The sequence below is a fragment of the Cellulomonas sp. Root137 genome (genome assembly GCF_001426725.1).
Classification (GTDB): Bacteria; Actinomycetota; Actinomycetes; order Actinomycetales; family Cellulomonadaceae; genus Cellulomonas.
Genome location: NZ_LMFG01000001.1, coordinates 734,925 through 790,155, shown reverse-complemented (window position 1 = coordinate 790,155; position 55,231 = coordinate 734,925). Strand labels below are relative to the sequence as shown.

General features: G+C 73.1%; 58 protein-coding genes and 1 riboswitch (2 of these 59 only partly in view). Of the genes, 18 read left to right on the top strand and 40 right to left on the bottom strand.

All coding sequences use genetic code 11. The features are described 5' to 3' along the window. Both pdhA and hisC read right to left on the bottom strand, forming a co-directional pair. Positions 1–246 carry the 5' portion of a pyruvate dehydrogenase (acetyl-transferring) E1 component subunit alpha gene (gene pdhA / locus ASD18_RS03735; RefSeq protein ID WP_056086836.1) on the bottom strand. Its footprint begins 888 nt before the window's first position, so only the first 246 of its 1,134 coding nucleotides appear in the window; it begins with the start codon at positions 244–246; its stop codon lies off the left edge, out of view. A 156-nt stretch (positions 247–402) separates the two neighbouring features. Then, positions 403–1,470, bottom strand: coding sequence for a histidinol-phosphate transaminase (hisC, locus tag ASD18_RS03730; protein ID WP_156387875.1), 1,068 nt, complete (start codon positions 1,468–1,470; stop codon positions 403–405). Positions 1,471–1,556: 86 nt separating this feature from the next. Between hisC and ASD18_RS03725 the strand changes: the two genes are divergently transcribed. Beyond that, on the top strand, positions 1,557–1,967 hold the full coding sequence (locus ASD18_RS03725) for a phage holin family protein (RefSeq protein WP_056086828.1): 411 nt from the start codon (positions 1,557–1,559) through the stop codon (positions 1,965–1,967). On the opposite strand, the gene ASD18_RS03720 is transcribed toward ASD18_RS03725, so the two are convergent. The 7 genes from ASD18_RS03720 to ASD18_RS03690 all read right to left on the bottom strand — a co-directional run bounded on the left by ASD18_RS03720 (position 1,957) and on the right by ASD18_RS03690 (position 7,703). Beyond that, positions 1,957–3,447: a hypothetical protein gene (locus ASD18_RS03720; RefSeq protein WP_056086825.1), complete on the bottom strand. Its 1,491-nt coding sequence runs from the start codon at positions 3,445–3,447 to the stop codon at positions 1,957–1,959. The two genes, ASD18_RS03725 and ASD18_RS03720, sit on opposite strands and share 11 nt — an antisense overlap. Then, positions 3,444–3,674, bottom strand: a complete 231-nt coding sequence (locus ASD18_RS03715) for a hypothetical protein (protein ID WP_056086822.1) — start codon at positions 3,672–3,674, stop codon at positions 3,444–3,446. Before ASD18_RS03715 ends, ASD18_RS03720 begins: the two co-directional genes overlap by 4 nt. Before the next feature lie 68 nt (positions 3,675–3,742). Then, positions 3,743–4,258, bottom strand: coding sequence for a hypothetical protein (locus tag ASD18_RS03710; protein ID WP_156387874.1), 516 nt, complete (start codon positions 4,256–4,258; stop codon positions 3,743–3,745). Continuing rightward, positions 4,255–5,526, bottom strand: a complete 1,272-nt coding sequence (locus ASD18_RS03705; protein ID WP_056086817.1) for a DUF58 domain-containing protein — start codon at positions 5,524–5,526, stop codon at positions 4,255–4,257. The genes ASD18_RS03710 and ASD18_RS03705 overlap by 4 nt, the downstream gene beginning before the upstream one ends. Continuing rightward, positions 5,523–6,503: a MoxR family ATPase gene (locus tag ASD18_RS03700; RefSeq protein ID WP_056086814.1), complete on the bottom strand. Its 981-nt coding sequence runs from the start codon at positions 6,501–6,503 to the stop codon at positions 5,523–5,525. Before ASD18_RS03700 ends, ASD18_RS03705 begins: the two co-directional genes overlap by 4 nt. Then, the gene (locus ASD18_RS03695) at positions 6,496–6,984 is read right to left on the bottom strand and encodes a hypothetical protein (protein ID WP_056086812.1); all 489 of its coding nucleotides are present in this window, start codon (positions 6,982–6,984) and stop codon (positions 6,496–6,498) included. The genes ASD18_RS03700 and ASD18_RS03695 overlap by 8 nt, the downstream gene beginning before the upstream one ends. Next, the gene (locus ASD18_RS03690; RefSeq protein ID WP_056086809.1) at positions 6,981–7,703 is read right to left on the bottom strand and encodes a DUF4129 domain-containing protein; all 723 of its coding nucleotides are present in this window, start codon (positions 7,701–7,703) and stop codon (positions 6,981–6,983) included. The genes ASD18_RS03695 and ASD18_RS03690 overlap by 4 nt, the downstream gene beginning before the upstream one ends. A gap of 109 nt (positions 7,704–7,812) precedes the next feature. Here ASD18_RS03690 and purB point away from each other — a divergent pair, with 109 nt between their 5' ends. Both purB and ASD18_RS03680 read left to right on the top strand, forming a co-directional pair. Further along, positions 7,813–9,234 (top strand): adenylosuccinate lyase, encoded by a 1,422-nt coding sequence (gene purB / locus ASD18_RS03685; protein ID WP_056086805.1) that lies wholly within the window; start codon positions 7,813–7,815, stop codon positions 9,232–9,234. 246 nt (positions 9,235–9,480) lie between these two features. Then, entirely contained in the window at positions 9,481–10,335 is an 855-nt protein-coding gene (locus ASD18_RS03680) for a hypothetical protein (protein ID WP_235522361.1), read from the top strand. Between the two features lie 233 nt (positions 10,336–10,568). On the opposite strand, the gene ASD18_RS03675 is transcribed toward ASD18_RS03680, so the two are convergent. Further along, on the bottom strand, positions 10,569–11,828 hold the full coding sequence (locus ASD18_RS03675) for a glutamyl-tRNA reductase (protein ID WP_056086797.1): 1,260 nt from the start codon (positions 11,826–11,828) through the stop codon (positions 10,569–10,571). Positions 11,829–11,874: 46 nt separating this feature from the next. Between ASD18_RS03675 and hemE the strand changes: the two genes are divergently transcribed. The 6 genes from hemE to hemL all read left to right on the top strand — a co-directional run bounded on the left by hemE (position 11,875) and on the right by hemL (position 18,516). Continuing rightward, on the top strand, positions 11,875–12,939 hold the full coding sequence (hemE, locus tag ASD18_RS03670; RefSeq protein WP_056086793.1) for a uroporphyrinogen decarboxylase: 1,065 nt from the start codon (positions 11,875–11,877) through the stop codon (positions 12,937–12,939). Further along, positions 12,939–14,231 carry an NAD(P)/FAD-dependent oxidoreductase gene (locus ASD18_RS03665; protein ID WP_056086790.1) on the top strand — a complete coding sequence of 431 codons (1,293 nt, stop codon included), beginning with the start codon at positions 12,939–12,941 and terminating at the stop codon, positions 14,229–14,231. Before hemE ends, ASD18_RS03665 begins: the two co-directional genes overlap by 1 nt. Positions 14,232–14,394: 163 nt before the next feature. Next, positions 14,395–15,366 (top strand): hydroxymethylbilane synthase, encoded by a 972-nt coding sequence (hemC, locus tag ASD18_RS03660; protein WP_056086787.1) that lies wholly within the window; start codon positions 14,395–14,397, stop codon positions 15,364–15,366. Beyond that, the gene (locus tag ASD18_RS03655) at positions 15,363–16,190 is read left to right on the top strand and encodes a uroporphyrinogen-III synthase (RefSeq protein WP_056086784.1); all 828 of its coding nucleotides are present in this window, start codon (positions 15,363–15,365) and stop codon (positions 16,188–16,190) included. The genes hemC and ASD18_RS03655 overlap by 4 nt, the downstream gene beginning before the upstream one ends. Next, positions 16,190–17,179, top strand: coding sequence for a porphobilinogen synthase (gene hemB, locus ASD18_RS03650; protein ID WP_056086779.1), 990 nt, complete (start codon positions 16,190–16,192; stop codon positions 17,177–17,179). The genes ASD18_RS03655 and hemB overlap by 1 nt, the downstream gene beginning before the upstream one ends. Further along, on the top strand, positions 17,176–18,516 hold the full coding sequence (gene hemL / locus ASD18_RS03645; protein WP_056086777.1) for a glutamate-1-semialdehyde 2,1-aminomutase: 1,341 nt from the start codon (positions 17,176–17,178) through the stop codon (positions 18,514–18,516). Before hemB ends, hemL begins: the two co-directional genes overlap by 4 nt. Before the next feature lie 6 nt (positions 18,517–18,522). On the opposite strand, the gene ASD18_RS03640 is transcribed toward hemL, so the two are convergent. Then, entirely contained in the window at positions 18,523–18,981 is a 459-nt protein-coding gene (locus ASD18_RS03640; protein WP_056086773.1) for an Rrf2 family transcriptional regulator, read from the bottom strand. A 93-nt stretch (positions 18,982–19,074) separates the two neighbouring features. Here ASD18_RS03640 and ASD18_RS03635 point away from each other — a divergent pair, with 93 nt between their 5' ends. The 3 genes from ASD18_RS03635 to ASD18_RS03625 are packed head-to-tail and all read left to right on the top strand — an operon-like array spanning position 19,075 to position 21,965. Then, a complete protein-coding gene (locus ASD18_RS03635) occupies positions 19,075–19,356 on the top strand; it encodes a metal-sensitive transcriptional regulator (RefSeq protein WP_056086768.1) in 282 nt (93 codons plus the stop codon). A 12-nt stretch (positions 19,357–19,368) separates the two neighbouring features. Next, positions 19,369–19,608 (top strand): heavy-metal-associated domain-containing protein, encoded by a 240-nt coding sequence (locus ASD18_RS03630; protein WP_056086765.1) that lies wholly within the window; start codon positions 19,369–19,371, stop codon positions 19,606–19,608. Positions 19,609–19,613: 5 nt separating this feature from the next. Next, positions 19,614–21,965, top strand: a complete 2,352-nt coding sequence (locus tag ASD18_RS03625) for a cation-translocating P-type ATPase (RefSeq protein ID WP_056086762.1) — start codon at positions 19,614–19,616, stop codon at positions 21,963–21,965. 3 nt (positions 21,966–21,968) lie between these two features. On the opposite strand, the gene ASD18_RS03620 is transcribed toward ASD18_RS03625, so the two are convergent. From ASD18_RS03620 to ASD18_RS03605, 4 genes are read right to left on the bottom strand one after another with little or no spacing between them, the layout of a single operon-like run. Beyond that, positions 21,969–22,742 carry an ABC transporter permease gene (locus ASD18_RS03620; protein WP_056086759.1) on the bottom strand — a complete coding sequence of 258 codons (774 nt, stop codon included), beginning with the start codon at positions 22,740–22,742 and terminating at the stop codon, positions 21,969–21,971. Then, entirely contained in the window at positions 22,739–23,638 is a 900-nt protein-coding gene (locus tag ASD18_RS03615; protein WP_056086756.1) for an ABC transporter ATP-binding protein, read from the bottom strand. Before ASD18_RS03615 ends, ASD18_RS03620 begins: the two co-directional genes overlap by 4 nt. Continuing rightward, complete coding sequence (locus tag ASD18_RS03610; protein WP_056086753.1) at positions 23,635–23,937, bottom strand: transcriptional regulator; 303 nt, start codon at positions 23,935–23,937, stop codon at positions 23,635–23,637. Before ASD18_RS03610 ends, ASD18_RS03615 begins: the two co-directional genes overlap by 4 nt. Then, positions 23,930–24,547 (bottom strand): hypothetical protein, encoded by a 618-nt coding sequence (locus ASD18_RS03605; RefSeq protein ID WP_056086751.1) that lies wholly within the window; start codon positions 24,545–24,547, stop codon positions 23,930–23,932. The genes ASD18_RS03610 and ASD18_RS03605 overlap by 8 nt, the downstream gene beginning before the upstream one ends. A gap of 116 nt (positions 24,548–24,663) precedes the next feature. Between ASD18_RS03605 and ASD18_RS03600 the strand changes: the two genes are divergently transcribed. Then, a complete protein-coding gene (locus ASD18_RS03600; RefSeq protein WP_056086749.1) occupies positions 24,664–25,500 on the top strand; it encodes a CPBP family intramembrane glutamic endopeptidase in 837 nt (278 codons plus the stop codon). Positions 25,501–25,504: 4 nt separating this feature from the next. Here ASD18_RS03600 and ASD18_RS03595 read toward each other — a convergent pair whose 3' ends face one another. Continuing rightward, complete coding sequence (locus ASD18_RS03595; protein WP_056091496.1) at positions 25,505–26,095, bottom strand: HdeD family acid-resistance protein; 591 nt, start codon at positions 26,093–26,095, stop codon at positions 25,505–25,507. 149 nt (positions 26,096–26,244) lie between these two features. Between ASD18_RS03595 and ASD18_RS03590 the strand changes: the two genes are divergently transcribed. Further along, complete coding sequence (locus ASD18_RS03590; RefSeq protein WP_082573497.1) at positions 26,245–28,785, top strand: lysylphosphatidylglycerol synthase transmembrane domain-containing protein; 2,541 nt, start codon at positions 26,245–26,247, stop codon at positions 28,783–28,785. Positions 28,786–28,846: 61 nt separating this feature from the next. Here ASD18_RS03590 and ASD18_RS03585 read toward each other — a convergent pair whose 3' ends face one another. The 3 genes from ASD18_RS03585 to ASD18_RS03580 form a co-directional block, all read right to left on the bottom strand. After that, complete coding sequence (locus ASD18_RS03585) at positions 28,847–29,224, bottom strand: PLDc N-terminal domain-containing protein (RefSeq protein WP_056086745.1); 378 nt, start codon at positions 29,222–29,224, stop codon at positions 28,847–28,849. 172 nt (positions 29,225–29,396) lie between these two features. Further along, positions 29,397–29,552, bottom strand: coding sequence for a hypothetical protein (locus tag ASD18_RS20960; protein WP_156387873.1), 156 nt, complete (start codon positions 29,550–29,552; stop codon positions 29,397–29,399). A 16-nt stretch (positions 29,553–29,568) separates the two neighbouring features. Then, positions 29,569–29,643: riboswitch (cyclic di-GMP riboswitch) on the bottom strand. A gap of 122 nt (positions 29,644–29,765) precedes the next feature. Continuing rightward, positions 29,766–31,628, bottom strand: a complete 1,863-nt coding sequence (locus tag ASD18_RS03580) for a cytochrome c biogenesis protein DipZ (protein ID WP_200938463.1) — start codon at positions 31,626–31,628, stop codon at positions 29,766–29,768. Positions 31,629–31,768: 140 nt separating this feature from the next. Between ASD18_RS03580 and ASD18_RS03575 the strand changes: the two genes are divergently transcribed. Continuing rightward, on the top strand, positions 31,769–32,449 hold the full coding sequence (locus ASD18_RS03575; protein WP_056086742.1) for a fasciclin domain-containing protein: 681 nt from the start codon (positions 31,769–31,771) through the stop codon (positions 32,447–32,449). A gap of 239 nt (positions 32,450–32,688) precedes the next feature. On the opposite strand, the gene ASD18_RS03570 is transcribed toward ASD18_RS03575, so the two are convergent. The 9 genes from ASD18_RS03570 to ASD18_RS03530 form a co-directional block, all read right to left on the bottom strand. Beyond that, positions 32,689–33,510: an anti-sigma factor domain-containing protein gene (locus tag ASD18_RS03570; RefSeq protein ID WP_056086739.1), complete on the bottom strand. Its 822-nt coding sequence runs from the start codon at positions 33,508–33,510 to the stop codon at positions 32,689–32,691. Continuing rightward, positions 33,507–34,082: an ECF RNA polymerase sigma factor SigK gene (sigK, locus tag ASD18_RS03565; protein WP_235522246.1), complete on the bottom strand. Its 576-nt coding sequence runs from the start codon at positions 34,080–34,082 to the stop codon at positions 33,507–33,509. Before sigK ends, ASD18_RS03570 begins: the two co-directional genes overlap by 4 nt. 175 nt (positions 34,083–34,257) lie before the next feature. After that, the gene (locus ASD18_RS03560; RefSeq protein ID WP_056086735.1) at positions 34,258–34,815 is read right to left on the bottom strand and encodes a GyrI-like domain-containing protein; all 558 of its coding nucleotides are present in this window, start codon (positions 34,813–34,815) and stop codon (positions 34,258–34,260) included. 33 nt (positions 34,816–34,848) lie between these two features. Next, entirely contained in the window at positions 34,849–35,037 is a 189-nt protein-coding gene (locus ASD18_RS03555; RefSeq protein WP_056086731.1) for a hypothetical protein, read from the bottom strand. A 1-nt stretch (position 35,038) separates the two neighbouring features. Then, positions 35,039–35,698 (bottom strand): helix-turn-helix transcriptional regulator, encoded by a 660-nt coding sequence (locus tag ASD18_RS03550; RefSeq protein WP_056086729.1) that lies wholly within the window; start codon positions 35,696–35,698, stop codon positions 35,039–35,041. Between the two features lie 121 nt (positions 35,699–35,819). Further along, entirely contained in the window at positions 35,820–35,990 is a 171-nt protein-coding gene (locus ASD18_RS03545; RefSeq protein ID WP_056086725.1) for a CsbD family protein, read from the bottom strand. 36 nt (positions 35,991–36,026) lie between these two features. Next, a complete protein-coding gene (locus ASD18_RS03540; protein WP_056086722.1) occupies positions 36,027–36,473 on the bottom strand; it encodes an SRPBCC domain-containing protein in 447 nt (148 codons plus the stop codon). Then, positions 36,466–37,056, bottom strand: coding sequence for a DinB family protein (locus ASD18_RS03535; RefSeq protein WP_200938461.1), 591 nt, complete (start codon positions 37,054–37,056; stop codon positions 36,466–36,468). Before ASD18_RS03535 ends, ASD18_RS03540 begins: the two co-directional genes overlap by 8 nt. A 57-nt stretch (positions 37,057–37,113) precedes the next feature. Continuing rightward, entirely contained in the window at positions 37,114–37,692 is a 579-nt protein-coding gene (locus ASD18_RS03530) for a 1-acyl-sn-glycerol-3-phosphate acyltransferase (protein WP_056086715.1), read from the bottom strand. 317 nt (positions 37,693–38,009) lie between these two features. On the opposite strand from ASD18_RS03530, the gene ASD18_RS03525 reads away from it, so the two are divergent. After that, complete coding sequence (locus ASD18_RS03525) at positions 38,010–41,351, top strand: discoidin domain-containing protein (protein ID WP_056086711.1); 3,342 nt, start codon at positions 38,010–38,012, stop codon at positions 41,349–41,351. Positions 41,352–41,443: 92 nt separating this feature from the next. On the opposite strand, the gene ASD18_RS03520 is transcribed toward ASD18_RS03525, so the two are convergent. The 4 genes from ASD18_RS03520 to ASD18_RS03505 form a co-directional block, all read right to left on the bottom strand. Continuing rightward, complete coding sequence (locus ASD18_RS03520) at positions 41,444–42,625, bottom strand: NAD(P)/FAD-dependent oxidoreductase (protein ID WP_056086706.1); 1,182 nt, start codon at positions 42,623–42,625, stop codon at positions 41,444–41,446. Next, positions 42,622–43,653: a semialdehyde dehydrogenase gene (locus tag ASD18_RS03515; RefSeq protein WP_056086703.1), complete on the bottom strand. Its 1,032-nt coding sequence runs from the start codon at positions 43,651–43,653 to the stop codon at positions 42,622–42,624. The genes ASD18_RS03520 and ASD18_RS03515 overlap by 4 nt, the downstream gene beginning before the upstream one ends. Before the next feature lie 153 nt (positions 43,654–43,806). After that, entirely contained in the window at positions 43,807–44,664 is an 858-nt protein-coding gene (locus ASD18_RS03510) for an NAD(P)-dependent oxidoreductase (RefSeq protein ID WP_056086700.1), read from the bottom strand. Between the two features lie 10 nt (positions 44,665–44,674). Then, complete coding sequence (locus ASD18_RS03505; RefSeq protein WP_056091485.1) at positions 44,675–45,646, bottom strand: aldo/keto reductase; 972 nt, start codon at positions 45,644–45,646, stop codon at positions 44,675–44,677. A gap of 83 nt (positions 45,647–45,729) precedes the next feature. Between ASD18_RS03505 and ASD18_RS03500 the strand changes: the two genes are divergently transcribed. Further along, on the top strand, positions 45,730–47,295 hold the full coding sequence (locus ASD18_RS03500; RefSeq protein WP_056086696.1) for an AbgT family transporter: 1,566 nt from the start codon (positions 45,730–45,732) through the stop codon (positions 47,293–47,295). Positions 47,296–47,362: 67 nt separating this feature from the next. On the opposite strand, the gene ASD18_RS03495 is transcribed toward ASD18_RS03500, so the two are convergent. From ASD18_RS03495 to ASD18_RS03465, 7 genes are all read right to left on the bottom strand, one after another. Next, the gene (locus ASD18_RS03495) at positions 47,363–48,244 is read right to left on the bottom strand and encodes a cation transporter (RefSeq protein ID WP_056086694.1); all 882 of its coding nucleotides are present in this window, start codon (positions 48,242–48,244) and stop codon (positions 47,363–47,365) included. A gap of 7 nt (positions 48,245–48,251) precedes the next feature. Continuing rightward, positions 48,252–49,733, bottom strand: a complete 1,482-nt coding sequence (locus ASD18_RS03490) for a leucyl aminopeptidase (RefSeq protein ID WP_056086693.1) — start codon at positions 49,731–49,733, stop codon at positions 48,252–48,254. A gap of 11 nt (positions 49,734–49,744) precedes the next feature. Continuing rightward, on the bottom strand, positions 49,745–51,544 hold the full coding sequence (locus tag ASD18_RS03485; protein WP_056086689.1) for an SLC13 family permease: 1,800 nt from the start codon (positions 51,542–51,544) through the stop codon (positions 49,745–49,747). A gap of 9 nt (positions 51,545–51,553) precedes the next feature. Then, positions 51,554–52,204, bottom strand: coding sequence for a DUF4386 domain-containing protein (locus ASD18_RS03480; protein ID WP_056086686.1), 651 nt, complete (start codon positions 52,202–52,204; stop codon positions 51,554–51,556). A gap of 67 nt (positions 52,205–52,271) precedes the next feature. Then, entirely contained in the window at positions 52,272–52,487 is a 216-nt protein-coding gene (locus tag ASD18_RS03475) for a helix-turn-helix transcriptional regulator (RefSeq protein ID WP_056086683.1), read from the bottom strand. Continuing rightward, entirely contained in the window at positions 52,481–52,909 is a 429-nt protein-coding gene (locus tag ASD18_RS03470; protein ID WP_056086680.1) for a hypothetical protein, read from the bottom strand. Before ASD18_RS03470 ends, ASD18_RS03475 begins: the two co-directional genes overlap by 7 nt. Beyond that, positions 52,909–53,910 (bottom strand): NAD(P)-dependent alcohol dehydrogenase, encoded by a 1,002-nt coding sequence (locus tag ASD18_RS03465; protein ID WP_200938457.1) that lies wholly within the window; start codon positions 53,908–53,910, stop codon positions 52,909–52,911. The genes ASD18_RS03470 and ASD18_RS03465 overlap by 1 nt, the downstream gene beginning before the upstream one ends. A gap of 94 nt (positions 53,911–54,004) precedes the next feature. On the opposite strand from ASD18_RS03465, the gene ASD18_RS03460 reads away from it, so the two are divergent. Continuing rightward, on the top strand, positions 54,005–54,514 hold the full coding sequence (locus ASD18_RS03460) for an adenylyl-sulfate kinase (RefSeq protein WP_056086676.1): 510 nt from the start codon (positions 54,005–54,007) through the stop codon (positions 54,512–54,514). Here ASD18_RS03460 and ASD18_RS03455 read toward each other — a convergent pair. Continuing rightward, positions 54,511–55,231 carry the 3' portion of an alpha/beta fold hydrolase gene (locus ASD18_RS03455; protein WP_235522245.1) on the bottom strand. 233 nt of this gene lie beyond the right edge of the window, so 721 of the gene's 954 nt are visible here — the last part of the coding sequence; the start codon falls outside the window, past its right edge — the gene reads right to left on this strand; the stop codon is at positions 54,511–54,513. The two genes, ASD18_RS03460 and ASD18_RS03455, sit on opposite strands and share 4 nt — an antisense overlap.

Below are 55,231 nucleotides of genomic sequence, written 5' to 3'. Positions count from 1 at the left end.
GGAGCCGATCTGCGCGGCCTCCTGGCCGAGGCACTGCGCGTACAGGGCCAGCTCGCCCTGGCGCTGCAGGGACGTCGACTCGTTGTCGAACCGGCGCACCAGCACCATGTCGCGGTACAGCGCGCGCAGGGCGTCGGCGTCGAGGTGCGCGATGCGGGGGTCGTAGTCGGGGTGAGCCGTGCGGTGACCCGCGGGGGTCAGCAGCTGCACGAGGCCGTCGTCGGTCAGGGGGCCGTTCGGGACCACGCGGTTCTCCTTCGCGGGTGCTGCGGCGGGGGCCGCGCCGGGATCAGTCTCGAAACCTACGTCAGCGTAGGCTACGGCACCGTAGGTAGCGCGCGAAGGACCCCGACAAGCCTCGGCGCACGCCCTTGTGGACTGTCTACACCTCCCCCGGCACGGTCAGCGAGCCAGCCACTCCGCGGCGATCTCGAGCAGCAGGTCGGTGGCCTCGGGCTCCCCCACACTCACCCGGACGCCGTCGCCCTGGAACGGCCGGACGAGCACACCGGCGCGGCCGGACCGCTCCGCGAACGCCGAGGCCTGGTCGCCGAGCGGCAGCCACACGAAGTTCGCCTGGCTGTCCGGCACCGTCCAGCCCTGCTTCCGGAGCCCGGCGAGCAGGCGCGCGCGTTCGACGACGATCGCGTCCACCCTGGTCATCAGCTCGGCCGTCGCGCGCAACGACGCCAGCGCAGCCAGCTGGCCGACGTGGGAGACCCCGAACGGCGTCGACGCGGCGCGGATGCCCGCCGCCAGCCGCGGGCGCGCGACCGCGTACCCCACCCGCAGACCGGCCAGCCCGAACGCCTTGGAGAACGTGCGGAGCAGCACGACGTTCGGGTGGCCGGCGAACACGGCCAGCCCGTCCGGAGCGGCCTCGTCCCGGACGAACTCGACGTAGGCCTCGTCGAGCACCACGAGGACGTCCTTGCGGACCGCCGCCAGGAACGTGGCCAGCTCGTCGGCGTGCACCGCGGGGCCGGTGGGGTTGTTCGGGGTGCAGACCAGCACGACCTTGGTGCGCGGGGTGATCGCCGCCGCCATCGCCTCCAGGTCCAGCCGCCCGTCGTCGCCCACGGGCACGTGCACGCCTACACCGCCCGCGAGGGTCACGGCGATCGGGTAGGCCTCGAACGACCGCCACGGGACGACGACCTCGTCGCCCGGCTCGCACACCGCCGTGAGCACGTGGCCCAGCACCGCGACCGAGCCGCAGCCGGCGACGATGTTCTCGGGGGACACCCCCAGCGACGCCGCGATGGCCTCGGTCAGCTCCGTGGCGTACATGTCCGGGTACCGGTTGACGTCCTCGGCCGCGTCGGAGATGGCCAGGATGACCGACGGCAGCGGCGGGTACGGGTTCTCGTTGGACGACAGCTTGTACGCGGCCGCGCCGACGGGGACACGAGCCCCCGGGACGTACGGCGGCAGGTCGGACAGTGCCTGGCGGAGGGGGACGCGGGTCACGGGCCTCAGCATGCCACCGCGCCACCTGGGACCCCGCACCGCGATCCCTCGACAACGGCGGCATCCCCGGTGGCAGGATCGACCGCATGGCCTTCCTCGTCCGCGTCCTCATCAACGCCGTCGCCCTCTGGTTCGCGACGCTGATCCTGCCGGGACTCCACATCGTCGGCGGCGACAGCAACTGGGAGACCCTCGCGATCATCCTGCTCATCGCGCTGGTCTTCGGTCTGGTCAACGCGATCGTCAAGCCGATCGTCGCGTTCATCTCGATCCCGCTGTACATCCTCACGCTCGGCCTGTTCACGATCATCGTGAACGCCCTCATGCTCATGCTCACCGCCTGGATCACCGAGGCCACCAGCTGGGGTCTGCGGATCGACAACTTCGGCACCGCCTGCTGGGGCGCGATCATCGTCTCGATCGTCAGCCTGGTCCTCTCGGTCCTGGTCCCCGGCGACCGCACGCGGAGCTCGTCGTCGACCGAGGTCACCTACTAGGCATCACCCTCGGCGGCTGCGCGGAGACCAGGACCGGGTCCCGCGTCGCCTGGAACTGCCGGGTCACGCCGGTGGTCCCCGGCGGGCCGAGCACGTCCGCGACGGCGGCGTCGAACGCCCGCATGCCCGGGCTGCCCGCCAGCTCGCGGTCGGCGACGTCCGCCGTCTCGACATAGCGGGCGATCGCGTGCGCCTCCACCGGCCCCGGCACCGGCGGCCCACCCGTCGAGTCCAGGTCTCGCGTCACCACCGTCACCCGGCCGTCCGTCACGTCCGGCGTCCCGTCCAGCTGGGGGACCGCGTCGGCCTGGTGCCGGTAGTGCCGCACCTCGACCCCAGCGGGTGCCGACCGCGTCAGGTCCGGGCTACCCGCCGTGGCGATGGCGCGCACGGTGTACGTGCTCCCGACGGCCGCGGCGACCGAGACCGCGACCATCCCGCCCTGGCTGTGCCCCGCGAGCATCACGGGCTCGTCGGCCCCGATCCCCGCCAGCCGCATCGAGTCCAGCACCGCGTCCGTCATGTCGTCCGCCAGCCCCGCCAGCAGTCGGCCGTTGGTGGTCAGGTCCATGGGCGTCGTGTCGTTCGGCACCCAGCTCTCCGTGCCCGGGATCTCGATGACCCAGGCCCGCGTCCCGTCGGGGTGCGTGAGCTGCTGCACCGAGATGACGCCGGTGGGCGTGCCGGGGATCCCGGTCGCCGTGCCGTCCTGGTAGCTGCGGCCGACGTTGGCCAGCACCCCGGCCGTCGTCCGGGGCACCGGGAGCTGTGGCGGGTGCGCCCGGACCAGCAGGGCCGTGGGACCGGCTGCCGGGAGCGGGCCGAACAGGAGACCGGCGGCGCCCTGGACAGGCCGGAGCGTGGGGACCTGCCGTCCCGGCGCCGCCGACCGGAGGAACGCTCCGACCGCGAGGATGCCCAGCTCCGCCCGACCGTCGGCGGTGAGCCGGCCGGGCAGCTCCCCCGCGCGCCGGACCATCACGGGGAGCAGCGGGTCGGGCCGGTGCAGCAGCAGCGAGCGGCCGATGCTGCCCGCGACCACGCTGCCGACCGCGACCGCCCCGAGCACCACGCCGGCGGCGCCGAGGAGGCCCGCGACGACCGGCCGCTCCCCGAGCTCCCCCGCCGTGCCGACGACACCGACGCGCAACGCCTGGTGCGCCACCGACTCGGCCTCCGTGTACAGCTCCACCACCCGCCGCAGCGCGGCCGCGAGCTCCCGCAGCCGGTCGGCGACGCGCCACGGCGCCCCCGCACCCTCCCGTGCGCGGGCCAGCGCGTGCCGCGCCTCGACGGCCGCCCGGCTGAGCCCGTCGCACCTCTGCGACGCCCGCAGCAGCGTCCACGACGCGGCATCCAGCCGGTCCGCGGCACCGTCCAGCAGCCGGCACGCGAAGGCCAGCTCCTCCAGGTCGGCCACCGTCGGCCCGGGACCGCCCGCGACGCGGTACCCGCGGAACCAGTCCGTCGCGCTGCTCACACGCCTCCCCGTGCGTCCAGGTCCGCCGCCGCGACCGGCTGCACGGTCCGCTCGACCGCGACCTGCACCTGCCGGACGCACCCCACCGCCTCGTCGAGCGCCGCACGGAACCGGTCGGCGGCGCCGGACGTCCACTGCACGTGCGCGGCCCCGCGCAGCGCCCGGGTCGCGCTCTCCACGTCGTCCAGCGCCTGGATCACCAGGGGAAGGCCGTGCTCGATCTGCATGCCGGAGACGCTACGGAGCAGGTCGGCGCGTCGGGGCGGCCTGGGGACGGGGTGGGGCTGTGGGCGGATCAGGCAGTCGGGCGCGGCAGCATCGCCGCCGCGAGGATGATCGCCGCGAGCAGCCCCGCCGCGCGCCACAGGTCACCCTCCGTCGTCCCGACCAGCAGCATCGCGAGCACGGCCAGCAGCTGCGCGCCCACCTGCACGATCGCGACCTCGCGCAGCCCACGCAGCAGGACGGCGACCTCGACGAGGGTCCGCCACGACGTCCGCGCGCAGACCGCCCCCGCCCACAGGGTCAGGTGCACGAGCAGGACGAGGACCATCAGGGTGCCGAGCGCGGGCGGGTCGCTGACGAGCAGCCGTGTCCCGGCGACGAGCACCACGAGCGCCGCCAGGCCGAGTCCCGGGACGAGCACCGCGGCGCCGACGAGCGCGGCGAACCCGACGACGAGCACCGCGGGTGGCCGGGGGCCGGTACCGGCGAACGCCACCGCCAGCGTCGCCGCGGACAGGAGCGCCAAGGACGCACGCAGCGCCCAGGCGGGCACCGGCCGGACCAGCTCCATCGTCACCTCGCTCATCGGGACGCCCCCGCCCGCCGCTGCGCCCGGCGCGCCAGGGACGCGAGCGCGATGTGCGGCTGGTCGCGCCAGGTGACCAGCTCGACGTCGAGGTCCACCAGCTCGGCCAGCCGGTCCTCGCGCGCCATCCGGATCAGTCGCATCGCGAGCCGCTCGCGGTCGCCGAGCTGCCGCTCGCGCAGCGTGGGCAGCACGTCGACGGCGATCACGCGGTGCCCGGCACGCCGCCAGACGGAGGCGACCAGCGCCGCCTCGTCGTCGAGGAACGTGGAGAAGAGCAGGACCAGCGCGCCCGACGGGATCTGCGGGGCGCGCAGCCGGCGCAGCGGGTCGCCCTCCGGCCGGGTCAGGGCCAGCGCGTGCCGGATGCGGTCCAGCTGCCGGCGCCCGCCGCCGGGTGGCAGCGGGCGGCGCAGCGCACCGAGGTCATCGAGCCCGACGCGGTCGCCGAGGTCGAGGAAGCCCTGTGCGGCCGACGCCGCGGCCTGCCTGGCCAGGTCCAGGGACGTCGGGTCCTCGGCCTTCGCCGGGGTCGAGCCGCGCCAGGTCATCGGGTCGGGGCCGACGTCGTCGCGCGAGTCCACGACCAGCACGACGACCGCCTCCGCGAGCGCGTGCTCCCGCCGGACGTAGAGCTCGTGCAGGTCTGGCGCACGGCGGGCCGTGACGCGCCAGTCGATCCGCCGCAGCCGGTCGCCGGGCGAGAACGGGTGCACGTCGCGCAGCCCGCCGCCCTCGCCGGGCCGTCGTGACTCGTGCGCGCCGGTGAGCCCGCGCAGCCGGGGCGGCAGCGGCAGGTCGCCGAGCGGTCGCGGAGCAGGCAGGACCAGGGCGGACCGGGACGCGGGCGGGCTGGGTTCGGACACGCTCGCGGCGCCGGGTCCGACGCCCTGCACGTCGACGAACGCGACCTCCTGCGGGCCGGTGCGGACCGTGTGCACGACGAGCGGGAGCCGCCGCGTGCGGTCGACCCGCACCCAGGCCTCGGCGAGGACGCGCACCCCGCGCCGCACCCCGAGGAGCACGTCGGTGGGCGCGACGGTCACGATGTCGGCGCGCAGGCTCCCGGCGGCGGGCGGCTCGTCGGACGCCTCCAGCCGCACGGTCGGGTCCGTCGAGGGTCGGCGACGCCAGTCCCACACCCCCGCAACCAGCGGCGCGGCGCCGAGCACCGCGACGTCCGGACGGCCGAGCAGCGCCCCGACGGCGACCAGCACGAGGCCGACGACGACCCCGGCGGCCGTCGCCCGCGAGCGCTCCCAGATCATCCGCGTCTCGCCGTCGTCGGCCCCGCCACCCGCGCCAGCACGTCCGCCACGACCTTCTGCGGTGCCGTGCCGGTGGCCCACGCCTGCGGGGTCAGGGAGAGCCGGTGCGCGAGCGCGGGGACGGCGACCGCCTTGACGTCCTCGGGCGTGACGAAGTCCCGACCGGACAGCACAGCGAGCGAGCGCGCGACGAGCACGAGCGCCTGCGAGCCGCGGGGCGAGGCGCCCACCTCGACGGCGTCATGCTCGCGGGTGGCCGCGGCCAGGTCGACGCAGTACCGCAGGATGTCGCCGTCGACCGTGACCTGCTCGACCCCCGCCTGCATCGCGCGCAGGGTGGCGGCGTCGACGACGGTGCGCACCGACCCCATCTCCTGCCGCCGCGCGAGCCGTCGCGAGAGCACGTCGACCTCGGCGTCCCGCTCCGGGTAGCCGACCGCCACGCGGACCATGAACCGGTCGAGCTGCGCCTCCGGCAGCGGGTACGTCCCCTCGTACTCGACCGGGTTGGACGTGGCGACCACGTGGAACGGGTCGGGCAACGAGTACGTCTCCCCGTCGACCGTCACCTGGCGCTCGGCCATGGCCTCCAGCAGCGCCGACTGCGTCTTCGGGGCGGTCCGGTTGATCTCGTCGGCCAGCAGGAGCCCCGCGAAGACCGGCCCGGGACGGAACAGGAACGACGCCGTCGCCGGGTCGAAGACGCTGGACCCCGTGATGTCCGACGGCAGCAGGTCGGGCGTGCACTGCACCCGCCGGAACGCGAGCCCGAGCGCGGTGGCCAGGCTCCGGGCCGCCAGCGTCTTGCCGAGCCCCGGCACGTCCTCGAACAGGACGTGGCCGCCGCCGAGGATGGCCGCGAGCGCGACCCTCAGGGGGTCGCGCATGCCGACGACGAGCGTCGCGACCTCGTCGAGCACCGCGCTCCCGCGGTCCGCGACCTGCGCGACGGTCAGTGGCGTGGGCTGCTCAGTCATCGGCGGGGGCTCCATCGTCGTTCGGGGTGGCACGCCTCGGTCCGAGGCGGTCGAGCACGTCGAGGGTGTGCACCACGTCGGCGACGGTGGGCAACGGTGCCCTGGTGCGGGTCAGGGTGCGGACGGCACGGGTGCCCAGCAGGGTCTCGGTCTCGGGGTCGTCGATCGTCAGCCCGTGCCGGGCGAGCCGGCTCCGCGCCACCTCGCGCAGCCGCCGCAGGACGCGCTCGCCGATCCGGCCGTCCCGCCCGACCATCGCCCACGCCAGGTCCTGCACCTCGCCGCGCGCGCCGTGCCGACGGTCCAGCCGGTCACGGGCCCACCCGGGGTCGGGCGTGCCGTCGAGGCGTGTGAGCAGCAGGACCCCGGCGGCGATCATCAACCCGAGCAGCGCGGACGTCTGCACGGTCAGTCCCGCCGCCCAGGCCGCGACGAAGCCGGCGCCGAACCCGGCGAGCGGGCGCCAGTCCCACCACCTCATGAGTCCTCCTCCGCCCGTCGCCCGAGGTCGTCGGCGATCGCGGCCAGGCTCTCTCTGGCCCGCGCGACATCCCCGGGGGTCAGCACGTGCTCGGAGTATCGCGCCGCCAGGTAGAGCTGCAAGAGGGCGCGCGTCGCGTCCGGGTCCGCCCGCGTGGCGTCGAGCACCTCGACGGTGAACTCCGTCGCCGTCTCCGCGCGGTCCCGCACCAGCCCGCTGCGCTCCGCCGAGGCCTCCAGCGCGACCCACGCCGCGATCACCGCGTCCCCCGGCGGCACCTCGTCCTCGAGCACCTGCGCAGCACGCCGGACCCCCTCGCGCAGCGCCGGCGTCGCGCTGTCCAAGACGTCGCCGCCCAGCTCGATGTCCGGCACCGCCGAGTCGACCTCGTGCGGTGCGCGTCGCTCGCGCATCGCCCGGACCCGTCGGACCAGCAGTGCGACCGCGATGACCAGCAGCGCGCCGATGACCGCGATGACCAGCAGGTAGATCCAGCGCTGGGCCTCCATCGACATCTGCTCGCCGTCGAGGGGGGTCTCGACGGGGATCGGGGTGGAGGTGCTGGTCGCGAGCGCCGGCGGGGGGAGCGTGAACGGCGCACCGCCCTCGTTGCGCTGGCCGAGCCGGAACGGTCCCGCCAGAGCCGCGCCGACGACGGCCACCACCACGAACGCACCGACCAGCAGGACCGCGCCGGGCCTGCGTGCTGGGGGCGCCACGGGGCTCCTCGTCGTCGGGGACCGACGCGCTGCGCCGGTGCGCTCAGGCTACTGACCGCGGACGCGGACAACGCCGCACCTCACAGGACCACTCTGGGACACTGGCGCCATGCCTTCTCGTGTCCGGCTCGCGGACGTCACGCCCCCCATCGCGCTCGGCCCCCTCGACGGCCGCTACCGTGCCGCGGTCGCTCCGCTGGTCGACCACCTGAGCGAGGCGGCGCTCAACCGCGAGCGGGTGCACGTCGAGGTCGAGTGGCTGATCCACCTGGCGCAGAACCAGGTCGTGCCGGGCGCCCCGACGCTCACCGCAGAGGACGAGCAGTACCTGCGGGACGTCGTCGACACGTTCGGGCCCGACGAGGTCGCCGAGCTGGCCGCCATCGAGAAGATCACCGTGCACGACGTCAAGGCCGTCGAGTACTTCCTCAAGAGCCGGCTCGCCGCGGCGCCCGAGGGGTCGGCACTGCGGGACGTCGGCGAGCTGGTGCACTTCGCGTGCACGAGCGAGGACATCAACAACCTGTCGTACGCGCTGATGGTCCGTGGAGCGGTGCGGGAGGTCTGGGCGCCGGCGGCGACGCACCTCGTCGACCAGGTCGCGGAGCTCGCGCACGAGCTCAAGGACCAGCCGATGCTCGCCCTGACGCACGGGCAGCCGGCGACGCCGACGACGCTCGGCAAGGAGCTCGCGGTCCTCGCGCACCGGCTGCGGCGGCAGCTGCGGCGGATCGCGTCCGACGAGTACCTGGGCAAGCTCAACGGCGCGACCGGCACGTACGGCGCGCACGTCGTCGCGGTCCCGGGTGCGGACTGGCCCGCGGTCAGCAAGGCGTTCGTCGAGCACCTGGGCCTGACCTGGAACCCGCTGACCACGCAGATCGAGTCGCACGACTGGCAGGCCGAGCTGTACGCCGACGTCGCCCGGTTCAACCGCGTGCTGCACAACCTGGCCACCGACGTGTGGACCTACATCTCGCGCGGCGTCTTCATCCAGATCCCCGTCGCGGGCGCCACCGGCAGCTCGACCATGCCGCACAAGGTGAACCCCATCCGGTTCGAGAACGCCGAGGCCAACCTCGAGCTCTCGTCGGCCCTGCTGGACACCCTGGCCAGCACGCTGGTGACCAGCCGGCTGCAGCGCGACCTCACCGACTCCACCACGCAGCGGAACATCGGACCCGCGTTCGGGCACTCGCTGCTGGCCATCGACAACGTGGCCCGCGGCCTGCGCGCGCTGTCGGTCGACACCGCCCTGCTGGCGCGCGAGCTCGACGAGAACTGGGAGACGCTGGGCGAGCCGGTCCAGTCGGCCATGCGCGCCGCGTCCGTGGCCGGCGTGACCGGGATGGAGAACCCGTACGAGCGGCTCAAGGAGCTCACCCGCGGCCGGCGCCTGACCGCCGACGACATGCGCGAGTTCATCGGCGGGCTCGGGCTTCCCGACGACGTCGCCGCGCGCCTCGCCGCCCTCACGCCGGCGTCCTACACAGGGCTCGCGGGAGATCTGGTCATATACCTCGACTCCTGAGTCACCGCCAGAGCAACTAGGCCGTTCGGGTGAACGGACGCCGCCCGCTTTGTCACTTCTGCCTGCCCTCCGGCGGAAGACGAAACGGTTCGACGGAACCGCTCTCAGGGCTTCTGACCTGCATCTTCACTCAAATGAGTGATCTCTCCTGGACACGTGCCCTATTTGGGTTGCACAATCGTGCACCGACCGGTCGGAAACATCCGGTTCATCCCTTTTCTGGCAAGGAAGCCCATCGTGACGCTCATGCAGAAGGCGATCACGCCAGCGCTCACCCGCGCGCACCTCACCGCGGGACACGATCGCCTGGCGGGGTACGTGGTGCGCGCTGAGGACGTCGCCTTCGCGACGACTCCGGCCCAGCTGTTCGAGGTGCACGGACTCGGCTACGAGGGCACGCCCTTCAGCCCGTACGACCGCTCCATCGACGTGCTGCGCTTCGAGTCGTCGCCGCAGCTGCAGTACCGCGACGTGCCCGGCTACATCCTGCCGCTGTGGTGGCTGCGCCACTCCCGCATCCCCCCGGGCGCCGAGCTCATCCGCATCTACGACAACGGCACGTCCACGCTGCTGGCCCGCTACGGCGACGTCGGTGCCGGCTGGACCGTCACGCAGCTGGGCGCCCCCCGCCCCTCGCTCGCCTCCTTGTCCCGCTGCGTCGGACCCGTCGCCAAGTGGCACGGCGCCTACCTCGAGGCCGACGTCGTCGACGGCGGTCACACCGTGGTCCTCGCCCTGGCCAACCCCCCGCTGGCCGAGACCGGGTTCCACCAGTCGCCGTCGGGCCGCTGGTACCGCCGCGTGGCCCGCGAGGACGTCACCGAGCTGTTCGAGCTGGACCTGACGGCCCGCTGGAACGGCCTGAGCGTCCGCGTCGTCGACCAGTGGCAGGACGCCCAGCGCTACGTCGTGGCTCGCATCTCGCACCTCGGCGACGACATCGAGCGCGCCGAGCGCCTGCACCTCAACCGCGTCGAGGCCGGTGTCTACGAGGGCATCGTCTACGCCGCCGAGCTGACCGACATCCAGACCAACCAGGTGGTTCCTCACACCTGGGCCCCCGGACCTGCTGCCCCCCGACAGCAGGTGGTGCGCTCCTAGGCGCACGGAACCGAGGGTTCCTCAACCAGGGTCACGCCAGCGTTGCTGTGACCCTCGCGGAACGCGTGCCGGGCCTGGCCCTCCCCCCCGTCCAGGCCCGGCACGCTCTACGTCCTACCGTCCCGCTCAGACCGGGAACGGAGGCCCCGCGACCATGTGGTTGAGCTCGGTATCCGGCCGCTGAGCGGCCACAGAGACATGGTCGACGCCCGCGCGGTCGACAGCCCGCGAGGTCAGTGCGCGTCGGCCGCCACGGTCGGGACCGGGATCGACGCCAGCTCCGTCAGCGCGACCGCGTACGTCGCCGCGTCGCCGGCTCGGGCGGCCTCGCGGGCGCGGACCGTGGGCGCGTGCAGCGCGGAGCGGGTGCGACGGCGCAGGGCCCGCTCGGCTCGCTCGTCGCGGAGCTCGGGAGGCAGCGCGCTCAGGCCGGCCTCGAGACCACCCAGCACGCGGGTCCGCTCCGCGACCACGGCCGGGTTCCAGTCGCGCACCCGCCGGTCGGCCTCGTACGCCTCGGCGGCGGCGTCGACGACCTCGTGGGCGGCGCGCACGGCGGCGTGCTCGGCCGGGGCGTGCTCGGCGACGGTGTGCAGGGAGACGAGCCGGACGCCGGGCAGCGTGCGGACGCCGGGGTCGACGTCGTGCCGGAGCGCGAGGTCCACGACGGTGAGCGAGGACGGCGTCCCGATGCGGGCGGCGGCGAGGGCGTCGACGCCGAGCACGGCACCCGCGGCCCCGCTGCACGCGACGACGAGGTCGACGTCGGACACCTCGGCCGCGAGGTCCGCCGACGCCGGCAGCGACCGGACGCCCCGTGCGGCCGCGAACGTGCCGGCGCGGCCGGAGGCGGAGAACACCCGGATGTCGCGCGCGCCGCGGGCCTTCAGGGCAGCCAGCGAGGCGCCGGCGTAGGAGCCCGTGCCGATGAGGACGCAGCGCACCGCGGACCAGTCGGGCAGGTGCTGCTCGGCGATGTCGAGCGCGACGCCGACCACCGAGCGGCCGGTGGCGCCGAGTCCGGTGCGACTCTCGACGGTGCGCGAGACGCGCGAGGCCGCCTGGAACAGGGACTCGAGGCCGGAGGTGGTGGTGTGGTCGCGGCGGGCGCTGGTCAGCGCGCGGCGGACCTGCCCGGCGATCTCCCGCTCGCCGACCACCATGGAGTCGAGCCCGCTGGCGACGGAGAACAGGTGCGCGGCTGCGTCGGTGCCCGTGCGGACGCGGAGGTGGCCGGAGACCTGCTCGGCGGTGTAGCCCGAGCGGCCGGCGACGGCGACGGCGGCGGTGTCCAGAGCTGCGGGGGTGTCGGCGGCGTCGTCGACCTCCAGGTACAGCTCGAACCGGTTGCACGTCGCCAGGACGACGGCACCGGACACGGACGCGACCGAGCCCACGAGCTCGGACGCGACGGCCTGCACGTCCGACGAGAGACGTTCCAGCACATCGAGGTCGAGGTCGTGGTGGCTGGCAGCGAGGGACAGCAGCACCACGTCCCCGAGTTAATCATCTCGACAATTGTCCGGCACAATCGAGCGTGTGAACCTTCCTTCCTCGCACCCCCTCGTCGACGGCCGCACGGAGAATTCTTCGCTCGTGCGCGCCTATTCCGGTGAGCGGCCCGAGCGGCGGCCGGTGTGGTTCATGCGGCAGGCCGGACGGTCCCTGCCCGAGTACCGCGAGGCGCGCGTCGGCACGGCCATGCTCGACGCCTGCCTGGACCCGGCGCTGGCGAGCGAGATCACGCTGCAGCCGGTACGCCGGCACGACGTGGACGCGGCGATCTTCTTCTCGGACATCGTCGTGCCCCTCAAGCTCGCGGGCGTCGACGTGGAGATCAAGCCCGGCGTCGGACCCGTGATGGGCTCCGCGGTCCGGACGGCCGACGACGTCGCACGCCTGCGCGACCTCGGCCCGCTGACCCCGCAGGCGCTGCAGCCGGTCTCCGAGGGCGTCGCGCTCACGGTCGCGGCCCTCGGCTCCACGCCCCTCATCGGCTTCGCAGGCGCACCCTTCACTCTCGCCGCGTACCTGGTCGAGGGCGGGCCGTCGCGCGACCACCTGGCCGCCCGCACCCTCATGCACGCCGACCCCGCCACGTGGACCGCGCTCACCGAGTGGGCCGCGGACGCGACCGGGGCGTTCCTGCGCGCGCAGGTGCTGGCCGGCGCCAGCGCGACGCAGCTCTTCGACTCCTGGGCGGGCTCGCTCGGACTGGCCGACTACACGGCCCACGTCGCGCCCGCGTCGGCCCGCGCCCTGAGCCACGTGCAGGACCTGGGCGTGAAGAAGGTCCACTTCGGCACCGGCACCAGCGAGCTGCTGGGCGCCATGCGGGACGTCGGGGCGGACGTCATCGGCGTCGACTACCGCCTGCCGCTGGACGAGGCGAACCGGCGGCTCGGCGGCACCACGCCGCTGCAGGGGAACATCGACCCGGCGCTGCTGGCCGCTCCCTGGCCGGTGCTGGAGGCGCACGTCCGTGACGTCGTGGCGCGCGGGTCGGTGGCGCCCGGGCACGTGGTGAACCTGGGTCACGGGGTGCCTCCGGAGACCGATCCGACCGTCCTGACGCGGGTCGCCCAGCTGGTCCACGACATCTGATGACCTGGGACGCGGTCGTCGTCGGCGGCGGGATCGCGGGGCTCGTCGCCGCGCGGGAGCTGGCCCGCGAGGGGCTGCGGACGCTGGTGCTCGAGGGCCGCGACGCACCCGGCGGGGCGGTCCGCGGGCACACGGTCGCCGGGCTGCGGCTCGACGCCGGCGCGGAGTCGTTCGCCACCCGCGGCGGCGTGGTGGCCGCGCTCCTCGACGAGCTCGGCCTGACGGACCGCGTCCGGACGCCCGAGCCCCACGGCTCGTGGGTGCACCTGCCGCACGGGGACGGCCCGCTCCCGCGCACCGGCCTGCTCGGCATCCCCGCCGACCCCTGGGCGGCCGACGTGCGCCGGACGATCGGCCTGCGGGGCGCCCTGCGCGCGAGCCTCGACCTCGCGCTCCCGCCGTCCAGCGCGGACACGCTCGGGGAGCTGGTCCGCCGGCGCATGGGCGCCCGGGTGCTGGACCGCCTGGTCCGGCCGGTGGTCGGTGGCGTGCACGCCGCGGATCCCGACGATCTCGCGGTCGATGCGGTCTCGCAGGGCTTGCCCGACGCCCTCCGCCGCGAGCGCGGCTCCCTCGCCCGCGCGGTCCGGAGCCTGCGCGCCTCAGCCCCGGCCGGCTCGGCGGTGCAGGGGATCGACGGCGGGCTGCACGTGCTCGTGGCCGCCCTCGTCGCGGACATCGAGGCGCACGGGGGCACGATCCGCACCCGCGCGACGGTGACGTCCCTGGACGACGAGCGCACGGACCGGTGGGTGCTCGCCACCCCGGCCGCCGTGGACCTGCTCGGCCTGCCGGTGGGCCACCCGGACCCGGGGGCGCAGGTCACCCTGGTCACGCTCGTGCTCGACGCCCCGGCGCTCGACGCCGCCCCGCGCGGCACGGGGGTCCTCGTCGCCCGCGAGGCCACGGACGTCTCCGCGAAGGCGCTCACGCACGGCACCGCCAAGTGGGCCTGGCTCGCGGAGGCCGCCGGCGCCGGCCGGCACGTCGTGCGGCTCTCCTACGGCCGGGCGGGCGAGGAGGGCGCGGAGCCTGACGTCGACACCGCGCTGCGCGACGCCGCCGTGCTCCTGGGCACCCCGCTGAGCCCGGAGCAGCTGGTGGGCCACGCGGTGGTCCGGTGGACGCAGGCGCTCCCGCGGCCGAGCGCCGAGCACGCCCGCGTGGTCGGCGAGGTCCGCGCCGCGGTGGAGGCGCTGCCCGGCGTGGCGGTGTGCGGCGCGTGGGTGGCCGGGAACGGGCTCGCCTCGGTGATCCCCGACGCCCGCGGCGCTGCGCGATCCGTGCTCTGACACCAATTCATCATTTTCTGACAACGCGTCGCCACGCAGTGGAAGAATGTCGCAGGTCACATTCTCGGTCGGCATTTTCTGACAGGTTGTCACGACGTCGTCACAGGATTTCGTGATTTCCTCGCACTTCGACATCCCCGCGACGGAGAGGGACACTGACGACATGCTCCAGCACGTGCGTGTCGGCACCCGCGCGAGCGCCCTCGCGCTCACCCAGACCGGCCACGTGGTCGACGCCCTCAGCACCCTGGGGCGCGGCGACCTCACCCTCGAGACCGTCCACATTCGCACGGACGGCGACCGGCTGACCGGCTCGCTGCAGAGCCTGGGCGGCACGGGAGTCTTCGTGACCGCGCTGCGGGACGCCCTCCTCGACGGTCGGTGCGACGTCGCGGTGCACTCGCTCAAGGACCTGCCCACGGGCGACGTCGAGGGACTGTCGGTGGTCGTCCCTGCGCGCGAGGACCCCAGCGACGCCCTGTGCGCCCGCAACGGCCTGACGCTGGCCGAGCTGCCGCAGGGCGCCACCGTCGGCACCGGGTCACCGCGCAGGGCCGCCCAGCTGCTCGCCGCCCGCCCCGACCTCGTGGTGGTCGACATCCGCGGCAACGTCGACACCCGCCTCGGCCGCGTGGCGGGTGCCCGCAGCGGTACGGGTGACCTCGACGCGGTGGTCCTGGCGCGCGCCGGTCTGGCCCGGCTGGGCCGCCTCGATGCGATGACCGAGGCGTTCGGACCGGACGTCATGGCACCGGCACCCGGACAGGGCGCGCTGGCCGTGGAGGTCCGCAGCTCCGACCTGGTCCCCGGCACATCCCTCGACGCGGCGCTCCGGGCGCTCGACCACCGGCCCACCCACCTGGCCGTGGTCGCCGAGCGGTCCCTGCTCGCGCGGCTCGAGGCCGGGTGCGCCGCGCCCATCGGAGCCACCGCCCACCTGGCCGACCACGGCCGGTCGCTGAGCCTGGAGGCCGTGATCGCCCGCCCCGACGGCACCGCCACCTTGCGCCGCGGCGGCGCGACCACGCTCGGCGCCGACAGCCTGGACGACGCCCGTCGCCTGGGCGTGGAGCTCGCCGAGACGCTCCTCGCCGCCGGCGCCGCCGACCTCGCCGTGCTGGGCGCCGTCCGATGACCGCCACGCCCGTCCTCCCGCTCTCCGGCTGGCGCGTGCTGGTCCCCCGCCCCTCCGCCGGCCGCAGCCCCGCCGAGGTCGCGCTCGCCGCCGCCGGTGCCGAGGCCGTCGTCGTGCCCCTCATCGAGACCGTGCCCCCCGAGGACCCGACCGAGCTGGACGACGCCCTGCTGGCCCTGGAGTCCGGGTGGTACGCGTGGCTCGTGCTCACCAGCGCGGCCGCGGTCCCGGTGCTGGTGGACCGCGCGCAGGAGAGCGCCGGCAGCCTCACGCAGCTGCTCGCCGACGGGCAGGTGCGCGTCGCCGCCATCGGGCCCGGCACGGCGCGTGCGCTGCGCGAGGCCGGCGTCGAGCCGGACCTGGTGCCGCGCGGCCAGTCCACCTCCCGCGCCCTGGTCGAGGCGTGGCCGGAGGCCGGCGAGTCCGCCCGTGTGCTCTTCCCGCGCGGCGACCTGGCGGCGGCGACGGTCTCCGACGGGCTGCGGGAGCGCGGGTGGGAGGTCACCGACGTCGTCGCCTACCGCACCGTGTCGGCGGCGCCGCCCCCCGACGACGTCCGCGAGGCCTGGACCGACGGCACCATCCGCGCCGCCCTGCTCACCTCGGCGAGCACCGTCCGGGAGCTCGCCGCGCGCCTGGGTCCACCCCCCACCACCACGTTGATGATCGGCATCGGCCCGTCGACCGCCGCGGAGGCCGCCCGCCTGGGCCTGCCGCTGGCCGGCATCGCCACCGAGCAGACGATGCTCGGCATGGTCGACGCCCTGACCCGCGCGGTCACCACCGTGCTGCCCGGCCCGATCCCCAGCCCCGAGGAGCTGTGATGACGAACGCCCGCAGGATCCGCCCCCGGCGTCTGCGCGCCACCCCGGCGCTGCGCCGCCTGACGGCCGAGACACGCCTCGACGCGGCACAGCTGGTGCTCCCGGTGTTCGTCAAGGAGGGTCTGACCGAGCCCCGCGAGATCAGCTCCATGCCGGGCGTCCACCAGCACACCCGGGACTCGCTGCGGAAGGCGGTCGCCGAGGCGGCCGGTGCAGGGCTCGGCGGCGTGATGCTCTTCGCGATCCCGACCGTCCGGGACGCGATCGGGTCGCAGGCCACGGACCCGAACGGCATCCTCAACCTCGCGATCGCGGACACGGTCGCCGAGGTGGGTGACGCGCTCGTCGTCCAGGCCGACCTGTGCCTCGACGAGTTCACCGACCACGGGCACTGCGGGGTCCTGACCCCGGGCGGGGCCGTGGACAACGACGCGACCCTCGTGCGGTACGCGGAGATGGCCCTCGCGCAGGCCGAGGCGGGCGCCCACCTGGTGGGGCTCAGCGGCATGATGGACGGCCAGGTCGGGTACGTGCGCGACGCCCTCGACGCCGCGGGTCGCGACGACGTCGCCGTGCTGGCCTACGCCGCCAAGTACGCGTCGGCGTTCTACGGTCCGTTCCGCGACGCGGTCGAGTCCCAGCTCGAGGGCGACCGCCGGACCTACCAGATGGACCCGGCGAACCGTCGCGAGGCCGTCCGTGAGGTGGCCCTCGACATCGCGGAGGGCGCCGACGTCGTCATGGTCAAGCCCGCGCTGGCGTACCTCGACATCCTGGCCGACGTGGCCGCCATGTCGTCAGTTCCGGTCGCGGCCTACCAGGTGTCCGGCGAATACGCCATGATCGAGGCCGCCGCCGCGCGAGGGTGGATCGAGCGCAGACGGGCGATCCTGGAGTCCGTGCTCAGCATCCGTCGTGCCGGTGCCGATCACGTGCTTACGTACTCTGCGACAGAGCTGGCCGGATGGCTGGCAGAGGAGATCCGATGAGCGTCACCACCAACGCGACGACGAGCGAGACGGTGTTCGCGCGCGCGAAGGCCGTCATCCCCGGCGGGGTCAACTCCCCCGTCCGCGCGTACGGCAACGTCGGCGGCACCCCCCGGTTCCTCGCGTCCGCCCAGGGCGCCTACGTCACGGACGTCGACGGCAACGAGTACGTCGACCTGGTCGGCTCCTGGGGCCCGGCCCTCCTCGGCCATGCACACCCCGAGGTCGTGGAGGCGGTCCGCGAGGCCGCCGGACGCGGGTTGAGCTTCGGCGCCCCCACGGTCACCGAGGTGGACCTGGTCGACGAGATCCGCTCGCGGGTCCCCCCGGCCGAGAAGGTGCGCCTGGTGTCCACCGGCACCGAGGCGACCATGACCGCCCTGCGTCTCGCCCGGGCGTTCACCGGCCGGGACCTGATCGTGAAGTTCGCCGGCTGCTACCACGGCCACGTCGACGCGCTCCTGGCCTCGGCCGGTTCCGGCGTCGCGACCCTCGGCCTGCCCGACTCGGCCGGCGTCTCCGCCGCGGTCGCCGGGGAGACGATCGTCGTGCCCTACAACGACGTCGAGGCCATCGAGGCCGTGTTCGCCGCGCACGGGGACCGCATCGCCGCCGTGATCACCGAGGCGGCGCCCGCCAACATGGGTGTCGTCCCACCGCTGCCCGGCTTCAACGCGTCGCTGCGCCGTCTCACGCTCGAGCACGGCTCGCTGCTCATCCAGGACGAGGTCCTCACGGGCTTCCGCGTCGGGTACTCCGGCTGGTGGGGCCTCGAGGGGCTGCGCGAGGGCTGGTCGGCGGACCTGCACACGTTCGGCAAGGTCATCGGCGGCGGCCTGCCGGTCGCCGCGGTCGGTGGGCGCCGGGACGTCATGGCGCTGCTGGCCCCCGTCGGCCCCGTGTACCAGGCGGGCACGCTGTCCGGGAACCCGGTGGCGACCGCGGCCGGCCTGGCGACGCTGCGGCTGGCCGACCTGGACGTGTACGCCCGGGTCGACGCCGTCTCCGCGCAGCTGCGCACCGAGCTGGGCGCGGCGCTCTCCTCCGAGGGTCTGCCGCACGCGATCCAGTGGGCGGGGAACCTGTTCAGCACGTTCTTCGGTGCCGACGCCGCCGCGCACGGGGCACGGAACTACGACGCTGTGCTGGCCACCGAGTCGTGGCGGTACGCGCCGTTCTTCCACTCGCTGCTGGAGTCCGGGGTCTACGCGCCGCCGTCGCCGTTCGAGGCGTGGTTCGTCTCGGCCGCGCACGACGACGCCGCGGTGGACCGGATCGTCTCGGCCCTCCCCGCAGCCGTCCGCGCGGCCGCCCAGGCGACCGCACCGACGGACTGACCGTTCCTACGGGTTGATCCAGGCGTCCTCGCGGGCGCCCAGGTCCCGCACGTGCGGGGGCAGCTCACCGGAGACCAGCGCCGCGAGCGTCACCCGGTCGAGCACGTCCCGCACGCTCACCCGCAGGGCGACCCACACCTGCAGCAGCGCCTCCGCCGACCCGCCGTACTCGAGCTCGGTCGGCCGCTCGTCGCGCACCGTGACGAGCGGGCCGTCGACCGCACGGATGACGTCGGCCAGCGTGATCTCGTCGGCGGGTCGTGCCAGCCGGTAGCCGCCGGAGCGTCCGCGGACGCTCGACACCACGCCGCCGCGGCGCAGGTCGCCGAGGATCCGCTCCAGGAACGCGACCGGGAGCTGCTGCCCGGCGGCGAGGTCGTCCGCCCGCACCGGATCCCCGTGAGGGGACGCCGCCAGCTCGGCGCACGCCCGCACCGCATAGTCCGCCTTCGCCGAGACCCGCATGCCGCTGATTCTGCCCCCCGCCCGGCTCCGGAATACCCCATGGGGGTATCGTGTTGCGCAAAGAGCACCCGCTCGACGACGAAAGAGGCCCCCATGCACGGTTACACGGACGCCAAGGACGACTACCTCAAGCGCCTGCGCCGGGTCGAGGGGCAGGTCCGCGGCATCGCACGGATGGTCGACGAGGACGTGTACTGCATCGACATCCTCACGCAGGTCGCCGCCGTCACGAAGGCCCTGCAGGCCGTGAGCATCGGCCTGGTCGAGGACCACCTCGCGCACTGCGTCGTCGACGCCGCCCGCCAGTCCCCCGAGGAGGGAGCGGCGAAGGTGAAGGAAGCCTCCGACGCCATCGCCCGCCTCGTCCGCAGCTAGAAGGAGCACCTGATGAGCACCACCCTCACCACCACGTTCGGCGTCGACGGCATGACCTGCGGCCACTGCGTCTCCGCCGTCACCTCCGAGCTGTCCGCCCTGCCGAGCGTCAAGGACGTCACGGTCCAGCTGGTCGTCGGCGGGTCGTCGACGGTCTCGGTCGTCTCCGACGCGCCCCTGGCCGACGACGCGCTCGCCGCGGCGGTCGTCGAGGCCGGCTACGCCGTCACCCCGCGGAGGTCCTTGCTGTGACAGAGATGAAGACCGGGAGCGAGCGGACCGTCGATCTCGCGATCGAGGGCATGACCTGCGCCTCCTGCGTCGCGCGCGTCGAGAAGAAGCTGAACCGGCTGCCGGGTGTCGAGGCGACCGTGAACCTGCCGCTGGAGTCGGCGCACGTCCGCGTGGACGGGCCGACCGCCACGGACGACCTGGTCGCCGCGGTCCGCGCCGCCGGCTACGACGCCACAGTGGTCCGCCCTCCGCACGAGCACCACGAGGGCATGGACCCGATCGAGCACGCCCTCTCGGGGCACTCGATGGCGCCCGGCCACGACATGGACCCGGACGAGGACACCTCGGCCCCGACCGACGCTCGCGGCACCGAGCTGCGCAGCCGCCTGCGGGTCGCCGCGGTGCTGACCGTCCCCGTGCTGCTGATCTCGATGATCCCCGCCCTCCAGTTCACCGGGTGGCAGTGGGTCGTCGCCGCGCTGGCTCTGCCCGTGGTCACCTGGGCCGCCTGGCCTTTCCACCGGGCCGCGTTCCGGGCCGCCCGGCACGGCGCCTCGACCATGGACACGCTGGTCTCGATCGGCATCATCGCCGCGACCGCGTGGTCCCTGTGGGCGCTGCTGCTCGGCGGAGCGGGCGAGCTGGGCATGACCATGACGCCCACGCTCTGGCCCAGGGCGGCCGAGGAGGGCATGGCGATCCCCGAGCTGTACTTCGAGGTCGCGGCCGTCGTCACCACGTTCCTGCTGGCCGGTAGGTACGCCGAGCACCGGTCGCGCCGACGCGCGGGCGACGCCCTGCGCGCGCTGCTGGACCTGGGCGCCAAGGACGTGTCGCTACTGGTCGACGGCACCGAGCGGCGCGTCCCCATCGACCGGCTCACCGTCGGCGACGAGTTCGTCGTGCGGCCGGGGGAGAAGGTCGCCACCGACGGGCTGGTGGTCAGCGGCACCTCCGCGCTGGACACCTCGCTGCTCACGGGCGAGCCCGTGCCGGTCGACGTCGGCCCCGGCGACGAGGTCACCGGCGCCACCATCAACACCTCGGGCGCGCTCGTCGTGCGGGCCACCCGCGTGGGCGCCGAGACGCGGTTGGCGCAGATCGGCCGGCTCGTCGCCGCCGCGCAGACCGGCAAGGCGCCCGTGCAGCGGCTCGCCGACCGGATCTCCGCGGTGTTCGTGCCGGTGGTGCTCGTGCTCGCGCTCGGCACGCTGGCGGTCTGGCTGCTCACCGGCTCGGGCGTGCAGGCCGCGTTCACCGCCGCCGTCGCCGTGCTGATCATCGCGTGCCCCTGCGCCCTCGGCCTCGCCACGCCCACCGCGCTCCTGGTCGGTACCGGCCGCGGCGCGCAGCGGGGCATCCTCATCAAGGGCCCCGAGATCCTCGAGCAGACCCGCACCATCGACACCGTCGTGCTGGACAAGACCGGCACGGTGACCGAGGGGCGCATGGCGCTGGTCGACGTCGTGGGCGAGACGGACGTCCTGCGGTACGCCGCGGCGGTCGAGCAGCTGGCCGAGCACCCCATCGGGCAGGCCATCGCGATCGCCGCCGGCCGCACGGACGGACCCACCGGGGGCGACGGCGTCGTCATCGGCTCCGACCAGGTGCTCGACTTCCGCGCCGAGGCCGGTCACGGCGTCTCCGGCGTGGTCCGCACCGCGCACTCGGGCGTCGGGCTGGGTCGTCGCGTCCTCGTCGGCAAGCCCGCGTGGCTCAAGGAGCAGGGCATCGACCCGACCGACTTCCAGGGCCCGTTCGACGCGGCCGAGGCCGACGGTGCCACGGCGGTCATGGTCGCCTGGGACGGCTCGCCCCGCGGCGTGCTGGTCCTGCGCGACCCGGTCAAGGCGTCCTCCGCGCAGGCGGTCGCCGAGCTGCGCGCCCTGGGCCTGCGGCCGGTCCTGCTCACCGGCGACAACGAGGGCGCGGCCCGTGCGGCCGCGCGCGAGGTCGGGATCTCCGAGGACGACGTGATCGCGCACGTGCTGCCCGCCGACAAGGTGGCGGTCGTCGCCCGCCTGCAGGCCGAGGGCGCACGCGTCGCGATGGTCGGCGACGGGGTCAACGACGCCGCCGCCCTGGCCACCGCCGACCTCGGCCTGGCCATGGGCACCGGCACCGACGTGGCGATCGAGGCCGCCGACATCACGCTGGTCCGCGGTGACCTGCGCTCCGCCGGCGACGCGATCCGGTTGTCCCGGCGCACGCTGCGGGTGATCAAGCAGAACCTGTTCTGGGCGTTCGCCTACAACGTCGCCGCGATCCCGCTGGCCGCCCTCGGCCTGCTCAACCCGATGATCGCGGGCGCCGCGATGGCGCTCTCCTCGGTGCTGGTGGTCGGGAACTCGCTCAGGCTGCGACGGTTCGAGTAGGACTCAGTGGAACCGGCGGCCCTCGTCGCGGCGGTACGCCGTCACGGCGAGGGCCGCGAACGCCACTGTCCACGCGAGGATCACCACGAGGGCCCCCGCGTAGGCCTCGTACCCGGTCACCGCCTGCACGGCCAGGTCGCGGGCAGCCCGTGACGGCAGGAACTTCGACAGGGTGTCCAGCCACCCCGGGAACGCCTCCGGCGGCAGGAACAGCCCGCCGGCGAACGCGAGCGGGAACAGGGTGGCCTGCACCACCGCGATCGCGGCCTTGGAGCTGAGCCGGTACCCGATCGCGAGCCCGAGCAGCAGGAACGGCACGGCCACGGCGGGCACCATCGCGATCGCCGCGAGCGCCTGGGCGGGGGTGAGCGTCGCCGCGGTGAGGAACGCGCCGAGCAGGACCAGCGGCACCAGGGCGAGGTAGGACCAGAGCACCCCGTTGAGCACGCGGCCGACCAGCCGCGGCCCGGCGCCGGCGGGCAGCGTGCGCAGGAACGGGTCGAACGGCATCGCGCGGTCCTCGGAGACGCCCACGCCGAACGAGAACAGGCACGTGGACATCACCGCGAACACCCCGAGCTGCGCGATCGCGGCGGTGGCGATCCCCGGGTCGTCGGCCACCGACCGCTGCGGGATGACGAAGAACAGCAGGGCCAGCGACGGGAACAGCAGGTTCCCGATCACCGCGATCGGGATCCGCACGGTCTCGAGGAACTGGAACCGGGCGTGCAGGACGGCCAGCGACCAGAACGGGCGTGGCGCGAGAACGGTGCTCATCGGACGACCTCCTCCTTCTGCGTGAGCGTGAGGAACGCCTCCTCCAGCGAGGCGCCACGGACCTCCAGGCCCTCGAACGGCACGGCCTGCTCGACGAGGGCGCGCACCACGCGGTCGGCGTCCGACGCGAGCACGGTCCACCGCCCGTCGCTCGCCTGCTGTGCGCTGGCCGCTCCGGGCAGCCGGGCCAGGTCGACGCCGTCCCCGTCCGGCACCGCGAAGATCACGCGGCGCAGCCCGACGAGCCCGAGCACCGAGCTCAGGGTGTCGTCGGCCAGCACCCGGCCCTCGCCGATCACCACCACGCGCTCGGCGAGCGCCTCGATCTCCTCCAGGTAGTGGCTGGTCAGCAGCACGGTCGCGCCGTCCGCGTGGTAGTCGCGCAGCGCCTCCCACAGGATGTGCCGCGCCTCGACGTCGAGCCCGGTGGTCGGCTCGTCGAGGAGCACCAACCGGGGCCGGCCCACGAGCGCGAGGGCCACCGCGAGCCGGCGCTTCTGGCCGCCCGACAGACCGCCGGTCTGCCGTCCGGACAGGTCCTCGAGCCCGAACCGGGCGAGCACCTCCGCGCGCGTCATGGGGGCGGGGTAGTGCCCCGCGACGAGGTCGACGACCTCCCCGACCGTGAGCGTCGGCGGCAGCCCGGTCTCCTGCGGCGTGGTCCCGAGCGCGATGCGCGACGACGCGTCCCGCGGGTCCCCACCGAACAGCCGGACGGTGCCGGAGTCCGCCCGGCGCAGGCCGCTGACCAGGCTGAGCAGGGTCGTCTTGCCGGCGCCGTTCGGTCCGAGCAGCCCGACCAGCTGCCCCTCGCCGACGCTCAGCGACACGTCGTCCAACGCGGTCACCGCCCCGAACGTGCGGGTGACGTGCTCCAGCTCCACGACGGTGGTCATGACGTTCCTCCCAGCAGTGAACGCAGCGTCTGCGTGTACCTCTCGAACGCGAGCCGTCCGGCCAGCGTCAGCTCCACGTAGGTGGCCGGGGTCCGGCCCTCATGGGTCTTGGTGATCGTCACGTAGTCCGCCTCCTCGAGTCGGCGCAGATGGGTGGACAGGTTCCCCGCGGTCATGTCGAGCAGCTTCTGCAGCCGCGGGAAGGAGATGCGGTCGTGCGTACCGAGCGAGGCCAGCGTGGCCACGACCCGGAGCCGGGCCTGCGCGTGGATGACGGGGTCGAGCTGCTCGTCAGGCACGGGGCCGGATCCGCGTGACGAGGCCGAGCGCGAGCATCCCTCCGCCGCCCGCGAGCGCCATGACCAGGTAGGACGCCGGCAGCCCGGTGAGCGCGGCCGCCGCCCCGACGAGCGCCATCCAGCCGCCGACCACGTACATCCCCGTGTCGTCCCAGAGCAGCCCGCCCGCGATGTACAGCAGCCCGACCACCAGCGCCGCGATCGCGTTGGCTGCCAGCCCGGTCACCTCGTCCGAGGCTCCCGCCCGGCCCAGCCCGCCGACGATCAGGCTCTGCGCGACGAAGCCGATCGGCCACGCCCAGCCGTACAGGGCGCCCTGGCGTGCCCCGGCGCCGGCGATCCCGTGCGTCCGGCGCAGCACGTGCACGATCGTCAGCACCACGGCCACCAGGCCGAGGCCGATCGCGACGACCACCGCGAGCAGCGACGGGCGGCGGTCGTCGCCGGCGGTCAGCCACATCGCGCCGTACCCGAGCAGCCAGGCGGTGCCCCAGAGCGCGAAGATCCAGGTGCTCGACGGGCGGGTGTCCTCGGCCAGCGCGCGCTGTGCGGCGATGATCGCGAGCGCGTCGGCCGGGTCCGGTGCTTCGTCCGGTGGGTCGGTCGCCATGGCCCCTCCTAGGTTTGTCTCACAAAGTAGTTTGCCCGATGCGCTCCTGGCAAGAGGATTTCGGCACACAGGCGCGATCCAGCCGACACCCAGGCTTCCGGCCTACGCTGCGAGCCATGACTGCGCCGACGCCCGCCGACGCGACCCCGGACGACCTCGCCGCCCCGGTGCTCACGGCCCCGCCGCCCAGCCAGCGCGCCTACCGCCGCCGGCTCACCACCGAGATCTGGATCGTGCTCGGCCTGTCGCTCGGCAAGTCCGGGCTCTACGCGGTGGTCAACATCATCGACCGGCTCACCGCCGGCCCCCCGCTGGCGGACCAGTCGACCACCCTCAACCCCAGCCGCTCACCGCGCCCCTGGCTCGACCTCACCTACCAGCTGCTGCAGATCGGCTTCGCGCTGGTCCCCGTCGCGCTCGCCCTGTACCTGCTCTCGGCCAACGGGAAGTCGGCAGTGCGGCGCATCGGCCTCGAGCTCACGCGCCCGTGGCGTGACCTCGCCGTCGGCGTGGGCCTGGCCGCGCTCATCGGCATCCCCGGGCTCGGCCTGTACGCGCTCGCGCGCGCGCTCGGGCTGGCCGTCGAGGTCCAGGCGTCGGCCCTCAACGCGGCCTGGTGGACCATCCCCGTGCTCCTCCTCGCGGCGCTGCAGAACGCGCTGCTCGAGGAGGTCATCGTCGTCGGCTACCTGATGGAGCGGCTGCGCGAGCTGCGCTGGAGCGCGCCGGCGATCGTCGTCGCCAGCGCGCTGCTGCGCGGCTCGTACCACCTGTACCAGGGCTGGGGAGCGTTCGTCGGGAACGCGATCATGGGTCTGCTGTTCGCCGAGTACTACCGGCGCAAGCGACGCGTCATGCCGCTCGTCATGGCGCACACCCTCATGGACATGGTCGTGTTCGTCGGCTACGCGCTCGTCCCTGCCGCGTGGCTGGCGGCGGTGGGGCTCAACTAGGTCGTCAGATCGTGGCCGACCCCTGGTCCAGCTGCTTGGCCAGCTGCTTGGTGGCGAAGCCGCTGACGATGAGCACCACGCCGCCGACGAAGGCGAACAGGCCCAGCAGCACGACGATCACGCTCACCGACGTCTGCGGGTTCATGATCAGCAGCAGCCCGAACAGGAACGCGATCAGGCCGAACGTCAGCACCCAGTACCAGCCGATGTCCCGCGACCGGTACAGGACCACCGCCGCGATCACCGACAGGACGCCGAGCACCAGCACCCAGAGGGCGATCAGGTAGAAGATCACCTGCGCGGTCGGCCCGGTCCACACCACCGCCGTCACACCGAACGCGATGCCGACGAGACCCGAGATCAGCCACCAGCCGGCGCCGGGCTCCTTGCGGTTGCCCAGCCACTGCGCGATGGCCACGAGCCCGTCGATGATCGCGAACACCCCGAACACCCACACGAGCGCCTTCACCGTGCCCAGCGGCTGCACGAGCATGAACAACCCCAGGATCACCAGCACCACGCCGCGCAGGATGGGGAGCCACCAGATCCTGCGGAGCGCTGACGAGACGTCGGCGGTGCTCAGCTCGTCGGACATCGAGGCCTCCACAGGGGTCGGAACCACGGGATCGGGATCCTCACGCTAGCGGGAGGATCCGGACGAAGCGCCCCGACGCGCGCGCAGCCGTCCCGGCAGGTCACGCGCCCTACCGGGCAGGTCCGGCGTGGCTGCCTAGACTCGCCCCTATGCCCGCGACGCCCGCCAGTCGCGCAGCGGCAGACGCCGCTGCGCCCACGGACGTCGTCGCGCCCGCGGAGCCTGCCGAGGTGGCCGCAGATCCTGCACGGGATGTCGTGATCCACGACGTCCCCACCGTCCGCGTGCACCACCCGAGCGACCTGCTGGGCACGGTGCTGTCCGCCCTCGGCATCGCACTCGTGCTCGTGCTGGCGACGTACGCCCACAACACGACCACCGGCGTGGCGGAGGACGTCCAGGGCTTCGCCACCCTGCTCAAGCGGATCCTCTTCGTCCCCGTCACCCTGCTCGAGGGCTTCGTCATCGTCGCCGTCCCCCTCGCGGTCATCACCGAGCTCGCGATCCGCCGGCTCGGCCGCCAGCTGCTCGAGGGCATGGTCGCCGCCCTGGCCGCCCTCTTCCTCAACGCGGTCGTCTACTGGGCCATCACCACGCTCGGGTCCGACGAGCTCGTGGTCGGCATGTCGATCCGGTCGGACAACACATGGGTCGTCACGCTCCCCGGGTACGTCGCGCTGCTGGTCGGCCTGCTCACGGTCGTCGGCCCGCGCGGTCGCCGCCGGACGGTCAAGTGGTCGTGGAACCTCATCTGGGTCGCGATCGGCGTGCTGCTCATCACCGCCGGCGTCTCGCTGCCGGGGCTGGCCGTCTCCTTCCTCATCGGCCGCGTCACGGGACTCGGGGTGCGCTACCTGTCCGGCGTGCAGTCGGAGCGGGCGTACGGCGCGAGCCTGGTGGCCGGTGTGCGGCGCGCCGGGTTCGAGCCCGTCCAGCTGAGCCGGGTAGCCGACGCGACGACGGAGGCGGAGTCCGAGGTCGGGGCCGACGAGCTCGACGGCGACTCCGCCGCCCGGGCGCTCACCCGCTCGACCGACCACCGCGTGTACGAGCTGACGACCGACGACGGCGACGAGCTGGACCTGGTGGTCGTCGACGGCGACCGGCAGGTGGTCGGCATGCTGACCCGCCTGTGGCGGTCGCTCCGGCTGCGCGGGATCGAGGGGCGCTCGGTGGTGTCCCTGCGCCAGGCGGCCGAGCGGACCGCGCTGCTCGCCTACGCCGCCCGCGCCGCCGGCGTCCGCACGCCCAAGCTGCTGAGCATCGCCGAGGCCGACGACTCGATGCTGCTGGTCCAGGAGCGCCCCGGGCACGCGGTCCCGCTCAGCGACCTCACGGCCGACGAGCTCACCGACGAGGTGCTCGAGGAGATCTGGGCCCAGCTGCAGCTCGCGCACGACGCCGGGATCGCGCACCGGTCCCTGACCAGCGACGTCCTGCTCGTCGAGACGGTGGTCGGCCGGCCCGTGGTCTGGCTGACCAGCTGGGAGCAGGGCGACGTCGCCTCGTCCGAGCTGGCCCGCCGCATGGACGTCACCCAGCTGGTGGCCCTGCTCGCCCTGCGGGTGGGGGCCACGCGCGCGCTGGAGTCCGCGGCGAGCGTGGTCCCCGCCGAGCACGTCGCGGCGATCGGGCCGCTGCTGCAGACGATCACGCTGCCCCGACTGACCCGCGACGAGATGCGGGCGGACAAGAAGGTGCTCGCCGAGCTCCGGTCGGCGCTCGTCGCCCGGCTGCCCGAGGCCGACGTGGAACCGCAGCAGCTCGTCCGCTTCGGCGCACGCACGGTGATCACGATCGTGCTGCCGATCGTCGCGATCGTCTTCGTCATCACCAGCATCAACGTCGACGAGATCACCTCCGCGCTCGCAGCCGGCGACTGGCGCTGGACGGTGGTCGCGTTCGCGCTCGGGCTCGTCACGCTCGTCGGGGCCGCGCTGGCGTTCGTCGCGTTCTCGCCGGTCAAGCTGCCGCTGTGGCGCGCCACGCTGGTGCAGACCGCTGCGACGTTCGTCGGGCTGGCCGCACCCGCCGGCATCGGACCGGCCGCGCTGAACCTGCGGATGCTCACCAAGCGGGGGGTGTCCACCACCCTGGCGGCGGCCACCGTCGCGCTCGTCCAGGTGAGCCAGTTCGTCGTGACGCTCGGTCTGCTGCTGGTCCTGACCATCGCGTCCGGCAACAAGGAGTCGGCGCTGCCGGTCTCCCCCGTCGTCCTGCTCGTCCTCGGGATCGTCGCCGCGCTCGTCGCGTCCGCGCTCCTGGTGCCCAAGGTGCGTCAGTGGGTGCTCGCCAAGACCATGCCGACCCTGCGCCAGACGTGGCCCCGCCTCATCGAGGTGCTCGGGCAGCCGTGGCGGCTGGCGCTGGCCGTCGGCGGCAACCTGCTGATGACGCTCGGCTTCATCTTCGCGTTCGACGCGAGCCTCGCCGCGTTCGGCCAGGACGCCACGCTCATCCAGGTGGCGCTGGTCTACCTGGCCGGCAACACCGCGGGCGCGCTGATCCCGACGCCCGGCGGCATGGGCACGATCGAGCTGGCCCTCGCCACCGCGCTCACCAGCTTCACCACGATCAACCCCGGCGTCGCGACGTCGGTCGCGGTCCTGTTCCGGGTGGCCACCTACTGGCTGCGCATCCCGCTCGGCTGGGTGGCCATGCGGGTGCTGCAGAAGACCGGCGAGCTCTAGGCAGCGGTCCGGGCCGGCACCTGTGCGGTACCGGCCCGGAGGGCTCGTGCGTCGTCGTCGGTCAGGCGAGCGCCTTGGCCTTGAGCGTCGCGAACTCGTTGGCGTCGATCGTGCCCGAGTCGAGGAGCGCCTTCGCGTCGGCGATGTGCTCGGCCGGGGACTTGCCCGCCACTTCTCGGATGTAGCTGTCGGTGTCGGACCTCGCCTGCTGGACGGCCTGCATCTGCCGCTCCGCCATGCCCTTGCCACGGGCGATCACGTAGATCAGCGCGGTCAGGAACGGCAGGAAGACCAGCGCGATGATCCAGACGGCCTTGGCGAAACCGCCGAGGTCACGGTCACGGAACAGGTCCCCGAGGATCTGGAAGAGGATGACGAGGTAGGCGAAGAAGAGGAACCAGTAGACGAGAAGCCAGAACCAGTCCAAGAAGCTGTCCATGTGACCTTCTCTCCGGAAGTGCCCCCGATCGGGAGCTCGCTCACGTCGAGGCTAGTGGACATGCCGGACAAAAAGCAGCCACCGACACACGCTGACCTGCGGCAACGTCGAACCCCCCGGAGCCGGAGGCTCCGAGGGGTTCGACGAGGAGGGCTTGCCGTGCTTCGAGACCTCAGGCCGCCGCGTGCTCGCGCTGCGCCGGCACCAGCTCGATCACGCTGCGACGAGCAGCGAGCCCAGCCCACGCGGAGACGCGAGGAGCCGGGAAGGCCGGGGTGGGGGTGATGGAGGTCTCGGACGGGTCTGCTGAGAATCCACGCTGGTCCATGACACAGTCCTGTCTGTTCGGTAGCCCGGCTGACCCTGTAGGTCCCGTGGCTTTGCGTCCCCTCCTTGCGGAGGGTTTGCCGTTTTCGCTGACAAGTCCGACATTAGAGCAACATGAGAGTTCGTGGAAGCGTGTCACCGGTACCAGAACCGGACATACGACCAATTCACCCGCTCGGACGTATCTGAACGGTGGCCTCACGCTCGTCGCCGCTCACCCGAAGGTGAACGAGAACACCTGGACTCCTGCCTGCGCAGTCAGCTCGACGGTGCCGTTCCGTACTGAATCGTCGTCGACCAGCGCGTATGCCCGCGGCGGGCCGTCCACCGCCAGCTCCACCCGGTCCACGACCGATCCGTCCTCGTCCCGCACGACGGCCGTGACCGCCCCCGTCCCGCCGAGGACCACCTGCACCACCTCGGCGTGGTAGCGCAGACGCAGCTGCGCGTCCGGGCCCGCGGTCGCGCCCTGGTAGTCGGTGGTCCACGTCCCGCCGAACGCGACCGTGTCCTGCGCCTGGTCCGTGGGGAACGTGTAGGTGGCCGCACCCTCGCGGTAGTCGCCCGCCACGTTCGCGTGCTTGCTCACCGACAGGAACGTCTCCGGGGTGACGTCTCCCACCGGCGTCGCGTCGTCCACCTGGGTCGGCGCGGGCAGCGTCACGCCGGGGTCCGCCTGCGTCAGGAGCTCCCTGATCAGCGACTCCGTCTGGGCGTAGCCGCCCTCGCCCTGCGAGACCTGGCGGATCTGGCCGTCGGCGTCGATGAGGTAGTGCGCCGGCCAGTAGCGGTTCCGGTAGGCGGTCCACGTGGCGTACGAGTTGTCCTGCGCCACCGGGTACGTGATGCCCAGCCGCTCGGCGCCGTCGACGACGTTGCGGGTCTCGCGCTCGAACGCGTACTCGGGGGTGTGCACGCCGACCACCACCAGGCCGTCGTCGCGGTACGCCTCCTGCCACGCGGTCACGTGCGGGACCGAGCGCTGGCAGTTGATGCAGGAGTACGCCCAGAAGTCGAGGAGCACGACCTTGCCGCGCAGGTCCGCCAGGTCGACCGGAGCACCGTCCGGGGTGTTCAGCCAGGTATCGATACCTCGGATCGCCGGCGCGGGTCCGCAGTCCTCGAGCTCGGCGGAGTTGTTGCTGCACTCGGCCAGCTGCCGGTTCTCGTCCGTGACCAGCCCGCCGAGGTCCAGCTGCTCGCGCACGGTCTCGTTGGCGGCGACCTTCGCCTGGAGCGACTCCGTGTAGCCGGGCAGCGCGCGCTGGATCGCGTCGGTCAGGTTGAACGCGAGCGCGAGGGCGAGCGCGATCATCAGTGCGCCGCCCGCCGCGCGGATGCCGCGCTGGTGGGTGCGGAACGCGGCGATGCGCTCGGCCACCCGGCGGCCCGCGAGCGCGAGGACCAGCAGCGGGATCGACGCGCCCAGCGCGAACGCCACCGTCAGGACCACGGTGCCGGGGCCGACCGACCCCGTCGCGCCCGCCACCGTGATCGCGGCGAGCACCGGCCCGGCGCACGGCACGTACACCGCGCCGAGCCCGAGGCCCAGCACGAAGCCGCCGCGACCGGCGCCGGGTGCGCGCTTCGGGGTCAGCCGCTGGAACGGGCGCTCCAGGACCTCCTCGAACCGCGGCACCAGCAGGCCGACGCCCAGGAGCGCGAGCACCGCGATGCCGGCCCAGCGCAGCAGGTCCTGCGGCAGGCCGAGGAGGTTGAGCAGCAGCGTGCCGACGAGGGTGACCAGCGTGAAGCTGGTGACCAGGCCCGCGATGACGAGGTAGGGACGGCGGGCCGACGCCTTGTCACGCGTGGTCGTCGCCTCTGCGGGTGGTTCCAGGGTGGCGACGCCGCCGGGCGTCCACGTGGTGCCGCTCGACAGGAACGACGGCTGGGCCATCGCCCCCACCGAGCCGGCGGCGCCCTTCGTGGTCCTCGTCGTGGCGGATGGTCGGGCACGTGCCCCTTCCACGCCGCCCGCGAAGAACACCACGGGCAGCACGGGCAGGATGCACGGCGAGATGCCGGTGATGAGGCCACCGACGAGGCCGATGAGCGCGAGCGTGAGCAGGTCCATGGCCGGGGTTCGCCGCCGCGACCCTCGGGGATGGGTCCTCGTCGCAACCGACACCCATCCGCTCCCCCGACGGTGCCGAACCCCTCCCGAGAGACGACCGGGCGGGTACCCACCCGGACCTGATTCAAGGGAGAGCCACCATGCGCACCACGAACCGCACCCGTATCGCCGCCGTCCTGCTCGCCGGCGTCACGGGCCTCGCCCTGACCGCCTGCAGCTCCGGCGCGGCCGACGACACCGCCGGCTCCGACTCGTCGGCCTCGATGGAGGCGCCCATGGAGACGCCGTCGGAGATGCCCAGCGAAGACGCGATGACCGCGGACCCCGCCGCCGACCTCGTCGGCCCCGGCTGTGCCGACTACGCCGCCGCGGTCCCGGACGGCCCGGGCTCCGTGACCGGCATGTCGGCCGACCCGGTCGCGGTGGCCGCGTCGAACAACCCGCTGCTCACCACGCTCGTGTCCGCGGTGTCCGGCCAGCTGAACCCGGACGTCAACCTGGTCGACACCCTGAACGGTGACGAGTTCACGGTGTTCGCGCCGGTCGACGACGCGTTCGCCAAGATCGACGCCGCGACCATCGAGTCCCTCAAGACCGACTCCGCGACGCTCTCGTCGATCCTCACGTACCACGTGGTGCCCGGGCAGCTGTCGCCGGACATGGTGGTCGGCACGCAGACCACCGTCCAGGGCGGCACCGTCGAAGTCACCGGCTCCGGCGACTCGCTCATGGTCAACGGCGCCACCGTCATCTGCGGCGGCGTCCACACCGCCAACGCGACCGTCTACCTCATCGACTCGGTGCTCATGCCGACGATGTGACGACCCGGCGGGCCGGTCGCTTCGGCGGCCGGTCCGTCTGCGCTCGCCGGTTCACCGGGCGAGCAGCGGAGCCCCCTCGCAGGGTACGGCGAGGGGGCTCCGTCGCGTCCTGACCCGCACGTGCCGCGGCAACCGGCCGGTGTCGAGCTCGGTGGTTGCCGTCGAGCTCGGTGGCTCCAGCTACCGAGCTCGACGCGAAGCACCGAGCTCGCGGGCGGCAGACGTGATCCGCGGGCGGGTCAGGTGGCCGAGAGGACGACCAGCGGGTCCGTCGTCGGCTGCGTGGAGCCGCCGGCCGGTTCGACCGTGATGGCCAGGGCGGCGCCCGCGGAGAAGTCGTCGGCCAGCTGGCGGACCGCGCCCGCGTCGTCGGCCAGCACTCCGGCGGACGCGGCGCCGTCGGCGTCGACCACCCAGAGCTGGTACGCCTTGTCGTCGCCGGGGTCCGGCAGGCCGGTCGCGCTGAAGAGGGCGCGGTCGTCGGTGAGGATCGCGGTCGCGGTGCCGCCGCCGGTGACGTCGCCGTGCACGACGACGGCCGACGGGTCGGTGAGCAGGTCCGCGAGCGCCTGCTGCTGCTGCTCGGCCTCGCTGGCGCGCTGCGCCTGCTGGACCGCGAGCGCGGTGGGGACGGCGGCGCCGATGACGACGGCCGCGGCGACGGCGAGCCAGCGCGTGCGGGACGGGCGTCGACGGTCGGCGAGGTTCGTCACACCCGGCGCCGGGGCGTCGAGCGGCGCAGCGGCGCCGGACGCGGCAGGACTCTCCGGCGACGCGCGACCCGCCGGTGCGTCCGCCACCGCGTGGCGCGGACCTCCGAGCGGGCCGAGCTGCGGGACGTCGGCGATCGCAGCCAGGACCGAGGCGCGCAGCGCGGCCGGGGGCTCCCCGGCCACGGCGTCGCCCAGGGTCGCCGCGACGGCGCTGAGCTGCGCGAGCTCGGCGGCGGCCGCGGGGTCGGTGGCCACGAGCTGCTCGACGGCGGCGCGCTCGTCGGCGTCGACCGCGTCCAGCGCGTAGGCGCCGAGCAGGGAGCGGGCGTCGTCGTCGGAGATCGTCATGACGTCACCCCCAGGCAGTCGCGCAGGCGGAGCAGGCCGTCACGGATGCGGCTCTTCACCGTGGGCAGCGGCGCGGCGAGCTCGTCGGCCACCTCACGGTAGGTCCGGCCGCCGTAGTACGCGAGGACCACCGCCTGCTTCTGGGTGGACGTCAGGGTGCCGAGGCAGTCGCGGACGCGGACCTGCTCGAGGGCGGACTCGACCTCGTCCGCGACGACGTCGAACTCCCGCTCGGTGCTCCCGTCGAGCACCCGCTGGTCGCGGTCGCGCTGCGCCTGCACCGCCCGGACGCGGTCGACGGCCCGCCGGTGGGCGAGCGTCAGGGTCCAGGTGCGGGCGGAGCCGCGGGCGGCGTCGAACCGGGCGGCGGTGCGCCAGACCTCGACCCAGACCTCCTGGGCCACCTCGGCGGCGTGGTCGGGGTCCCGCAGGACGCCGAGGCAGGTGCCGAAGACCCCGCGGCCGAGGGTGTCGTAGAGGACCGCGAACGCCGAGTCGTCGCCCTGCGCGACGTCCGAGAGCAGGGACTCGGCGGAGCGCGGCGCGTCCGCCTCGCCAGGTCCTCGCTCCACGCGGGCCAGTGTGCCCCACCGCATCGCCGCTCGCCCTTCGGCGGTCGCGCGCCGCACACCGGAGCGCCCGAGGAGGCACGCCGGTGGCGTCGACAGCTGCTGCAGGGACATCGGGTCCGTCGTCCGTCGGGGGATGGGTCAGCAGTGGTTCGACGCCGCCGGCCCCGCGGATGGCTCAGAGCAGCCCGGTGTCCCCCAGGTCCCCGCCGGTGCCGGCGGCCGGCTCGTCGTCGGCGAGCCGGAGCGCGAGCTGTGTCTCCCACCGGGCCATCTCGGGCTCGACCAGCGGATCCGTCAGCTGGAGCTCGAGCCGGCACCCCCACGCCTCGCCCTCGGGGGTGTCCCAGCGGTCGAACCGCAGGCCCTCGGCGGCGGCCCACGCCTGCATCCCCGCGGTCACCTGCACCAGCTCGTCGGGCGGGCCGACGTGGCTGGTCACCGCGTACCGGCCGGCGGGCAGGACGCCGGTGACGACGCCCCCGTCCGTCCAGTGCACCGCCTCGGAGAGCGGCACCCCGGCCTCGACGACCATGCCGCGCTCCGGGTCGACCACGTCGTACCGGAAGAACGGCGGACCGGCCGGGTGCAGGCTGTGCGCGGTCAGCCAGGCGAACAGCTCCGGGAACCCGCCCGCGGCCCGCGCGAACGTGCCGGGCGTGACCGACGCGGTGATGCCCACGTAGGGCACCGCGGGCCGGTCGACGACCACGGGAACCACCGTCGTACGGACCATCGGACCTCCTGGCCCGAGGCTACGACCGTCCCGTCAGCGGCGCAGCGCGACGGCGGCGTCGAGGTGGGACTCGCGGCGCTGCTCGTGCACCAGGCGCTCGGCGTGCTGCCAGGGCTCGGCGGGCACGACCACCCGGCGGGCGAGCCGCGCACGGGACGAACGGAGGACGAGTCGGGGGATCGGGATGCGCACGGTGCGCACGTCGTACGTCAGCGCGACCATGTCACGCCTCCTCGGATGCGTGGGGAGCGAGCGGGTGGGGGGCGTCGGACGCCTCCGGACCAGGTGCAGGGTCGACCGCGAGGTCGGGGTGGCTGGTGGCGAACCACCGCATGAGCAGGGCGCCGGCGGGACGCGACGAGGCGTCCTTCATCCGGGCGACGTACGGCTCGAGGAGGGCGCCGACCGCGTGGAGCAGGGCGTCCGTCTCGTCGGGCGTCGCCCAGAAGGTGTCCTTGGTCATCGACGCGGGGAGCGACCGGCCGGTCAGCTCCGCGGCGCGGTCGGCGCGCTGGTGCAGGAAGCCGATGAACCCCTCGGCCTCCTGGCGGACGGCGACCTCCGCCAGCTCGACGACGGCGCGCACCGACCCGGGGACCGACTCGTCCGGCACGAACTGCTCGCGCCGGGCGCTCGGGCGCCAGGGGCGCTCGCGGCCGCGCTGCTCGGCGGGCTCGATGAACCCGTAGCGAGCCAGCAGGCGCAGGTGGAACGAGCAGTTGGCGACGGACTCGCCGGTGTGCTTGGCGCACTGGGTGGCCGTGGCCTCACCGGTGTCGTCCAGGTACTCGAGCAGCGCGAGCCGCAGGGGGTGCGCCAGCGCGCGGATCCGCTCGGGATCGCTCCGGCTCAGCCGGGTCTCGGTGCTCTGCTCGGTGCTCATGGTGCGACTCTAGAACTCGCAACGATCATTGCGCAAGGGTTATTGCGAAAGAGATGTTGTGAACGACGAAGGCCCCCACCGCCATGGTGGGGGCCTTCGCGTCGTGCCGGGACGGGTCAGATCACTTGAACGCGTCCTTGATGTTCTCGCCAGCCTGCTTCACGTTCGCGCTGGCCTGATCGCCCTTGCCCTCTGCTTCGAGACGCTCGTCGTCAGTCGCCTTGCCGGCCGCTTCCTTGACCTTGCCCTTGGCTTCTTCCGCAGCGTTGCTGATCTTGTCGTCGAGACCCATCAGAATCACTCCTCTCGGGTTGGCAACTCCTCGACGCTACGACGAGCCCGCGCGCTCCGCATCCGCAACGACCGCGTCGCGCAGGGCGCCCAGCACCTGCTCCCAGTTCGCGGTGGAGTGCGCCGCCTCCTCGGCCGACCCGTTGCCGTCCTGCTCCAGCGTGACGGCCGTGGACCCCTCGTCCTCGTCGAACGTGAACGTCAGGTGGTGGTAGTTCTCGGGGACGTCCGGCTGCCCGCTCAGCGGTGAGTAGTGCGTGTAGCGCAGGCGGCGCGGTCGGTCGACCTCGAGGATCTCGCCGTGGTCCTGGAACGGCCTGCCGTCCCACTCGCCGTCGAAGGTGATGGGCACGCCGACCACGTAGGCGCTGGTCACGCGGGCTCCCATCATCCAGGTGGCCTCGGGATCGACCAGGGTGTCCCAGACGTTCTCGGCCGGCGCCGGGATGTCGACGGACGCTCGGGCGACGTGGTTCTCAGACATGTGAGCCTCCCCGCACGCGGTACAGGTCGGTGAGCGTGAAGATCTCCGACCCGTGGTGGATGATCTCGCGGTTGATGTGCGCCACCAGGTGCGCGAACGGTGACTGCGCATCGATCTCGGTGGCCTGGCTGAGGCCGACCGTGAAGATGTCATCGTCGGACATCCCGGCGATCCCCGCGCGCCAGGCGTCGGCCATCCGCGTGAGCTCCGCGACGGCCGGTCCGACCTCGCCCGAGTAGGTCAGCGTCGGCCGCTTGGCCTCGTGGGCGCCGAACGTCCAGTCGTACCGCTCGGTGAGCACCTCGGTCAGGTGCGCGACGAGCCACGCGACGGTCCGCGGGCCGGGGTGGTCGGGCCCCTCGGGCCACTCGACGACCCACTCGCCGACGCCGAACGTGCGCGGAGCGGTGGTCTCGGTGCGCCGACGGACGCTCAGCGCGCCGGGTGCCGGCTCCCACTGGAACTCGTCCTGCGTGACGGTCTCCAGGCGCCGACCGAGCTCCCACCAGGAGAACTCCAGCTGCCCGCGGACCACCGCGCGCGGCGTCGGCACGCTCAGGATCGACCAGTCGAACTCGTCCACGATGGGCTCCTCACGTGGGGACGGGTGCGCCCCGACCGTAGCGAAGCCCTCGGACAGTCACTCGGGAGCGGCTTCCTCCCGGAGGCGCGGCTCGGTCCGGCGGGACGGCGCGAACCCGGACTTGTCGGCGTAGAACGCGCGCACCTCGTCCATGTCCGCGGCGACGTCCCCGGTCAGGTGGAGCGTCGGTCCCAGGCCGGCCGTCATGGTGGTGCGGTCGACGTAGCCGAGGGTGACCGGCAGGTCCGTGGCGCGGGCGATCCGGTAGAACCCCGACTTCCAGCCGGAGCCGCTGCGCGACCCCTCGGGCGTGACGACGAGGTAGAAGCGGTCGCCGCCCTGGATCCGCGCCACCAGCTCGTCGACCAGCCCGGCGGGGTCGCGGCGGTCCACGGGGATGCCCCCGAGCGCCCGCATCACCGGTCCTGCCGGTCCGCGGAACAGCTGCTGCTTGCCGAGCCACTTGACCGTCAGGTCCGCCTCGCCGCTGATCGCCAGCATGAGGATGAAGTCCCAGTTGGACGTGTGCGGTGCGCCGATCAGCAGCCCGGCGCCGTCCACGGGCACACGCTCGGTCTGCAGGGTCCAGCGGCTCAGCCGCCAGTAGGCGCGGGCCAGGGTCCGTCGGAGCGTCACGCGTGGACGGTACCTGAGCCTCGAGCCCTTCCCGGACGACGCCGGAGTCACACCCTCGTGTGTCGCACTTCGGACCGCCCTTGACTGCATGGGCGGCGGTTCGTAGTGTCTGCTCACGACGCCGCAAGAACTCGACAGACCACACGCACAAAGTCGTGCAGAGGGTCGCAACGACGGAACGGGCGTCGCCGTACCACTCGGCCCTGAGGCACCGACGCCCCATCGCCGGTCCGGCCCCTGCGTCCGCGTCGGGCGCTCGAGACACGGGCAGCGCACTCGGCATCGACCCCGCCCCGGCGGGAGAACGAGGACGACCCATGAGAAGGAACGTCAGGCTCGCCGTCGTGGCCACCGCCGCGGCGGCGCTCGTCGCCCCGCTCGGCCTCGCGGTCTTCGCGCAGGGCGCGGCCGCGGCCGGCCCGAACCTCGCCGCGGGCAAGCCCGCCACCGCCAGCAGCACCGTGGACGTCTACGGCGCGGGCAACGTCACGGACGGCAACCAGGCCACGTACTGGGAGTCCACCAACAACCAGTTCCCGCAGTGGGTCCAGGTGGACCTCGGCAGCGCCGCCACGGTCACAGACCTGACCCTCAAGCTGCCGACCGGTGCCTGGGGTGCGCGGACGCAGACGATCACGGTGCAGGGCTCCACCAACGGCTCGACGTTCAGCACGCTCAAGGCGCAGGCCGGGTACGCGTTCGACCCCGCTCAGGCCAACACCGTGACCGTCGACGTGACCGACACGTCCGTCCGGTACGTGCGGCTGAGCATCACCGGCAACACCGGCTGGCCCGCGGGGCAGCTCTCGGAGCTCGAGGTCCACGGGACCACCACGCCGGACCCGACGCCGACGCCGACAACACCGCCGACGGGCCAGAACCTCGCGCTCAGCAGGCCGATCGTCGCGTCCTCCACCGAGTGGGCCTATGTGGCCGCGAACGCGGTCGACGGGAACCTCGGCACCTACTGGGAGGGCGCCGGCGGCCAGTACCCGGGGAACCTCACCGTCACGCTCGCGTCAGCCAGCCAGCTGTCCGCGGTCACCGTCAGGCTCAACCCGGACGGCGCCTGGGGCAACCGCACGCAGACGTTCTCCGTGGAGGGCCGCACCGGTACGGGGGCGTTCACCACGCTCGCGCCGTCGGCCGCCCGCGCGTTCAGCCCATCCACCGGCAACACGGTCACCGTGCCCGTGAGCGGCACCGCCACCGACGTCCGCCTCGTGTTCACCGGCAACACCGGTGCCGGCAACGGCCAGGTGGCCGAGCTGCAGGTGCTCGGCGCCGCAGCCCCGAACCCGGACCTCACGGTCACCGGCGTCACCGGCCCGGCGAACGCGACCGAGTCCACCCCCGTCACGCTCACCGCGACGGTGAAGAACGTCGGCACCGCCGCCTCCGCCGCCACGACGCTCGCGTTCCAGGTGGACGGCCAGGACGCCGTCAACGCGAACGTCGGGGCCCTGAACGCCGGTGCCACCGCCACGGTGACGGGAAGCATCGGCGCCCGCGGCGCCGGCTCGTACACGATCGGCGCCACCGCCGACCCGGCCAACACCGTGGTCGAGCAGAACGAGTCCAACAACGGCTACAGCAACCCGACGAAGCTCGTCGTGTCCCCCGTGCCCAGCTCCGACCTGGTCCCCGTGGTCAGCTGGAGCCCGAGCAACCCGGCCGCGGGAGCGGTCGTCACGTTCACCGGGGCGGTCGCCAACAACGGCACCATCGCCACGTCGACCGCCGCGCACGGACTGACGGTCACCATCAAGGACTCGACGACCGGCACCGTGGTGCGGACGCTCACCGGCTCGGTCAGCGGTGCCATCGCTGCCGGGGCGACGAGCGGGACCGTGACCCTCGGCACCTGGACAGCGGGCAACGGCACGTACGACGTGTCCAGCGCGGTCGCCGCCGACTCCACGGAGGTACCGGGCAAGCAGGCGAACAACGTGGTCTCCGCCGGGATCTTCGTCGGCCGCGGCGCCCGCCTGCCGTTCGACATGTACGAGTCCGAGGACGGCCGCACCGGCGGCGGCGCGGTGCTCGTCGGCCCCAACCGCACGGTCGGCGACCTCGCCGGAGAGGCCTCCGGGCGCCGCGCCGCCACCCTGTCCGCCACGGGCGCGTACGTCGAGTGGACGACGAAGAACCCGACGAACACGCTGGTCACGCGGTTCTCGATCCCGGACAACGCGGCCGGCACGGGCCAGTCCGGCAGCATCGACGTCTTCGTCAACGGCACCTACCTCAAGCGCCTCGACCTGACCTCCCGGTTCGCGTGGCTGTACGGGGACGAGAAGGGACCGAACAACACCCCCGGCTCCGGCGGACCGCGGCACATCTACGACGAGGCCAGCACCCTGCTGGGCACCACCGTCCCGGCCGGCGCCACCCTCCGCCTGCAGCGCACGGCCAGCAACCCGCAGCCGGTGACGATCGACTTCATCAACACGGAGCTGGCCACGGCCGACCCGAACCCGAACCCGGCGCAGTACGTGCAGCCCACCGGGTTCACGCACCAGGACGTCCAGAACGCGCTGGACCGGGCGCGCATGGACACCACCGGCGCGATCAAGGGCGTCTACCTGCCCGCCGGCGACTACAGCACGTCGAGCAAGTTCCAGGTCTACGGCAAGGCGGTCGACATCGTCGGGGCCGGTCCGTGGTTCACACGGTTCTTCGCGCCCACCGGGCAGGAGAACACCGACGTCGGCTTCCGCGCGGAGGCGTCGTCCAACGGGTCGAAGTTCCGCGGGTTCGCCTACTTCGGCAACTACACCAGCCGCATCGACGGCCCCGGCAAGGTGCTGGACTTCACCAACGTGGCGAACATGACGGTGGACGACCTCTGGGTCGAGCACATGATCTGCATGTTCTGGGCGTCCAACATGGACAACAGCACGATCACCGACTCGCGCATCCGGAACACGTTCGCCGACGGCATCAACATGACCAACGGCAGCGCCAACAACCGGGTGGCCAACATCGAGGCGCGCGGCACGGGTGACGACTCGTTCGCCCTGTTCGCGGCCACCGACGCGGGCGGCACGGGCCAGACCGGCAACGTCTACGAGAACCTCACCTCGCTGGTCACGTGGCGTGCGGCGGGTCTCGCGGTCTACGGCGGGTACGGGAACACGTTCCGGAACATCTACATCGCGGACACGCTCGTGTACTCCGGCATCACGATCAGCTCGCTCGACTTCGGGTACCCGATGGACGAGTTCGGCTCCGCGGCGCCGACGAGCTTCCAGAACATCTCGATCGTGCGGGCGGGCGGCCACTTCTGGGGCAACCAGACGTTCCCCGCCATCTGGGTGTTCTCCGCGTCGAAGAAGTTCCAGGGCATCCGGGTCAGCGACGTGGACATCGTCGACCCGACCTACTCCGGGATCATGTTCCAGACCAACTACACCGGACCGAGCTCACCGCAGAACCCGATCACCGACACCACGTTCACCAACGTGTCGATCACGGGGGCGCGCAAGAGCGGGGACGCCTGGGACGCCAAGTCCGGGTTCGGCATCTGGGTCAACGAGATGCCCGAGCAGGGTCAGGGTCCGGCGGTGGGCTCGGTGACGTTCACCAACCTGCGCCTGAGCAACAACGCGCAGGACATCAAGAACACGACGTCCACGTTCACCATCAACCGCAACTAGCTCCACCCCTGGTTCGCCCGGGCCTCCCGAGGGGCCCGGGCGGGCGACGGCGGACGGTCGGTGTGCGGTCCCGACCGTCCGTCGTCGTACGTTCATCGGGGGGCGACGACCCGGGGCCGGACCGGTGCGGCCTGTCGCGCTCGCCGGACCAGCTCCCCCGGCACCTGCACCGCGCGGGAGCGTGTGGGCATGAACCGCACGAAGAACCCGACCCGCATCACCCACGCCACCCACCCGGTGAGCGGGAACCCGTAGAGGTCGGCGACCCCGCGGCCGACGCCGAACGACGCCGCCTGCCCGAGCCCGAGGTAGCGGAACCGCCGGCCCGGGCGGCCCGCCAGCGCGCGGGCGACGTTCCGACCCACCTGGTCACCCGCCTTGATCGCCCACAGCGCGTTCGAGGTCACCGGGACACCGCTGCGCGGGTGCGCGACCGAGGCCGCGTCGCCCGCGGACCAGACGTCGGGTGCCACCAGCAGCTCGCGCGTGGTGACCAGGCGACCGCGGTCGTCCCGCGGGAGCCGGTCCAGGCCCGGGAGCACGACGGCGCGCTGCCCCGTGGTCGCCAGGACGGTGTGCGTCCGCACGACCGACCCGTCGGACAAGGTCACCGAGCCGTCGTCGGCGGCCACCACCCGTACGCCGGTGCGGACGTCCACGCCGAGCCGCGCCAGCTCCGCCGTGCAGCGGGCGGCGAGCCGGGGCTGCTCGTCGTGCAGCGCGGGCACCACCCGATCCCCCGACTGCACCAGGACCACGTCCGGCACCCGTGCGGCGAGCGCGGCGGCGAGCTCCACCCCCGCGAGCCCGCCGCCGACGACCACCACGGGTCCGTCCACCACCCGCACGCGCTGGAGCAGCTCGGCCAGGTCGCCGGGTCCCCGCAGGGTCAGCCCTCGACCGGCGAGCCCGTCGACCGCGTCCAGCGGCTCACGCCCGCCGGTCCCGACGACGAGCGCGTCGTAGGCCAGGTCGTCGTCCCCGTCGACGCCGGAGAAGTGCACCCGCCGCGCGACGAGGTCCACCTTGGTGACCCGGGCGTGCAGCACCCGGGCGTGCGGCATCGCCTCGGTCAGCGGCGTCTGCGTCAGCGCGATCGGCAGCAGGCCGGCGACCACCTCCCCGGTGAACCCGTGGAAGTTGTGCACGGTGTCCGCGCTGAGCACCACGATCTCGACCTCGCCGCGACGCAGGGCTCCGCGCAGCCGTCGCACGAGCGCGCCGTACGCGTGCAGGGTGACGTAGCCGCCGCCGAGCAGGACGACGCGCCTCATCGGGCACCGACGAGCGGGCGTCCGAAGCTCGCGGGCGCCGCGGCAGCGAAACCGTGCGCGGCGAACCGCCGGGCCAGCCCCCGGACGTGAGCCACGTGGTCGAGCGTCGGCACGCCCGTCGAGAAGTGCCCCACGTGCCCGGCGAGCCCGAGCAGGAACGTCTCCGCGAAGCACGCGTACGCCTGACCGCGCGGCAGCCCGATGTCCCCGCCGCGCAGGTGCATCCCGGGGATCTCGACGACCCCGCCGTCGACCAGCGTCACGTCGGGCCGGGCCTCCGCGAGGTCGGGAGAGGTGTTGCGGGGCTGCGTCGCGTCCAGCACGCGGGCGCCCGGCGCCAGGTGCTCGGCGCCGAGCAGGGCGTCGGCCGACGCCGTCAGGAGCACCACGGCGTCGCAGTCGCGCACGTCGTGCAGGTCTGTCGAGGTCGTCGTCGGCACCCGACCTCCGACCTCCGCGGCCAGCGCCCCGAGCTTCGCGGTCCCGCGGGCCACCAGCAGGAGGGAGTCGACCGAGCCGCCCGCGGCGAGCAGGCGGACCAGCGTGGTGCCCACCGACCCGGTGGCGCCGACGACGGCCACGCGGCGGTCCGACAGGTCCGCCACCAGGTCCAGGAGCTGGTCCTCCACGATCGCCGCGGTGTACGCGTTGCCGTTGGTGACGCCGACGTCGGTGCGGCCGCGCAGGGTGGCGCCGCCGGCGGTGACGGTCGCCGTGAGCGCCCCGAGGCCGACGACGCCCGCACCGAGCCGCGCGGCGTGGTCGATCGCCCGGCCGACGCGCGCACGGCCCTCGTGCGGCTCGGACAGCAGGTGCCGCGCCCCGAACGGGACGAGCACCACGTGGCCGACGGGCTGGTCGTCGAGGTGGACCCGGGACATCGCGTAGGGCGGGAGCGGGAGGCGACGGACCGCGGTGTCGATGAGCCGCTCCGGCACCCGGCCGAGCGGGCGCCAGATGCGGGCGAGGTCCTCGGCGACGCGAGCTCGCGGGTGGACCAGGAAAGCGAACGGTGCAGCGGTGCTCATCGGTGGCTCCCCTGTGGCCGCGCGGCATGTCGGCCGCGTCGTCGAGGTGGGTCTGTGCCCCGAAGGGGCGCGAACGCACCCCGGAGATACAGAGGGGAGCCAAGCAAGCGGATGTGTCCGTGAGATGACCTGCGGGTGGGTTCACCCGCAGGTTCACACTTCCGTGGTCCAGGTGTGCTGCGGGTCGTAGCCCAGCAGGCGTCGCGCCTTGTCGATCGACAGCAGCGTCTCGCGGCCCTCGATCGGTCGGTGCACGGGCACGTCGGGGAAGTACTGCGCCACGAGGTCGGCCGACGGCGTATGCAGCACGGTGTCGGGGGAGGCGATGATGAACGCCTCGAACCCGGTGAGGTCGCTCTCGAGCGCGAGCCGGACCGCCAGGGCTCCGTCGCGGGCGTCGATGTAGCCCCAGAGGTTCCAGATCCGGCTGCGGGGGTCGTCCGCGAAGCCCGGGAACGCGGCGTAGTCGGCGACGTCCATGACGTTGGAGAACCGCAGCCCGATGAGCTTGAGCTCGGGGTCCCAGCGCGTGAAGTGCCGGGCCATCTCCTCCTCGACGGCCTTGCCGAGCGAGTAGGTGCTCTCCGGGCGGACGGCGTACTCCTCGTCGACCGGGACGTACGGCGGGGGCGTCTCGAAGGGAAGGCCGAGGACGGTCTCGCTGGACGCCCACACGACGTTCTTGATGCCCGCCCGGCGCGCGGCGCTGAAGACGTGGTGCGTGGCGACGACGTTGTTGGCGAACGTGGCACCGCTCGGACGCAGGCCGGGCGCGGGGATCGCGGCCAGGTGCACGACTGCGTCGACGCCGTCGTACCGGTCGTCGATGCCGGTCAGCGCCTCGGTCACCTGCCCGAGATCGGTGAGGTCGACGCGCGTGAACACCGCCCTCTGGCCCTCGGGCGGCAGGACCGTGTCGACGTTCACCACGTCGTACCCGTGCTCCGCCAGGTGCGCCACGACCGCACGACCGAGCTTCCCGCTCCCACCAGTGACCACGACGCGACTCATGGTCCCGACGCTATCCCGCGTCGAGCCACACGTGCGGCGGCGGGACCAGGGCCTCCAGCGCCGGCCACAGTGCATCCGGCAGCGGCTCGGAGGCCAGGTCGAGCGTGCGACCGACACGGCCCGGGCGGCTCATGCCGACGACGGTCGAGGCGATCCGGGGGTCCCGCAGCGAGAACTGCAGCGCCGCCGTGCCCAGGTCCGCGTGGAAGTCGGCGCAGACCTCGCGCATGGCCTTGATCGCCGCGAGGGTCTCGGGCGGTGCCGGGCGGTAGCCGTAGCTCGTCGGCCCGCCGGACTGGAACGCGAGGATCCCGCCGCCGTAGACCGCCGCGTTGAGGATCCCCATCTCCTGCCGGGTGGCCTCCTCGAGCAGCGGACCGGCGCTGCGGTCCACGAGCGTCCAGCGGTTGTGCACGAGCAGGACGTCGAACACCCCGAGGTCCAGGTACTTGGCGATCTCCTGCACCCGGCCGCCCGCCAGGCCGATCGCGCCGACCTGCCCCTCCTCCTTGAGGCGCACGAGGGCCTCGACCGGCCCGCCCGGCGCCGACATCTCCGCGAAGTCGAACGACTCCGGGTCGTGCAGGTGGACCAGGGGCAGGTGGTCGAGGCCGAGGCGCTCGCGGCTCTCCGCGACGGACGCGCGCACCCGGTCGGCGGAGTAGTCGCGGGCGGCCGGGTCCACCTTGGTGGCGATGACAACGCCCTCGGGGACGCCACCGGCCTCCTTCAGCGCAGCACCGATCCGGCGCTCGCTCTCCCCGTCCGAGTAGCCGTTGGACGTGTCGATGAACCGGATCGGGCTGTCGAGCGCGGCCAGCACGGTGGCGACGCCCTCGTCGGAGGAGACGTCACGGCCGAACAGCGCCGGCATGCTGCCGAGCGGACCGCCGCCCAGACAGACCGCGGAGACGCGCAGGCCGGTGCGGCCGAGATCGCGGATCCATGCGGACTGACCAGGGGCGTAGACGGGCTGCTTCATCACGCCATCCCATCACGGGGGGTCAGAAATGTCCGGTCGTTCGCTAGCGTCGGGCACACAGCGGTTCGAGCAGGGGAGCGCACATGAGCCAGGCCGAGGTCGGCGCCAAGCCGTCGCCCCTGCAAGGGGTGCTCGACTGGATCGAGCGGGTGGGCAACAAGGTCCCTCATCCGGTGATCATCTTCCTCATCCTGATCGCGTTCATCATGGTGCTCTCGGCGGCGTTCCAGGCAGCCGGGAGCACCGTCACGTTCGAGCAGGCGCAGATCGGCGCCGAGGAGCCCGTCACCGTCACGGTGGCCGCGCAGAGCCTTCTCGACGCCGACGGGCTGCGGTTCGTGTTCACGTCGCCGGTGGCCAACTTCAACAACTTCGGCGTGGTCGGCGTCATCGTCGTCGCCATGATCGGCGTGGGCATGGCCGAGGAGGTCGGCCTGATCGCCTCGTTCATCAAGCGCCTGGTCAAGGTCACCCCGCCGCGCGCGATCACGTTCATCATCGTGCTGCTGGGCGTCCTGTCCTCCATCGCCACCGACGCCGGCTACCTGGTGCTCATCCCGCTGGCCGCCGCCGTGTTCCTGTCCCTGGGCCGGCACCCGCTGGCCGGCCTGGCGGCCGCGTTCGCCGGAGTGGGCGGCGGCTTCGCGGTGAACGTGCTGATCACGCCCGTCGACGGGATGCTGGCGGAGATCACCAACGAGGCGATCGCCGACCCCGCCAACCACGTGGCGATCACCGGCAACCTGTTCTTCGGGATCGTCTCGACCCTGCTGGTCACCGTGGTGGTCACGCTGCTCACGGAGAAGTTCGTGGAGCCACGTCTCGGCGCCTACCACCCGTCGGAGGGCCCTGAGACTGCCGACGAGCCACCGTCGGGCGAGCTCAGCGCCGAGGAGAAGAACGGTCTGCGCTGGGCGTTCTGGGCCTTCCTCGGCACCACGGCGGTCGTGCTGGCGCTCTCGCTCCCGCCGAACGCCCTGCTGCGCAACCCCGAGACCGGCAGCCTGATCGAGGACTCCCCGCTGCTGAACTCGATCATCTTCCTGATCCTCGTGTACTTCTTCGTGATGGGGCTGGCCTACGGCAAGGGCGCGGGCACCATCCACGGCTCGATGGACGTCATCAACCCGATGACCAAGACCATCGCCGGCCTGTCCGGCCTGATCTTCCTGCTGCTCGTGATCAGCCAGTTCATCGCGTACTTCAACTACTCGAACCTGGGCACCATCGCCGCGGTGAACATGGCCGACACCCTCGAGGCCGCCAACCTGAGCACCGTCTGGCTGATCCTCGGGCTCATCGCGATGACCGCGATCATCGACATCTTCATCGGCGGCGTCGTGCCCAAGTGGGCCATCTTCGCGCCCGTGTTCGTGCCGCTGTTCATCCAGCTGGGCATCTCCCCGGACCTGGCCATGGCCGCCTACCGCGTGGGCGACTCACCCGTGAACGTGGCCACGCCGCTGATGCCGTACTTCGCGCTGATCGTGATCTTCGCCGAGCGGTACCGCCGCAAGGTCGGCGTCGGATCCGTGATCTCGCTGATGCTCCCGTACACCGTGGTGCTGCTGATCACCTGGTCCGCGCTGCTGGTGGTCTGGTACCTGCTGGGCATCCCGCTGGGACCCGGGGCGTCGATCTACCTCTAGCCGTCGTCATCCCGACCTCGCGTGAAGACCTTGTCGCGCTCAGAGCAACAGAGTCTTCACGCGAGAGTCACCGGGCCAGCTCCGGGTCGGTCGTCAGCTCGACGTTGGCCCACAGCTCGTACCCGAGCGGTTCCAGGTGGCCGATGAGCGCGCGGCGGACGCGGTCCTCGCCGCCGACGTCCCACACGCCCTCCGGCACCACGAAGTCGACCTCCAGGTACAGCCGGCTGCCCAGCTTGGTGGAGCGGACGAACGGCTCGTCGAGCCCGAACTCGGTCCGCACGGCGGTCACGGCCTCGGCCAGAGCTCGTCGGATGTCGGCCGGCGGCTCCGCCTCCAGCAGCTCGAGCCCGGCGGCCCGCAGGAGCCGCAACGGGATGGGCGCCAGCACCAGGCACGCCACGAGGACGAGGACCGGGTCGACGTACCGGACGAGGTCGCCGACGGAGGACAGGGCGAGCGCGAGCCCCGCACCGACGGCGAACACCAGGCTCAGCAGCGCGCCGGCCCGCCACTGGGCCACCTCGGCCGCCACCAGCTCCGAGGTGGGCGCGCGGTGGGTCAGCCAGCGGCTCAGCGCGTACGAGCACACCATCGTGATCAGCCCGTACGCGACGACGGTGCCGGCAGCGACGTCGGAGCCGCCGGCCGTGATGATCGCGACGGCGTCCACCGCGGCGTACAGGAGGGTGCCCAGCAGCGCCACGCCCTGGACCGCGATGGCCAGCGGGGTGACCGCCGCCTTGCCGAACGGGAACCGCGTGGTCGGACTCTCCGCGGCGGCGCGCGAGGCCATGAGCGACAGCGCCGAGAGCACGATGCCGAGCAGGATGAACGCGCCGTCGAACAGCAGCACGCGCGACTGGGCGGCAATGCCCCAGACGACCGCGAGGGTGCCGAGGACGGCCGCCCCCGCGATCGACCCCTGGATCGCGCGGCGCTCGATCACAGCGACGTCACCGAGCCGGGCCGGCGAACGTCGACGCGATCTCGACCAGCAGCCGCGCGCCGAACCCGGTCGCGCCCTTGGTCCGCCACGCGTCGTCGGCGTCGGACCGCATGGTCCCCGCGATGTCGAGGTGCGCCCACGGGGTGTCCCCCACCCACTCGGCCAGGAACAGCGCCGCGGTGATGGCCCCCGCGAACTCGCCGCCGAGGTTCTTGATGTCCGCGACCTCGGAGTCCAGCTGCTTGCGGTACCGGCGGTCCAGCGGCAGCCGCCAGACCTGCTCGTCGGTCGTCTCGGCGGCGGCCTCGACCAGGTCGAGCATCCCGTCGTCGTTGCCGATGACGGCCGCGGTGAGCATGCCGAGCGCGGCCAGGGCGGCCCCGGTGAGCGTGGCGATGTCCACGATGGCGTCGACGCCGTCCTCCAGCGCGAGCGCGATGGCGTCGACCATGACCAGGCGGCCCTCGGCGTCGGTGTTCACCACCTCGATCGTGCGGCCGGCCCGGCTGGTCAGGACGTCCCCGAGCTTGGTGGCCGAGCCCGACGGCATGTTGTCCGTGCACGCCAGGTACGCGCTGACCGCCACGGGGACCTCGAGGTCTGCGAGCGCGGTCATCGCCGCGAGCACCGCGCCGGCCCCGCTCATGTCCATCTTCATCGCCGCGTGCATCGCGTTCGAGGGCTTGAGGCTGATGCCGCCGGAGTCGTAGGTGATCCCCTTGCCGACGAAGCCGAGGTGACCAGTCGGTTCGGTCGCGGGCACGTAGCGGATCACGATCATGCGCGGCTCGACCACCGACCCCGCGTTGACGCCGAGCAGTCCGCCGCAGCCCATCTCGACCAGCGCCTCCTGGTCGAACACCTCGATGTCCAGCCCGTGCTCGCCGGCCAGCCAGACGGCGACGTCGGCCAGGTCGGGGGCGGTGAGGTGCCCGGCGGGGGTGCTGGCCAGGTCGCGCGACAGGGAGGCCGCGCGGGCGAGGACGACGCCGCGGTCGGCTCCGCGGCGGGCGTCGTCGGCGGACTCGTCGGACACCAGGAGCACGATCTCCCGGACCGGCACGGTCGACGGGTCGGTCTTCAGGGCGTCGTACCGGTAGCGGCCGAGCAGGATCCCCTCGACGACCGCCTGGGCCGCGCTCTCCACCGACGCCCCCGCACCGACCAGGTCCGTGGTCAGGACGTCGTCGCGACCCGCGGCCCGGGCGAACGCCGCCGCCGCGTCGCGCAACGAGGCGTCGGACGGGTCGTCGCCGACTCCCGTCGCCACCACCGCGCCGCCCTCGCGCGGCAGGATCAGGATCTCGCCGACCGAGCCGCGGAACCCCCACTCGGTGAGCGCGGCACGGTCCAGCGGGACCCCCGACGGCACCTCACCGGTGACGGTCACGGCCAGCCCGAGCGCGCGACCGGCTCCCGCACCGGGTGGCGCCACCCGGACCGAGACGTCCTCGAACAGCGCGCGCGAGGGGATCGGGTCGAAGGTCATCGTCGTGCTCCTTACGTGGGCCAGATGACGGGGATGAGCAGGATGGCGACGACGAACCACGCCAGCGTGGTCGCGAGGCCGAGCTTCCAGTAGTCGCTGAACGTGTAGCCGCCCGGCCCCATGACCATCATGTTGGCCGGGGTGGCGATCGGCGTGAGGAACGACGCGGCGCCGGCCACCGCGACGAGCATGAGGACCGGCGCGAGCGCCACCCCGGAGGCGTCGGCCATGGCGACCGCGATGGGCGCGACGATCAGGACCGTGGCCGTGTTGCTGACCACCTGGCCGAGCACGAGCGTGAGGGCGAACAGGGTGGCCAGCACGACGCGCGGACCCCCGTCGCCGACGATGCCCACGAGCCACCCGGCCACCAGGTCGGCGGCGCCGGACGAGGCGATCGCGACGGACAACGGGATCAGCCCGCCGACCAGCACGACGACCTGCCACGACACTGCCCGGTAGGCCTGCGGGACGCCGACGACGCCGGTCATCACCATGAGCGTCGCCCCGATCAGCCCGGCGATCGCGGGCGGGACGACCCCGGTGGCCAGGAGCGCGACCGTGACGACGAGCACCGCGACCGCCCGCCACGCCTTCGGCCCGAGCGCCACGGTCTGCCGCCGGACCAGCTCGGGGCTGTCGACGATGAGCACGTCGTCCCCAGCGGCGAACGCCTCGACAGCCGGCCACGGACCGTGCACGAGCAGCGAGTCGCCCTCGGCCAGCACCAGGTGGTCGGCGCCCCGGTCCTTGCCCAGCCGGCGCACGCCCAGCACCGTGACCCCCGAGCGGACCAGCCCCGCGAACACGACCTGGCCGATCACCCGCGAGCGCGGCCGGACCACCAGCTCGGCGACACCGACCTCGCGGCCGAGCAGCGCCTCCCGCGTGCCCCGGGACAGCGGCGTCGTCGCGACCGCGAGCGCGTGCCGCTCGACCAGTGACGCGATGCCCGCGTTGTCGCCCGTCACGACGACGACGTCGCCGACGCTCAGCGTCTCGTCCTCGGCGGCGGGCTCACCGGTGGCCCGCTGCACCCCGATGAGCACGACGCCGTCGGGCACCTCGACCTGCTCGCGCCGGCTGCCGATCACGTCCGACCCCGGGTCGACCACGAGCCGGAAGAAGCCCACGTCCAGGCTGTAGTGCTCGACCAGGGTGTCGACGTGCCGGGAGTAGTCGGCGGGCAGGGCGGTGGGCGAGCGGTCCGGCAGCAGGCGCCGGCCGACGAGCACCGAGACCGCGATCGTCGCGAGCACCAGCGGCAGCCCGATCAGGCCGAACTCGAAGAACCCGAACTGCTCGCCGGTGGCAGTGACCAGCGCATCGGACACGATGACGTTCACGGTGCTGCCGCTGAGCACCAGGAGCGCCCCGGCGCTGGCCGCGAACGCGAGCGGCATGAGCATCTGCGACGTCGACTGCTTCGAGCGCCGCGACGCCAGCACCACCACGGGGAGCAGCGCCGCGGCCGCGCCGTTCGGGGTGACCAGTGCGGCCATCAGCGCCGACAGGAACATCAGGGCGATCAGCAGCCGGTTCCGGGCCGTCCCCGCGCGGGCGATCAGCTGCTGACCGGCCCAGGCGGTGACGCCCGACGACTCCAGACCCTCACTGAGCACGAACAGGGACGCGATGAACACGACGACCGGGTCACCGAACCCCGCGACGGCCTCGTTCGCGGTGATCAGGCCGGTGGCGTAGAGGGTCAGCGCCGTGAGGATCGCGACGACGCCGACCGAGAGCCGGTTCCAGACGAAGAGCCCGACGCACCCGGCCAGCACCAGCAGGCTGAGGGTGGCGTCGGACATATCGCCAAACTAGGGCACGAGCACCCGCTCGCGAACGGGTGCGGACACACCCTTCACCAGCAGCCAGAGCAGGAACGTGATCTCGGACAGCCCGCCGAGCAGGCCCAGCGCGAGCGCGAGGCCGTCCGCACCGGGCGCGACCAGCTCGACGACGAGCCCGAGCAGGTACCCGACGCCACCGACCATGAGGGCGTAGCCGAGCACGCGCGGCATCATGCCCGACCGGACCACCAGGTAGCCGAGCGGGATGAGCCACCCGCCGAAGAAGACCTGCGCGATCAGGTAACCGACCCCGTGCAGGTCGAGGAACAGCACGGCGAGCTCGTCGGCACCCCGCTGCGCCGCGAGCACGGCACCCGCGTGGTTGACCAGGTCGAGGCTCTGGATGGCCACACTGACCGCGTTCATGGTGAGCATCGCGACGGCCGCGACGCGGTGCACGTCCTTGAACATCGAGTAGAGGGCGAGGCCCACGAGCAGGAAGGAGGTGTAGGCGACGACGTCGGCAGCGAACGCGATCTTCATGAGGTCCGCGCTGTCGCGGAGGGCTTGGGCGACGTCGTCGGACGCCTTGATGGTCGATCGTGCTCCCAGCTCCGCGAAACCACCGCAGACGGCGACGACGAGGTAGAGCAGACCGGCAAGTCGAGCAGTGCGCATGGCAGTGCCTCTCTGTGGGCAGGACGGATCGCGAGACCGCGTGGCCTCGTGCAGGTGGAGCGAGGGGTCAGCCCGGGTACTGGAAGACGTCGTCGAGCGGGACGTCGAACGCGCGAGCGATCTGGAAGGCCATCTCGAGCGATGGGGAGTAGCGGCCCTGCTCGATCGCGATGACGGTCTGGCGGGTGACGCCGATGCGCTCGGCCAGCTCGGCCTGCGTCATCTCGCCGTGCGTGAACCGGAGGGTGCGGATGGCGTTGGTGACCTGCGTGGGCTTCACCACGTGGAGAAGTCCCGTCGGTAGGCGGCGAGCTTGGTGACGCCGCCGAGGATCGCGGACAGGACGAAGCAGAGGTAGACGGCGTTGGCGATCCAGAACCAGTCGACCTCGAGCAGCGCCAGGACCATCGCGGCGAGCGCACCGATCACGACGAACGACTGGCCCGTGCGATCGCCGAGCCGGCTGATCTCCTTGTCACGCTGGTCCGTCAGGTGCCCGTCGCGGCGGTTGGCCAGCGCGACCCCGATGGAGCCGATGATGGCCAGCACGATCGCGCCGCCGATCGACCACAGCAACGGACCGGCGTAGGCGACCTCGGTCAGCGGCGTGTCCCGCGCCCGGGCCAGCACCACCACGACGTAGACCCCGTACGCGAGCACGGAGACGACGAGGGAGACCCAGACGTTCCGCTCTTCGTAGGACATCAACTCTCCTGGGCGACGGTGAGGACGGTCTTGCCACGGGCGTGCTCGGCGATCAGCCGGCGCACGGCCTCCGGGGCGTCGCTCAGAGGGTAGGTCCGCTCGATGGCGGGGGTGAGCAACCCTGCCTCGGCGAGCTCGCGGAGGCGGTCGAGCTTGGCGCGGCTCGGCGTCGCGAAGACGGGCCGCAGGCGCTGGGAGACGAACGGGTTCACGACGAGCGCCTGCGCGAGCCGGGCCATCGGCCCGATCACCCGGCCCCCGCCGCCACCGGACAGGTGGAGCGTGCCCCGCGGGGCCAGCGCCCGCCGGTACGCCCCGAGGCTCCGGTTTCCGACGAGGTCGATGATCAGGTCGTACCGGGTGCCGCTGCTGGTGAAGTCGGAGCGCTCGTAGTCGACGACGTGGTCGGCACCGAGGTTCGCGACGAGCTCCACGTTCCGGCCGCTGCACACCCCCGTGACCTCCGCGCCGAGCGCCTTGACCAGCTGCACAGCGAACGAGCCGACCCCGCCCGACGCGCCGTTGACCAGCACCTTCTGGCCAGGCTGGACGCCGGCGACGCAGTCGAGGGCGGTACCGGCGGCGAGCGGCAGCGTGGCGGCCTGCTCGAAGCTCAGGGTGACGGGCTTGCGACCGACGAGCTTCGCCGGCACGGCCACGAGCGGCGCCCAGGCGCCCGCGGTCGCCTCGGCGTAGACCTCGTCGCCGGCCCGGAAGTCGGTCACGTCCGCGCCGACCGCCTCGACGACCCCCGCGACGTCCCGCCCGGGAACCGTGTGGCGGGGTCGCCGCAACCCCATGACGGCCCGGATCAGCGACGGCCGGCCGGTGACCATCGCGACGTCGGCGAAGTTCAGCGACGACGCGTGGACCTTGATGAGGACCTCGTCGGCCTTCGGCACCGGCCGCGCGACCGTCTGGTGGGTGAGGACGGTCTCCGGCGCTCCGTACGCGCTCTGGACGATCGCCTGCATGGTGCGGGTCTCGGTCTCGACGCCCATCGGAGCCTCCGGTGTAAAGAATTGTTGACACCGCGAAGGTATGGCGAACCAGACACGGTGTCAAGAGTTCTTAACATGGTGAAGGATGGCGGTCATGGACGTCGTGGTGATCTCCGGGACCGTCGGGGCGGGCAAGACCACCGTCGCGGCCGCACTGCGCAACGAGCTCCTGGCGCGCGGCCGGGCGGCGGGCGAGCTCGACGTCGACGCCATCGCCAACGAGACACCCGCGCCGCCCGACGACCCCTTCAACGAGCGCGTGGTCGTCGACCACCTCCGGGCGATGCGCCCGCACTGGCGCGACGCCGGGCTCGAGGTGCTGATCCTTCCCCGGGTCGTCGAGACCGTGGCGCAGCGCGACGCCTACGCGGACGCCCTGGGCGAGACCGTGCGGGTGGTGCGCCTCGACGCACCCGCGGATGCCCGGCACGCCCGCCTGGTCGCCCGCCACGACCCCGGCCCGGAACGCGACTGGCACCTGGCCCGCACCGACGTCCTCGCCGTCCTGCTGGTCACGGCCGGCGTGGAGGACGCCGTCGTCAGCAACGTCGGCCGGGCGCCCTCCACGGTGGCGTCGGAGATCGCTGACCTCCTCGGCCTCTAGCCGACCGGGCTGGCACCCTGCCGTTCCAGCCAGCTCAGGATCGCGTGGTTGGTCTCCTCCGGCTTCTCCTCCTGGATCCAGTGACCGCACTCCAGGCTGACCACGTCCACGTGGGGCACGAACTCGGCAAGGTTCTCGGACCTCGCGACCTGATCCCGGTCGCCGTAGATCATGAGGGTCGGCTGGCGGATGATCGGGTCCGCGTCTGCCAGCAGGTGCCAGTTGCGGTCGAGGTTCCGGTACCAGTTGAGGCCGCCCGTGAACCCCGATGACTCGAAGGCGGAGACAAGGGCGGCCAGCTCGTCGTCGCTCAGGACGGCCTCACCCCTGGGCGTCTCCGCCAGGGCGAGGTTGATCATCGCCATACCCGGCGCCGGCTCCGCGGGCGGCTCGTTCTTCCGGTACAGGTTGCGCAGGAACTGGGAGGTGTTCGCCTCGAGCACCGCGTCTGCGACACCGGGCTGTCGGTTGAAGTGGACGAGGTAGAGGTCGCCGCCGAACACCGCCTCCAGGAACTCGATCGGGGGCACCGGGCCGCGCTCCATGTACGGCAGGCTCAGGTTGATCACCTTGTTCACGCGGTGCGGGTGCAGCTGGGCCAGCCCCCAGACGACGTTGGCCCCCCAGTCGTGCCCGACGAACGTGGCGTCGTCGTACCCGTAGTGGTCGAGCAGTGCCACGAGGTCGCCCGTCAGGTGCTCGATGTCGTAGTCCGTC

Coding starts and splice junctions, on each gene's coding strand:
- ASD18_RS03725 (WP_056086828.1), top strand. CDS start 1,557: ATGGCCTTCCTCGTCCGCGTCCTCATCAACGCCGTCGCCCTCTGGTTC.
- ASD18_RS03715 (WP_056086822.1), bottom strand. CDS start 3,674: ATGCAGATCGAGCACGGCCTTCCCCTGGTGATCCAGGCGCTGGACGAC.
- ASD18_RS03710 (WP_156387874.1), bottom strand. CDS start 4,258: ATGAGCGAGGTGACGATGGAGCTGGTCCGGCCGGTGCCCGCCTGGGCG.
- ASD18_RS03705 (WP_056086817.1), bottom strand. CDS start 5,526: ATGATCTGGGAGCGCTCGCGGGCGACGGCCGCCGGGGTCGTCGTCGGC.
- ASD18_RS03700 (WP_056086814.1), bottom strand. CDS start 6,503: ATGACTGAGCAGCCCACGCCACTGACCGTCGCGCAGGTCGCGGACCGC.
- ASD18_RS03695 (WP_056086812.1), bottom strand. CDS start 6,984: ATGAGGTGGTGGGACTGGCGCCCGCTCGCCGGGTTCGGCGCCGGCTTC.
- purB (WP_056086805.1), top strand. CDS start 7,813: ATGCCTTCTCGTGTCCGGCTCGCGGACGTCACGCCCCCCATCGCGCTC.
- ASD18_RS03680 (WP_235522361.1), top strand. CDS start 9,481: ATGCAGAAGGCGATCACGCCAGCGCTCACCCGCGCGCACCTCACCGCG.
- ASD18_RS03665 (WP_056086790.1), top strand. CDS start 12,939: ATGACCTGGGACGCGGTCGTCGTCGGCGGCGGGATCGCGGGGCTCGTC.
- hemC (WP_056086787.1), top strand. CDS start 14,395: ATGCTCCAGCACGTGCGTGTCGGCACCCGCGCGAGCGCCCTCGCGCTC.
- ASD18_RS03655 (WP_056086784.1), top strand. CDS start 15,363: ATGACCGCCACGCCCGTCCTCCCGCTCTCCGGCTGGCGCGTGCTGGTC.
- hemB (WP_056086779.1), top strand. CDS start 16,190: ATGACGAACGCCCGCAGGATCCGCCCCCGGCGTCTGCGCGCCACCCCG.
- hemL (WP_056086777.1), top strand. CDS start 17,176: ATGAGCGTCACCACCAACGCGACGACGAGCGAGACGGTGTTCGCGCGC.
- ASD18_RS03640 (WP_056086773.1), bottom strand. CDS start 18,981: ATGCGGGTCTCGGCGAAGGCGGACTATGCGGTGCGGGCGTGCGCCGAG.
- ASD18_RS03635 (WP_056086768.1), top strand. CDS start 19,075: ATGCACGGTTACACGGACGCCAAGGACGACTACCTCAAGCGCCTGCGC.
- ASD18_RS03630 (WP_056086765.1), top strand. CDS start 19,369: ATGAGCACCACCCTCACCACCACGTTCGGCGTCGACGGCATGACCTGC.
- ASD18_RS03625 (WP_056086762.1), top strand. CDS start 19,614: ATGAAGACCGGGAGCGAGCGGACCGTCGATCTCGCGATCGAGGGCATG.
- ASD18_RS03620 (WP_056086759.1), bottom strand. CDS start 22,742: ATGAGCACCGTTCTCGCGCCACGCCCGTTCTGGTCGCTGGCCGTCCTG.
- ASD18_RS03615 (WP_056086756.1), bottom strand. CDS start 23,638: ATGACCACCGTCGTGGAGCTGGAGCACGTCACCCGCACGTTCGGGGCG.
- ASD18_RS03605 (WP_056086751.1), bottom strand. CDS start 24,547: ATGGCGACCGACCCACCGGACGAAGCACCGGACCCGGCCGACGCGCTC.
- ASD18_RS03600 (WP_056086749.1), top strand. CDS start 24,664: ATGACTGCGCCGACGCCCGCCGACGCGACCCCGGACGACCTCGCCGCC.
- ASD18_RS03595 (WP_056091496.1), bottom strand. CDS start 26,095: ATGTCCGACGAGCTGAGCACCGCCGACGTCTCGTCAGCGCTCCGCAGG.
- ASD18_RS03590 (WP_082573497.1), top strand. CDS start 26,245: ATGCCCGCGACGCCCGCCAGTCGCGCAGCGGCAGACGCCGCTGCGCCC.
- ASD18_RS03585 (WP_056086745.1), bottom strand. CDS start 29,224: ATGGACAGCTTCTTGGACTGGTTCTGGCTTCTCGTCTACTGGTTCCTC.
- ASD18_RS20960 (WP_156387873.1), bottom strand. CDS start 29,552: ATGGACCAGCGTGGATTCTCAGCAGACCCGTCCGAGACCTCCATCACC.
- ASD18_RS03580 (WP_200938463.1), bottom strand. CDS start 31,628: ATGGACCTGCTCACGCTCGCGCTCATCGGCCTCGTCGGTGGCCTCATC.
- ASD18_RS03575 (WP_056086742.1), top strand. CDS start 31,769: ATGCGCACCACGAACCGCACCCGTATCGCCGCCGTCCTGCTCGCCGGC.
- ASD18_RS03570 (WP_056086739.1), bottom strand. CDS start 33,510: ATGACGATCTCCGACGACGACGCCCGCTCCCTGCTCGGCGCCTACGCG.
- ASD18_RS03560 (WP_056086735.1), bottom strand. CDS start 34,815: ATGGTCCGTACGACGGTGGTTCCCGTGGTCGTCGACCGGCCCGCGGTG.
- ASD18_RS03555 (WP_056086731.1), bottom strand. CDS start 35,037: ATGGTCGCGCTGACGTACGACGTGCGCACCGTGCGCATCCCGATCCCC.
- ASD18_RS03550 (WP_056086729.1), bottom strand. CDS start 35,698: ATGAGCACCGAGCAGAGCACCGAGACCCGGCTGAGCCGGAGCGATCCC.
- ASD18_RS03545 (WP_056086725.1), bottom strand. CDS start 35,990: ATGGGTCTCGACGACAAGATCAGCAACGCTGCGGAAGAAGCCAAGGGC.
- ASD18_RS03540 (WP_056086722.1), bottom strand. CDS start 36,473: ATGTCTGAGAACCACGTCGCCCGAGCGTCCGTCGACATCCCGGCGCCG.
- ASD18_RS03525 (WP_056086711.1), top strand. CDS start 38,010: ATGAGAAGGAACGTCAGGCTCGCCGTCGTGGCCACCGCCGCGGCGGCG.
- ASD18_RS03520 (WP_056086706.1), bottom strand. CDS start 42,625: ATGAGGCGCGTCGTCCTGCTCGGCGGCGGCTACGTCACCCTGCACGCG.
- ASD18_RS03515 (WP_056086703.1), bottom strand. CDS start 43,653: ATGAGCACCGCTGCACCGTTCGCTTTCCTGGTCCACCCGCGAGCTCGC.
- ASD18_RS03510 (WP_056086700.1), bottom strand. CDS start 44,664: ATGAGTCGCGTCGTGGTCACTGGTGGGAGCGGGAAGCTCGGTCGTGCG.
- ASD18_RS03505 (WP_056091485.1), bottom strand. CDS start 45,646: ATGAAGCAGCCCGTCTACGCCCCTGGTCAGTCCGCATGGATCCGCGAT.
- ASD18_RS03500 (WP_056086696.1), top strand. CDS start 45,730: ATGAGCCAGGCCGAGGTCGGCGCCAAGCCGTCGCCCCTGCAAGGGGTG.
- ASD18_RS03490 (WP_056086693.1), bottom strand. CDS start 49,733: ATGACCTTCGACCCGATCCCCTCGCGCGCGCTGTTCGAGGACGTCTCG.
- ASD18_RS03485 (WP_056086689.1), bottom strand. CDS start 51,544: ATGTCCGACGCCACCCTCAGCCTGCTGGTGCTGGCCGGGTGCGTCGGG.
- ASD18_RS03480 (WP_056086686.1), bottom strand. CDS start 52,204: ATGCGCACTGCTCGACTTGCCGGTCTGCTCTACCTCGTCGTCGCCGTC.
- ASD18_RS03470 (WP_056086680.1), bottom strand. CDS start 52,909: ATGTCCTACGAAGAGCGGAACGTCTGGGTCTCCCTCGTCGTCTCCGTG.
- ASD18_RS03465 (WP_200938457.1), bottom strand. CDS start 53,910: ATGGGCGTCGAGACCGAGACCCGCACCATGCAGGCGATCGTCCAGAGC.
- ASD18_RS03460 (WP_056086676.1), top strand. CDS start 54,005: ATGGACGTCGTGGTGATCTCCGGGACCGTCGGGGCGGGCAAGACCACC.